The 57,008-nt window shown below is 58.8% G+C and carries 55 protein-coding genes (1 of these 55 running past the window's edge); 39 read left to right on the forward strand and 16 right to left on the reverse strand.

Features of this window, described 5'->3' with window-relative positions:
- The 3 genes from ERD80_RS00565 to ERD80_RS00575 form a co-directional block, all read right to left on the reverse strand.
- Nucleotides 1–393 (reverse strand): tripartite tricarboxylate transporter permease (locus ERD80_RS00565; RefSeq protein ID WP_211145550.1); only part of this gene is annotated, 393 nt, incomplete at its 3' end.
- Between the two features lie 12 nt (nt 394–405).
- Complete coding sequence (locus tag ERD80_RS00570) at nt 406–837, reverse strand: tripartite tricarboxylate transporter TctB family protein (RefSeq protein ID WP_058769887.1); 432 nt, start codon at nt 835–837, stop codon at nt 406–408.
- 11 nt (nt 838–848) lie between these two features.
- Entirely contained in the window at nt 849–1,814 is a 966-nt protein-coding gene (locus ERD80_RS00575; protein WP_236569509.1) for a tripartite tricarboxylate transporter substrate binding protein, read from the reverse strand.
- Between the two features lie 132 nt (nt 1,815–1,946).
- Between ERD80_RS00575 and tctD the strand changes: the two genes are divergently transcribed.
- Both tctD and ERD80_RS00585 read left to right on the forward strand, forming a co-directional pair.
- Nucleotides 1,947–2,618, forward strand: a complete 672-nt coding sequence (tctD, locus tag ERD80_RS00580; protein ID WP_058782029.1) for a transcriptional regulator TctD — start codon at nt 1,947–1,949, stop codon at nt 2,616–2,618.
- Nucleotides 2,609–3,985: a sensor histidine kinase gene (locus ERD80_RS00585; RefSeq protein ID WP_136545518.1), complete on the forward strand. Its 1,377-nt coding sequence runs from the start codon at nt 2,609–2,611 to the stop codon at nt 3,983–3,985. The genes tctD and ERD80_RS00585 overlap by 10 nt, the downstream gene beginning before the upstream one ends.
- Here ERD80_RS00585 and ERD80_RS00590 read toward each other — a convergent pair.
- On the reverse strand, nt 3,972–4,877 hold the full coding sequence (locus ERD80_RS00590; RefSeq protein WP_136545519.1) for a DMT family transporter: 906 nt from the start codon (nt 4,875–4,877) through the stop codon (nt 3,972–3,974). The two genes, ERD80_RS00585 and ERD80_RS00590, sit on opposite strands and share 14 nt — an antisense overlap.
- Before the next feature lie 95 nt (nt 4,878–4,972).
- On the opposite strand from ERD80_RS00590, the gene ERD80_RS00595 reads away from it, so the two are divergent.
- The 15 genes from ERD80_RS00595 to hisP all read left to right on the forward strand — a co-directional run bounded on the left by ERD80_RS00595 (nt 4,973) and on the right by hisP (nt 19,059).
- Nucleotides 4,973–5,752: a helix-turn-helix transcriptional regulator gene (locus ERD80_RS00595; protein ID WP_136545520.1), complete on the forward strand. Its 780-nt coding sequence runs from the start codon at nt 4,973–4,975 to the stop codon at nt 5,750–5,752.
- 57 nt (nt 5,753–5,809) lie between these two features.
- Nucleotides 5,810–6,946: a 4-phosphoerythronate dehydrogenase PdxB gene (gene pdxB / locus ERD80_RS00600; protein WP_136545521.1), complete on the forward strand. Its 1,137-nt coding sequence runs from the start codon at nt 5,810–5,812 to the stop codon at nt 6,944–6,946.
- A 77-nt stretch (nt 6,947–7,023) separates the two neighbouring features.
- Entirely contained in the window at nt 7,024–8,034 is a 1,011-nt protein-coding gene (locus ERD80_RS00605; protein ID WP_058775824.1) for an aspartate-semialdehyde dehydrogenase, read from the forward strand.
- Nucleotides 8,034–8,846: a tRNA pseudouridine(38-40) synthase TruA gene (gene truA, locus ERD80_RS00610; protein ID WP_125309518.1), complete on the forward strand. Its 813-nt coding sequence runs from the start codon at nt 8,034–8,036 to the stop codon at nt 8,844–8,846. Before ERD80_RS00605 ends, truA begins: the two co-directional genes overlap by 1 nt.
- A 27-nt stretch (nt 8,847–8,873) precedes the next feature.
- Nucleotides 8,874–9,536, forward strand: coding sequence for a DedA family protein (locus ERD80_RS00615; protein ID WP_010617492.1), 663 nt, complete (start codon nt 8,874–8,876; stop codon nt 9,534–9,536).
- 132 nt (nt 9,537–9,668) lie between these two features.
- Nucleotides 9,669–10,577, forward strand: a complete 909-nt coding sequence (gene accD / locus ERD80_RS00620; protein WP_021509178.1) for an acetyl-CoA carboxylase, carboxyltransferase subunit beta — start codon at nt 9,669–9,671, stop codon at nt 10,575–10,577.
- Between the two features lie 72 nt (nt 10,578–10,649).
- Complete coding sequence (gene folC, locus ERD80_RS00625; RefSeq protein ID WP_058758422.1) at nt 10,650–11,918, forward strand: bifunctional tetrahydrofolate synthase/dihydrofolate synthase; 1,269 nt, start codon at nt 10,650–10,652, stop codon at nt 11,916–11,918.
- Complete coding sequence (gene dedD / locus ERD80_RS00630; RefSeq protein ID WP_136545522.1) at nt 11,908–12,657, forward strand: cell division protein DedD; 750 nt, start codon at nt 11,908–11,910, stop codon at nt 12,655–12,657. The genes folC and dedD overlap by 11 nt, the downstream gene beginning before the upstream one ends.
- Before the next feature lie 250 nt (nt 12,658–12,907).
- Nucleotides 12,908–13,393, forward strand: coding sequence for a colicin V production protein (gene cvpA, locus ERD80_RS00635; protein WP_021509181.1), 486 nt, complete (start codon nt 12,908–12,910; stop codon nt 13,391–13,393).
- A 33-nt stretch (nt 13,394–13,426) separates the two neighbouring features.
- Nucleotides 13,427–14,944 (forward strand): amidophosphoribosyltransferase, encoded by a 1,518-nt coding sequence (gene purF / locus ERD80_RS00640; protein WP_021509182.1) that lies wholly within the window; start codon nt 13,427–13,429, stop codon nt 14,942–14,944.
- Between the two features lie 113 nt (nt 14,945–15,057).
- Nucleotides 15,058–15,627 carry a UbiX family flavin prenyltransferase gene (locus ERD80_RS00645; protein ID WP_058769895.1) on the forward strand — a complete coding sequence of 190 codons (570 nt, stop codon included), beginning with the start codon at nt 15,058–15,060 and terminating at the stop codon, nt 15,625–15,627.
- A 274-nt stretch (nt 15,628–15,901) separates the two neighbouring features.
- Nucleotides 15,902–16,684: a lysine/arginine/ornithine ABC transporter substrate-binding protein ArgT gene (argT, locus tag ERD80_RS00650; RefSeq protein ID WP_031280032.1), complete on the forward strand. Its 783-nt coding sequence runs from the start codon at nt 15,902–15,904 to the stop codon at nt 16,682–16,684.
- A gap of 193 nt (nt 16,685–16,877) precedes the next feature.
- Nucleotides 16,878–17,564 carry a histidine ABC transporter permease HisQ gene (locus ERD80_RS00655; RefSeq protein WP_058785603.1) on the forward strand — a complete coding sequence of 229 codons (687 nt, stop codon included), beginning with the start codon at nt 16,878–16,880 and terminating at the stop codon, nt 17,562–17,564.
- Entirely contained in the window at nt 17,561–18,277 is a 717-nt protein-coding gene (locus tag ERD80_RS00660; RefSeq protein WP_021509186.1) for an ABC transporter permease, read from the forward strand. The genes ERD80_RS00655 and ERD80_RS00660 overlap by 4 nt, the downstream gene beginning before the upstream one ends.
- An 8-nt stretch (nt 18,278–18,285) precedes the next feature.
- On the forward strand, nt 18,286–19,059 hold the full coding sequence (hisP, locus tag ERD80_RS00665; RefSeq protein ID WP_058769896.1) for a histidine ABC transporter ATP-binding protein HisP: 774 nt from the start codon (nt 18,286–18,288) through the stop codon (nt 19,057–19,059).
- 102 nt (nt 19,060–19,161) lie between these two features.
- Here the strand turns inward: hisP and ERD80_RS00670 are convergent, their stop codons facing one another.
- Entirely contained in the window at nt 19,162–20,109 is a 948-nt protein-coding gene (locus tag ERD80_RS00670) for a sugar-binding transcriptional regulator (RefSeq protein WP_031280034.1), read from the reverse strand.
- A gap of 196 nt (nt 20,110–20,305) precedes the next feature.
- On the opposite strand from ERD80_RS00670, the gene dalD reads away from it, so the two are divergent.
- Genes dalD through ERD80_RS00685 form a run of 3 tightly spaced genes read left to right on the forward strand, consistent with a single transcriptional unit; the run spans nt 20,306 to nt 24,480 of the window.
- Complete coding sequence (gene dalD / locus ERD80_RS00675) at nt 20,306–21,688, forward strand: D-arabinitol 4-dehydrogenase (RefSeq protein ID WP_136545523.1); 1,383 nt, start codon at nt 20,306–20,308, stop codon at nt 21,686–21,688.
- A gap of 12 nt (nt 21,689–21,700) precedes the next feature.
- Entirely contained in the window at nt 21,701–23,170 is a 1,470-nt protein-coding gene (gene xylB / locus ERD80_RS00680; protein WP_021509190.1) for a xylulokinase, read from the forward strand.
- Nucleotides 23,171–23,199: 29 nt separating this feature from the next.
- Complete coding sequence (locus ERD80_RS00685; RefSeq protein ID WP_021509191.1) at nt 23,200–24,480, forward strand: MFS transporter; 1,281 nt, start codon at nt 23,200–23,202, stop codon at nt 24,478–24,480.
- Nucleotides 24,481–24,529: 49 nt separating this feature from the next.
- On the opposite strand, the gene ERD80_RS00690 is transcribed toward ERD80_RS00685, so the two are convergent.
- Genes ERD80_RS00690 through ERD80_RS00700 form a run of 3 tightly spaced genes read right to left on the reverse strand, consistent with a single transcriptional unit; the run spans nt 24,530 to nt 28,254 of the window.
- Entirely contained in the window at nt 24,530–25,744 is a 1,215-nt protein-coding gene (locus ERD80_RS00690; RefSeq protein ID WP_059009119.1) for a cytochrome c, read from the reverse strand.
- Entirely contained in the window at nt 25,741–27,507 is a 1,767-nt protein-coding gene (locus ERD80_RS00695) for a GMC family oxidoreductase (protein ID WP_136545524.1), read from the reverse strand. The genes ERD80_RS00690 and ERD80_RS00695 overlap by 4 nt, the downstream gene beginning before the upstream one ends.
- Nucleotides 27,508–28,254: a gluconate 2-dehydrogenase subunit 3 family protein gene (locus ERD80_RS00700; RefSeq protein ID WP_136545525.1), complete on the reverse strand. Its 747-nt coding sequence runs from the start codon at nt 28,252–28,254 to the stop codon at nt 27,508–27,510.
- Between the two features lie 281 nt (nt 28,255–28,535).
- On the opposite strand from ERD80_RS00700, the gene ERD80_RS00705 reads away from it, so the two are divergent.
- Nucleotides 28,536–29,300: an SDR family oxidoreductase gene (locus ERD80_RS00705; RefSeq protein ID WP_136545526.1), complete on the forward strand. Its 765-nt coding sequence runs from the start codon at nt 28,536–28,538 to the stop codon at nt 29,298–29,300.
- Between the two features lie 56 nt (nt 29,301–29,356).
- Here ERD80_RS00705 and ERD80_RS00710 read toward each other — a convergent pair whose 3' ends face one another.
- On the reverse strand, nt 29,357–30,226 hold the full coding sequence (locus ERD80_RS00710; protein WP_136545527.1) for an MBL fold metallo-hydrolase: 870 nt from the start codon (nt 30,224–30,226) through the stop codon (nt 29,357–29,359).
- Between the two features lie 171 nt (nt 30,227–30,397).
- On the opposite strand from ERD80_RS00710, the gene ERD80_RS00715 reads away from it, so the two are divergent.
- The gene (locus ERD80_RS00715) at nt 30,398–31,285 is read left to right on the forward strand and encodes a LysR substrate-binding domain-containing protein (protein ID WP_136545528.1); all 888 of its coding nucleotides are present in this window, start codon (nt 30,398–30,400) and stop codon (nt 31,283–31,285) included.
- Between the two features lie 17 nt (nt 31,286–31,302).
- Here the strand turns inward: ERD80_RS00715 and ERD80_RS00720 are convergent, their stop codons facing one another.
- On the reverse strand, nt 31,303–32,199 hold the full coding sequence (locus ERD80_RS00720; protein WP_021509198.1) for a TIGR01777 family oxidoreductase: 897 nt from the start codon (nt 32,197–32,199) through the stop codon (nt 31,303–31,305).
- 204 nt (nt 32,200–32,403) lie between these two features.
- Here ERD80_RS00720 and yfcF point away from each other — a divergent pair, with 204 nt between their 5' ends.
- Both yfcF and yfcD read left to right on the forward strand, forming a co-directional pair.
- The gene (yfcF, locus tag ERD80_RS00725; protein WP_021509199.1) at nt 32,404–33,045 is read left to right on the forward strand and encodes a glutathione transferase; all 642 of its coding nucleotides are present in this window, start codon (nt 32,404–32,406) and stop codon (nt 33,043–33,045) included.
- A 105-nt stretch (nt 33,046–33,150) separates the two neighbouring features.
- Nucleotides 33,151–33,696 carry an NUDIX hydrolase YfcD gene (gene yfcD / locus ERD80_RS00730; protein ID WP_021509200.1) on the forward strand — a complete coding sequence of 182 codons (546 nt, stop codon included), beginning with the start codon at nt 33,151–33,153 and terminating at the stop codon, nt 33,694–33,696.
- A 45-nt stretch (nt 33,697–33,741) separates the two neighbouring features.
- Here yfcD and ERD80_RS00735 read toward each other — a convergent pair whose 3' ends face one another.
- The 3 genes from ERD80_RS00735 to ackA all read right to left on the reverse strand — a co-directional run bounded on the left by ERD80_RS00735 (nt 33,742) and on the right by ackA (nt 38,564).
- The gene (locus ERD80_RS00735) at nt 33,742–35,001 is read right to left on the reverse strand and encodes a 4-aminobutyrate--2-oxoglutarate transaminase (protein WP_136545529.1); all 1,260 of its coding nucleotides are present in this window, start codon (nt 34,999–35,001) and stop codon (nt 33,742–33,744) included.
- 146 nt (nt 35,002–35,147) lie between these two features.
- Nucleotides 35,148–37,292, reverse strand: coding sequence for a phosphate acetyltransferase (gene pta / locus ERD80_RS00740; RefSeq protein ID WP_176428128.1), 2,145 nt, complete (start codon nt 37,290–37,292; stop codon nt 35,148–35,150).
- A 69-nt stretch (nt 37,293–37,361) separates the two neighbouring features.
- On the reverse strand, nt 37,362–38,564 hold the full coding sequence (gene ackA, locus ERD80_RS00745) for an acetate kinase (RefSeq protein WP_021509203.1): 1,203 nt from the start codon (nt 38,562–38,564) through the stop codon (nt 37,362–37,364).
- Nucleotides 38,565–38,903: 339 nt separating this feature from the next.
- On the opposite strand from ackA, the gene yfbV reads away from it, so the two are divergent.
- From yfbV to ERD80_RS00760, 3 genes are all read left to right on the forward strand, one after another.
- Complete coding sequence (gene yfbV / locus ERD80_RS00750) at nt 38,904–39,356, forward strand: terminus macrodomain insulation protein YfbV (protein ID WP_021509204.1); 453 nt, start codon at nt 38,904–38,906, stop codon at nt 39,354–39,356.
- Between the two features lie 150 nt (nt 39,357–39,506).
- Nucleotides 39,507–40,001 carry a YfbU family protein gene (locus tag ERD80_RS00755; RefSeq protein WP_021509205.1) on the forward strand — a complete coding sequence of 165 codons (495 nt, stop codon included), beginning with the start codon at nt 39,507–39,509 and terminating at the stop codon, nt 39,999–40,001.
- 14 nt (nt 40,002–40,015) lie between these two features.
- On the forward strand, nt 40,016–40,675 hold the full coding sequence (locus ERD80_RS00760) for a sugar phosphatase (protein ID WP_136545530.1): 660 nt from the start codon (nt 40,016–40,018) through the stop codon (nt 40,673–40,675).
- Nucleotides 40,676–40,700: 25 nt separating this feature from the next.
- Here the strand turns inward: ERD80_RS00760 and yfbR are convergent, their stop codons facing one another.
- Together yfbR and ERD80_RS00770 are read right to left on the reverse strand one after the other, a co-directional pair.
- Entirely contained in the window at nt 40,701–41,300 is a 600-nt protein-coding gene (gene yfbR, locus ERD80_RS00765; RefSeq protein WP_021509207.1) for a 5'-deoxynucleotidase, read from the reverse strand.
- 70 nt (nt 41,301–41,370) lie between these two features.
- Nucleotides 41,371–42,588 (reverse strand): pyridoxal phosphate-dependent aminotransferase, encoded by a 1,218-nt coding sequence (locus ERD80_RS00770; RefSeq protein WP_136545531.1) that lies wholly within the window; start codon nt 42,586–42,588, stop codon nt 41,371–41,373.
- 965 nt (nt 42,589–43,553) lie between these two features.
- On the opposite strand from ERD80_RS00770, the gene lrhA reads away from it, so the two are divergent.
- Nucleotides 43,554–44,477, forward strand: coding sequence for a transcriptional regulator LrhA (gene lrhA, locus ERD80_RS00775; RefSeq protein ID WP_021509211.1), 924 nt, complete (start codon nt 43,554–43,556; stop codon nt 44,475–44,477).
- A 48-nt stretch (nt 44,478–44,525) separates the two neighbouring features.
- On the opposite strand, the gene ERD80_RS22945 is transcribed toward lrhA, so the two are convergent.
- Complete coding sequence (locus ERD80_RS22945; RefSeq protein ID WP_021509212.1) at nt 44,526–44,660, reverse strand: hypothetical protein; 135 nt, start codon at nt 44,658–44,660, stop codon at nt 44,526–44,528.
- A gap of 477 nt (nt 44,661–45,137) precedes the next feature.
- On the opposite strand from ERD80_RS22945, the gene ERD80_RS00780 reads away from it, so the two are divergent.
- The 11 genes from ERD80_RS00780 to nuoL form a co-directional block, all read left to right on the forward strand.
- Nucleotides 45,138–45,581 carry an NADH-quinone oxidoreductase subunit A gene (locus ERD80_RS00780; protein ID WP_136545532.1) on the forward strand — a complete coding sequence of 148 codons (444 nt, stop codon included), beginning with the start codon at nt 45,138–45,140 and terminating at the stop codon, nt 45,579–45,581.
- 15 nt (nt 45,582–45,596) lie between these two features.
- A complete protein-coding gene (locus tag ERD80_RS00785; protein ID WP_021509214.1) occupies nt 45,597–46,274 on the forward strand; it encodes an NADH-quinone oxidoreductase subunit B in 678 nt (225 codons plus the stop codon).
- A 116-nt stretch (nt 46,275–46,390) separates the two neighbouring features.
- On the forward strand, nt 46,391–48,190 hold the full coding sequence (nuoC, locus tag ERD80_RS00790) for an NADH-quinone oxidoreductase subunit C/D (RefSeq protein WP_136545533.1): 1,800 nt from the start codon (nt 46,391–46,393) through the stop codon (nt 48,188–48,190).
- Nucleotides 48,191–48,192: 2 nt separating this feature from the next.
- Nucleotides 48,193–48,708 carry an NADH-quinone oxidoreductase subunit NuoE gene (nuoE, locus tag ERD80_RS00795; protein WP_021509216.1) on the forward strand — a complete coding sequence of 172 codons (516 nt, stop codon included), beginning with the start codon at nt 48,193–48,195 and terminating at the stop codon, nt 48,706–48,708.
- A gap of 2 nt (nt 48,709–48,710) precedes the next feature.
- Nucleotides 48,711–50,051 carry an NADH-quinone oxidoreductase subunit NuoF gene (gene nuoF, locus ERD80_RS00800; protein ID WP_031280037.1) on the forward strand — a complete coding sequence of 447 codons (1,341 nt, stop codon included), beginning with the start codon at nt 48,711–48,713 and terminating at the stop codon, nt 50,049–50,051.
- Between the two features lie 100 nt (nt 50,052–50,151).
- Nucleotides 50,152–52,875 (forward strand): NADH-quinone oxidoreductase subunit NuoG, encoded by a 2,724-nt coding sequence (gene nuoG / locus ERD80_RS00805; protein WP_058769911.1) that lies wholly within the window; start codon nt 50,152–50,154, stop codon nt 52,873–52,875.
- Nucleotides 52,872–53,849, forward strand: coding sequence for an NADH-quinone oxidoreductase subunit NuoH (gene nuoH / locus ERD80_RS00810; protein WP_021509219.1), 978 nt, complete (start codon nt 52,872–52,874; stop codon nt 53,847–53,849). Before nuoG ends, nuoH begins: the two co-directional genes overlap by 4 nt.
- Before the next feature lie 11 nt (nt 53,850–53,860).
- Nucleotides 53,861–54,403 (forward strand): NADH-quinone oxidoreductase subunit NuoI, encoded by a 543-nt coding sequence (gene nuoI / locus ERD80_RS00815; protein ID WP_136545534.1) that lies wholly within the window; start codon nt 53,861–53,863, stop codon nt 54,401–54,403.
- 10 nt (nt 54,404–54,413) lie between these two features.
- Nucleotides 54,414–54,965, forward strand: a complete 552-nt coding sequence (gene nuoJ / locus ERD80_RS00820) for an NADH-quinone oxidoreductase subunit J (RefSeq protein WP_136545535.1) — start codon at nt 54,414–54,416, stop codon at nt 54,963–54,965.
- Complete coding sequence (gene nuoK / locus ERD80_RS00825) at nt 54,962–55,264, forward strand: NADH-quinone oxidoreductase subunit NuoK (RefSeq protein ID WP_013509877.1); 303 nt, start codon at nt 54,962–54,964, stop codon at nt 55,262–55,264. The genes nuoJ and nuoK overlap by 4 nt, the downstream gene beginning before the upstream one ends.
- A protein-coding gene (gene nuoL, locus ERD80_RS00830) for an NADH-quinone oxidoreductase subunit L (protein ID WP_136545536.1) crosses the window boundary here: on the forward strand, nt 55,261–57,008 show its 5' portion. Its footprint extends 88 nt past the window's final position; the window shows 1,748 of its 1,836 coding nt (coding positions 1–1,748); its start codon is at nt 55,261–55,263; its stop codon lies beyond the right edge, outside the window. The genes nuoK and nuoL overlap by 4 nt, the downstream gene beginning before the upstream one ends.

Below are 57,008 nucleotides of genomic sequence, written 5' to 3' on the forward strand. Positions count from 1 at the left end.
AATGATGCCGATGATGGCGATGGTTGAGCCGATGAATGAGCTGACCGCCGAGATCGACAGCGCCACGCCGGCTTTGCCCTGCTGCGCCATCGGATAGCCATCCAGCGCGGTCATGATCGCGCCGGCATCCCCCGGCACGTTAAGCAGAATCGACGAGATGCGCCCGCCATATTCGCAGCCGATGTACACCGTTGCCAGCAGGATCAGCGCGGATTCCGCCGGTAAGTGCAGCGCAAACGCCAGCGGCATCAGGATCGCGACGCCGTTAATCGGGCCAAGCCCCGGCAGCAGGCCGACGATGGTGCCGATAAAGCAGCCAATCAGGGCGATCATCAGGTTTTCCGGCGTCATGGCGACGGCGAAACCCTGCATCAGAAAAGACCAGGTATCCATAATTGACTCCTGTTAACTGAACCAGCTGCCGACCGGCAGCGTAACGTCCAGCAGACGATCGAAGGCGTAAAACAGCGCCACACCCATTACCACACCGGAGAGGACGGCTGCCCACCAGCGTGCGCCAAACAGCATGCCGATGCCGAAGGTCAGCAGCGTGGTACACAGGGCAAAACCCAGCTTCTCAAACAGCCAGCCGTACACCATCAGCATTACGCACAGCGCCAGCAGCTTTTTCAGCGTTGCCGCCACCGGCCACTGTACGGCGTCCGGCTTGCGCAGCAGCATCATCACCGCGCAGATCGCCATCAGACCGAGCAGCAGCAGCGGGAAAGGACGCGGGCCAACCGGCTCGTAGCTGTACTCGCTTTGAATCTGCCAGGCGATAACCATCCCGACGATGCAGAGCACCAGCCACACCGCCGCAAAGATACGATCGCTCATCTGTGCCTCCGTTATTTCGCCAGGCCGAACGATTTCGCCTGTTCACGGTAATCTGCCACCTGTTTCTTGACGTAGGCGTCCAGCTCGCTACCGAACAGGTTGAACTCAAACAGGCCGCGCAGATCGCGCTGCTGCTGAAACTCTTTGGTGGTCACCAGTTTTTTAAACGTCTGTTCCCACCACTGATAATCGGCATCGCTGACTTTGGGGCCGAGGTAATAGCCGCGAATGATCGGCCACTCGACGTTGAAGCCCTGCTCTTTGGCGGTCGGGATGTCAGCCAGTTCGCCCGGCAGACGTTTATCGCTCATTACCGCCAGCACGCGCATCTTGCCACCCTGCAGGTGCGGCACCATTTCACTCATGTCGCCTGATACCACCTGGATGTGGTTGCCGAGCAGCGCGGTAACCGGTTCGCCGCCGCCTTCAAACGCCACATAGCGCATTTTGCGCGGATCGATACCGGCTTCCCGTGCCAGCAGCGCGGTTTTCATCCAGTCCTGGCTGCCGATCGACGCGCCGGCGCCGACCACCACTTTGGTCGGATCCTGTTTCATCGCCTCCAGCAGTTCGCCCAGCGTTTTCCACGGCGCGTCAGCGCGCACGGCGACCATGCCGTAGTCCGTACCAATGGCCGCCAGCCACTTCACGTCATCCACTGAGTAACGACCAAACTTGCCCTGTGACAGGTTCAGCAGCGACCCGCCGGAGAAGGCCACCAGCGTGCCTGCTTCGGCGGGCCGCTGCGCAATGATGGCGTTATATGCCACGGCACCGACGCCGCCCGGCATGTAGGTGACGCGCATCGGCGTGGTGATCTGCCCGGTTTCCTGCAGGGAAACCTGGATCAGTTTACAGGTCAGATCAAAACCGCCGCCGGGTTTGGCCGGGGCGATACATTCGGTCCGCTCGGGTGCCGCAGCCTGTGCTGCAGAAAGAGAAAAAGCCAGCAGGGTCATGGCGAAGGCGGTGCGCATTGTTTTTTTCATCTGTCGCTCCATTGTTTCTTCCAGAGTGTGATTGCCACCGAACATTCGGGGTTGCTGAATTGTTAAAACAGCAACCTTTCATTTACCTTTCAGCCATCGGCAAAACTAACAGGATGTGATATGCGTCTCTTACTGGTGGAAGATACCGTCGAGCTGGCCAACTGGCTGCAGAAAGCGCTGACGCAAAAAGGTTTCGCCGTGGACTGGGTGGCCGACGGCGTGGCGGCGGATCATGTGCTGCAAAGCGAAGACTATGCGCTGGTGGTGCTGGATGTGTCGCTGCCGCGGCTCGATGGCCTTGCGGTGCTGGCGCGCCTGCGCAAGCGCGGGCAACGCGTGCCGGTGCTGCTGCTCACCGCACAGAGCGCGCTGCAACAGCGCGTACAAGGGCTGAATGCGGGCGCCGATGATTACCTCACCAAGCCGTTTGAGCTGGACGAGCTGGACGCGCGGCTGCGCGCGCTGCTGCGCCGCAGTCATGGGCAGGCCACGCAGACGCAAAGCCTCGGCCAGCTGGAGCGCGATGCGGAAGGCTATTTCCTGCTGAATCACAAGCCGCTGCCGCTGACGCCGCGCGAGGCCAGCGTGCTGTCGACGCTGATGCAGCGTCCGGGTCGGCCGGTGTCGCGCCAGCATCTGTACGAGCAGACGTTCACGCTGGCGGATGAGGCCAGCCCGGAGAGCATTGAGCTGTATGTGCATCGGGTGCGTAAAAAGCTGGCGGGCAGCGACGTGGCGATCGTCACACTGCGCGGCCTCGGCTACAGCCTGGAGTGCCAGCCGTGCGACTGATCCACTCGCTGCGCGGTGAACTGCTGGCGTGGCTGGGCGCGCCGCTGCTGCTGCTGTGGGGATTGTCGGTCTACACCCACTATCAGAGCGCGCTGCAGGCGGCGAATCAGGCTTACGATCGCTCGCTGCTGGCCTCGGCGCGCACCGTGGCCGAGCGGCTGGTGGTGCGTCATCAACGCCTGGAGGTGGATGTGCCGTGGGTGGTGCTGGACAGCTTTGAGCGCAACATGAACGACCAGCTGTTCTACCAGGTGATTTCGCCTGAAGGGCACACGCTGTCCGGCTATCCCGATTTACCGCTGGTGCCGGGTAATGCGCCGCTGTCCGATGTCTATCCGGCGCTGGTGCATTTCTACGATGCGCACTACCGCAAGCAGCCGATTCGCGTGGCCGCGCTGTGGCAGCCGGTGAACGAGGAAGGCGTGCAGGGCATGGCGCTGGTGCTGGTGGCGGAAACGCTTAACTCACGCCACGCCTTTGCCGACAGTCTGCTGCGCACCGCGCTGATCAGCCAGAGTTTTCTGGTGCTGATCACGTTGCTGCTGGCCGGGCTGCTGCTGCGGAAAGTGCTGCGCCCGCTGCGCCGGCTATCGCACATGATGCTGCGCCGCGCGCCGGGCGAACTGACGCCGCTGCCGTCGCTGCTGCCGTGGTCCGAACTGCAGCCGCTGATCGTCGCCTTCAACCGCCATCTGGAGCGGCTGCGTGGGCTTCTGGCGCGGCAGGAACGCTTTAGCGCCGATGTGTCGCACCAGCTGCGCACGCCGCTCACCATCCTGAAAACCCAGGTTGGCGTCGCGCTCAGCAGCGACGACCCGCAGCAGTGGCGCGAAAGCCTGCAGGGCATGCGCCACACGCTGGACGACACCGTTCAGCTCACCGATCGCCTGCTACAGCTGGCGCAAATCAAGGCGCGTCACGGCGAAGACAAGCCTTTCAGTGAGGTCAATCTCAGCGACATCGTGCAGCAGGCCTGTTTTAGCGGTTATGCGGCGGCGCGGCGTAAACAGATCGATCTGGGCTTTGAAGAGCAGGCGGCGAGCCAGGTGCAGGGCGATGCGCTGCTGCTGGCCGAGCTGTGCGCCAACCTGCTGGATAACGCCATCAAATACACGCCGCACGGCGGCACGGTGACCGCGCGGCTGCGGCAAAAGGTGCTGGAAATTGAAGACAGCGGGCCGGGCATCGCGGCGGATCAGCAGCGGCAGGCGCTGCAGCCGTTTGGCCGGCTCGATCACGCCAGCCAGCCCGGCGCGGGCATTGGACTGGCGCTGGTGCAGGATATCTGCGCCTGGCACGGCGCGCAGCTGCAGCTGGACCGCAGCCCGCTGCTGGGCGGACTGCGGGTGACGGTTAGCTTTCGCTGATCGGCGGAGCCATCACGCGCGCTTTACGCAGCGGAGTTTTCAGCCGCTGCGCCAGAATCACCCCGACCAGCGTCAGACCGCCGCCAATCCAGTGGTAAGCATGCAACTGTTCGTGCAGGAACAGCACGGCAATGAGGGCGGTAAACACCGGCACCACGTTCATGAAAATACTGGTGGTGCTGGCGCCGAGGCGCTGCACGCCAAGGATCCACAGGAACGGCGCCACAATCGAGGCAAACAGCCCGGCGAACAGCACCAGCGGAATATTGTCGGCGTTCAGCGCTACCTCCGGCGCGTGCCAGAAGCCGGGCAGCAGCAACAGCACGCCGAAGAAGATTTGCACGTACAGGCTTTGCCACGTCGGCAGCGGGATTGCCCTGCGCTTCGTCAGTACGCCGTACAGCGCGTAGGAGGTTGAGGCCGCCAGCATCATCAGCTCGCCGTTGCCGAGGCGCTGGCTGAGCAGCTGCGCCGGGTTGCCGGCGCTCACCAGCCACACCAGCCCGGCAAACGACAGCAGGCCGCCAATCAGAATGCCGCGCGTCGGCGCAAGGCGCAGTACCACCAGGCTGAGCAGGATGGTCAGCAGCGGAATGGTGGCGCCAAGAATCCCCATCATCACCGCCGAAACGCTGTGTGCCGCATAATAGGCGAGGCTCTGGTACAGCACCATGCCGAGCAGGCCCAGCACCAGTAAGCGCCACAGCTGGGTTTTGATGGTGTGACGATGGCGCCATACGCCCGGCAGGCAGAACGGCGTAAGCACCAGCAGCGCCAGCAGCCAGCGGTAAAAAGAGATGGCAGCAGGATCGATGCTGCCGGCAGACAGCTTGCTGACGATGGTGTTGATCGACCAGATCAGCACCGCCACCAGCGGTAACAATAAGTTCATAGTACGGCTCCAAATGTAAATCGCGACTAGCTTACGTTTGACCGGTTTAAAGCAGATAGTTAAAATCGGACAAAATTCGTTAGTGACCGGACAGAATGAATCTTCAGGTTGAGTATCAGCCACCGCGCGACGCGCCGCTGCTGCGTTTTTTCATGCGCTATGAGCAAACCAACGCCAAAACCGAATACCTGCCGCACCAGCACGACTGGGGCCAGGCGATATTTGTCACCAGCCACGTGCTGGAGATGGAAGTGGAGGGCGAGCGGCTGCTGACGCCGGCCGAAATGCCGATCTGGATCCCGCCGGGCCAGCGCCACAGCAGCTACAACCACTGTCAGGCGCAGTTTCGCACCTTCAACCTTGCCGCGGATTTATGCGCCGGCATGCCGGAGAAAGCCTGCCTGCTGAGCGTGGACGCCATCGTGCACGCCATCATGAATGATTTTGCCCGCCGCGCGCTGGAGCAGCCGCAGAGCGACGCCGACTGGCGGCTGTGCGAAGTGCTGATTGATCGGCTGCGTCTCGCGCCGGTGAACACCAGCTATCTGCCGATGTCCGACGATAAATTCCTCGCGCCGATTCTGCGCGCGCTGGAAGAGAACCCGGGTGATAACACCACGCTGGCACAATGGGCGAAGCGCGTGTTTACCACTGAGCGTACGCTGGCGCGGCGCTGTCAGCAGCAACTGCAGATGTCATTCAGCGAGTGGCGCCAGCGTTTACGTTTTCTGCGCGCAATCGCGCTGCTGGAGCAGGGCTGCAACGTGCAGGGCATCGCCCACGAGCTGGGCTACAGCTCCGCCTCCGCGCTGATCGTGATGTTTCAGCAGCAGGCCGGCACCACGCCGGATCGCTATCGCAGTCGGTTAGGTTAATCCCCGGCTTTGTGCCATGATATGCCCCGTTTATTTCAAGCAGACAGGACCGCCGCCGTGAAAATTCTCGTCGATGAAAATATGCCCTACGCCCGTGAACTGTTCAGCCGCACCGGAGAGGTGGTGGCAGTGCCGGGCCGCCCGCTGCCGGCAGCCGAACTGCAGGATGCCAGCGCGCTGATGGTGCGCTCCGTCACCAAAGTGGATGCCGCGCTGCTGGCCGGCACGCCGGTGAAGTTTGTCGGCACCGCCACTGCCGGCACCGATCATGTCGATGATGCCTCGCTGGCGGCGGCCGGTATCGGCTTCTCGGCCGCGCCGGGCTGTAACGCGATTGCGGTGGTGGAATATGTGTTCTCCGCGCTGCTGCTGCTGGCCGAACGCGACGGCTTTGATCTGCGCGATCGCACCGTGGGTATCGTCGGCGTCGGTAACGTGGGCGGACGGCTGGCTAAACGCCTCGCCGCGTGGGGAGTAAAAACCCTGCTGTGCGATCCGCCGCGCGCCGATCGCGGCGATGACGAAGATTTCCACTCGCTCGACGCGCTGGTGGCACAGGCCGATATCCTGACCTTTCACACGCCGCTGTTTAAAGACGGCCGCTACAAAAGCTGGCATCTGGCGGATGCCGCGCTGCTGATGGCGCTGCGCCCCAACACCATTCTGATCAATGCCTGTCGTGGCCCGGTGGTGGATAACGCCGCGCTGCTGGAGGTGCTGAAACTGCGTAACGATCTCAGCGTGGTGCTGGACGTGTGGGAACCGGAGCCGGATCTCAACCTCGATCTGCTGGACAAGGTCGATATCGCCACCGCGCATATCGCCGGTTATACCCTTGAAGGGAAAGCGCGCGGCACCACTCAGGTGTTTGAGGCCTGGAGCGAATTTATTGGTCAGCCGCAGCAGGTGGCGCTGGACACGCTGCTGCCGCGCCCCGAGTTTGGCACCCTTACGCTGCACGGCAAGCTCGATCAGCCGACGCTGAAACGCCTGGTGCATCTGGTGTATGATGTGCGCCGCGACGATGCGCCGCTGCGCAAAGTGGCCGCGCAGCCGGGCGAATTTGATCGCCTGCGCAAGCAGTATGTCGAGCGCCGCGAGTGGTCTTCGCTGCAGGTGATCTGTGATGAGGCGGAGAGCGCGGCGCTGCTCAATCAGCTTGGCTTCAGCGCCACGCTGCAGGCGAATCACTAATCTCTGATTTTTCTGAATTAATGGGCGATGCATGTCATCGCCTCTCTTTTTTATGTCATTGTCTGGAGTAAACCAACATGTCTGACGGCTGGAATATTGCGCTACTGGGCGCGACAGGCGCAGTAGGGAACGCTGTACTGGAACTGCTGGCGGAACGCCAGTTCCCGGTTGGTGAGTTGTATCTGCTGGCGAGTGAAAACAGCGCCGGCGAAAGCGTGCGCTTTGACGGTCGCTCGCTGCGCGTGCAGGACGCGGCGGAATTTGACTGGTCGCAGGCGCAGCTGGCGTTCTTTACCGCCGGTCGCGAGGCGTCGGCGCGTTATGCCGAAGAAGCCGCCAGCCAGGGTTGCCTGGTGATTGACAGCAGCGACCTGTTCGCGCTGGAGCCGGACGTGCCGCTGGTGGTGCCGGATGTCAATCCGCAGGTGCTGGCGGATTACCGCAATCGCAACATCATTACCGTGGCCGATGCGCTGGTGAGCCAGCTGTTAAGCGCCATCAAACCGCTGGTGGATACCGCCGGTTTAGGCCGTCTGCAGGTGACCAACCTGGTGTCGGTCTCCAGCCACGGCAAAGCGGCGGTAGACGGCCTGGCCGGTGAGAGCGCGCGGCTGCTGAACGGCGTACCGGCCGATGAGCACTACTTTGGCCGCCAGCTGGCGTTCAACCTGCTGCCGCAGCAGGCGGACAGTGCCGGCAGCGTGGCGAGCGAGCGCCGGCTGGTCGATCAGGTGCGTAAAGTGCTGCAGGACGAAGGATTACCGATTGCGGTAAGCAGCGTGCAGGCGCCGGTGTTCTACGGCAACGCGCAGATCGTCTATATCGAAAACCTGCGGCCGCTGTCGGCGGAGGAAGCGCGTGACGAACTGGCGCGCGCCGACGATATCAGCCTGAGCGACGACGGTGATTACCCGACGCCGGTCAGCGACGCCTCCGGCAGTGAAGCACTGAGCATTGGCAGCGTGCGCAACGACTACGGTATCCCGGAGCTGCTGCAGTTCTGGTCGGTGGCCGACAACATCCGCTTCGGCGGCGCGCTGATGGCGGTGAAAACCGCAGAGAAGCTGGTGCAGGAGTATCTGTATTAATGCTGGAAGACGCGACCCCGTTTAAGCTGGCGCTCGGCATTGAGTATGACGGCAGCCGTTACTACGGCTGGCAGCGCCAGAATGAAGTACGCAGCGTGCAGGAAAAGCTGGAAAAAGCGCTGGCGAAAGTGGCCAATCACCCGGTGAGCGTGTTCTGCGCCGGACGCACCGACGCGGGCGTGCACGGCACCGGCCAGGTGGTGCATTTTGAGACCACCTCCTCGCGTGCCGACAGCGCCTGGACGCTGGGCGTGAACGCCAACCTGCCGGACGATATTGCGGTGCGCTGGGTGAAAGCGGTGCCGGAAAGCTTTCATGCGCGCTTCAGCGCCACCGCGCGCCGTTATCGCTACGTGATCTACAACCAGCGGTTGCGCCCGGCGATTCTCGGCAACGGCATTACCCATTTTTACCATCCGCTGGATGCGGAAAAAATGCACCGCGCCGCTCAGGCTTTACTGGGTGAGAACGATTTTACCTCGTTCCGTGCGGTGCAGTGCCAGTCGCGCACGCCGTGGCGCAACGTGATGCATCTCAACGTCACGCGCCTGGGGCCGTACGTGATTGTCGATATCAAAGCCAACGCCTTTGTGCATCACATGGTGCGCAATATCGTCGGCAGTCTGCTGGAGATTGGCTGCGGCAATCAGCCGGAAACGTGGATGGCCACGCTGCTGGCGGCGAAAGATCGCACGCTGGCGGCGGCAACGGCGAAAGCCGAAGGGCTGTATCTGGTGGCGGTGGATTATCCTGCTCAGTTTGCGTTACCTCAGCCTGCGCTGGGACCGTTGTTCCTCGCGGATTCATTTTAATCGGAAAGTGTCAGGGAGTTAGCTGTTATGGAGTTTATCCACTTTATCGTCGATTTCATTCTGCACATTGACGTGCATCTGGCCGAGCTGGTGGCGCAGTACGGCATCTGGATTTACGCCATTTTGTTCCTGATTCTGTTCTGTGAAACCGGGCTGGTGGTTACGCCGTTCCTGCCGGGTGATTCGCTGCTGTTCGTCGCCGGTGCGCTGGCGGCGCTGCCGGGCAACGACCTCAACGTGCACCTGATGGTGACGCTGCTGGTGATTGCCGCGATCCTCGGCGACGCGGTTAACTACACCATTGGCCGGCTGTTTGGCGAGAAGCTGTTCAGTAACCCGAACTCGAAAATTTTCCGCCGCAGCTACCTCGATAAAACCCACGCTTTTTACGATCGCCACGGCGGCAAAACCATTATACTTGCGCGCTTTGTGCCAATCGTGCGAACCTTTGCCCCCTTTGTGGCGGGAATGGGACACATGTCTTATCGCCACTTCGCGCTCTTTAACGTGACAGGCGCGCTGCTGTGGGTCCTGCTATTCTCCTATGCCGGTTACCTGTTTGGTGACCTGCCGGTGGTGCAGGAAAACCTTAAGTTGCTGATTGTCGGCATCATCATTGTCTCGGTACTGCCAGGCGTGATTGAAGTGTGGCGTCACCGCCGCCAGGCGCGTCAGCACAAGTCGCAGTAAGCCTGTTACCAGATTTTTATCCACAGCGTGAACGGGTTGTGGTTTAATGAGCGACATTTACGGCCTGCTGAAGGTGATTTCAGCAGTAACGACAAGACTGGACCAGGTCAGCATTAAACAGAAAGGTCATCAATGAGCTGGATTGAACGCATACTGAATAAAAGCACTACCACGCCTTCGCGCAAAGCCAGCATCCCGGAAGGGGTGTGGACCAAATGCGATAGCTGTGGTCAGGTGCTGTACCGCGCCGAGCTGGAGCGCAACCTTGAAGTCTGCCCGAAGTGCGACCACCACATGCGTATGCACGCGCGCGAGCGTCTGCATAGCCTGATGGATGAAGGTTCGATGACAGAGCTGGGTAGTGAGCTGGAACCGAAAGACCTGCTCAAGTTCCGCGACTCGAAGAAGTACAAAGATCGTCTGGTTGCGGCACAGAAAGAGACCGGCGAGAAAGATGCGCTGGTGGTAATGAAAGGCCAGCTGCACGGTATGCCGGTGGTGGCCGCCGCGTTTGAGTTCTCCTTTATGGGCGGCTCAATGGGCTCGGTGGTCGGCGCCCGTTTCGTGCGTGCGGTTGAGCAGGCGCTGGAAGACAACTGCCCGCTGATCTGCTTCTCCGCCTCTGGTGGTGCGCGTATGCAGGAAGCGCTGCAGTCGCTGATGCAGATGGCGAAAACCAGTGCGGCGCTGGCAAAAATGCAGGAGCGCGGTCTGCCGTATATTTCGGTACTGACCGACCCGACCATGGGTGGCGTCTCCGCCAGCTTCGCGATGCTGGGCGATTTGAACGTCGCAGAGCCAAAAGCGCTGATCGGCTTTGCCGGCCCACGCGTAATTGAACAGACGGTACGTGAAAAGCTGCCGCCGGGCTTCCAACGCAGTGAGTTCCTGATCGAAAAAGGCGCGATCGACATGATCATCCGTCGTCCGGAAATGCGCTTTAAGCTGGCCAGCCTGCTGGCGAAAATGATGAACCTGCCGGCACCGCTGCAGGATGGTGATCGCCCGACTGCGGCTGAGCCGGAGAGCAACGAAGCCTGACAGGCAACCGAAAGGCGCAGAGTGATGCGCCTTTTTATTCATGCACCACATCGTAAAGAGCTAACAGGGCACATGGACACTCTTCACCTCCCGCAAGCCACGTCGCCTCTGGCCACGTGGCTTCATTATCTTGAGCATCTGCATTCTCAGGCTATCGATCTGGGCCTGGACCGTATTCAGCGCGTCGCCGCACGCCTCGACCTGCTAAAACCCGCTCCGTTTGTCTTCACCGTCGCCGGCACCAACGGCAAAGGCACCACCTGCCGTACGCTGGAAACCCTGCTGATGGCCGCAGGTTATCGCGTTGGCGTCTACAGCTCGCCGCATCTGGTGCGTTACACCGAACGCGTGCGCGTGCAGGGTGCTGAGCTGGATGAAGCCCGGCACAGCGCCAGCTTTGCCGCCATCGAGGCCGGACGCGGCGATATTTCGCTCACCTACTTTGAGTTTGGCACGCTATCCGCGCTCAATCTGTTCCGTGAAGCGCAGCTGGATGTCGTGATTCTGGAAGTGGGGCTGGGCGGCCGGCTGGATGCGACGAACATTGTCGACGCCGACGTGGCGGTGATCACCAGCATTGCGCTGGACCACACCGACTGGCTGGGGCCGGATCGCGCCAGCATCGGCCGCGAGAAGGCCGGCGTATTCCGCGGCGGTAAACCGGCGGTGGTCGGCGAGGCCGATATGCCCGACACCATTGCCCAGGTGGCCGCGGAGAAGGGTGCGCAGCTGTTACAAATTAACCGCGACTGGCAGTGGCAGCGCGAGGGCGACAGCTGGACGCTGCAGGATGCCCAGGGTGAACTGCGCGATCTGCCGCTGCCCCAGGTGCCGCTCCCTAACGCGGCCACCGCCATTGCGGCGCTGCGCGCTTCCGGCCTGACGGTGAGCGAGGCGCTGATTCGTCAGCACCTGCCGCTGGCGATTCTGCCGGGACGTTTCCAGACGGTCAGCACCGCGCCGCGCGTGATCCTTGATGTGGCACACAATCCGCATGCGGCTTATTATCTGGCTTCACGTCTCGCTGAGCTGCCGGCACACGGCACGGTGCATGCGGTGGTTGGCATGCTGCACGACAAGGATATCGCCGGGACGCTGGCTGCGCTGGCACCGCAGGTCAACCGCTGGTACTGCGCGCCGCTCGACGGCCCGCGCGGGGCGTCCGCTGATGAGCTGATGGCGCATCTGCAGGGCGGCAGCGCCTGGCAGAGCGTTGAAGCCGCGTGGCAGGCGGCGCGGCAGCAGGCTCAGCCCGACGATGTGATTCTGGTGTGCGGCTCGTTCCACACCGTAGCGCAGGTGATGCAATCGATGGCAGCGGAGAACGGCAGTGGCAAGTAAGTTTCAGAATCGTTTAGTGGGCACGGTGATTCTGGTGGCGATTGGCGTCATCGTGTTACCGGGTCTGCTGGACGGTAAGAAAAAGCATTATAAAGAGGAGTTCGCGGCGATTCCGCTGGTGCCAAAGCCTGACGATCAGCAGGACAGCGAAATGGTGCCGCCGGTGACGCAGCCGCTGCCGTCGCAGCCGCCGGAAGGTGCGAGCGCGGCGCAGCAGGCGCCCGCCAGCAGCGCAACGCAGAGCAGTGCCGCCAGCGGCAGCACGCAGCCAGCGCAAAACAGCCAGCCCAGCGTCGTGACGCCGCCGCCGGTGCACCAGCAGCAGAAGCCGGCAGAGCAGGTGAAGCCGAAGCCGGTCGAGCAGCCGAAGCCTAAACCGGTGGAGCAGCCGAAACTGAAGCCGGCAGAACAACCGAAAGCGACAGAACAGCCAAAAACTACAGAGCAGCCTAAAGCGGCGGAAACGCCGAAGCAGAGCGAGCCGGCCGCGCCAGCAGGACAGGCGTATGTGGTGCAGCTCGGTGCCCTGAAGAACGCCGCCAAAGTGAATGAGATCGTGGCGCAGCTGCGGCTCTCCGGCTATCGCGCCTTTACCGTGCCGTCGACGCCGGTGCAGGGGCAGATCACCCGCATTTACGTGGGGCCGGATGCGTCCAAAGCGAAACTGCAGGGCGCACTCGGTGAGCTGAAAGGCATCTCCGGCCTCGGCGGTGTTGTGAAGCCGTACAGCACACGCTGATCAACTGATAAGCCGCGCCGATAGCAGAAACAGGCGCGGCTTTTGGCGTGTTTTTTAGCGAAGCGTTACTGAAAATTTATGGAATATCAGCAGGTTAAATGGCTGGCATCAACAAGGGCGAGGAAAGTTTTTTTCATCGCCCTTTTTCTCGGGACAGAACCGGAAAACCCTACGCAAACGTTTTCTTTTTCTGTTAGAATGCGCCCCGAACTGGATGCAGGGGTGCAAATGCACTGTACTGGAAGCGTTCATGATCTGGATTGATTACGTCATTATTGCGGTAGTTGGTTTTTCGGCTCTGGTCAGCCTGATTCGCGGGTTTGTCCGGGAAGCCTTATCTCTTGTTACCTGGGGATGCGCGTTTTTTGTCGCCAGTCATTACTACGCCTACCTTGCAGTCTGGTTTACAGGTTTTGACGACGAACTGGTTCGCAACGGCATCGCCATCGCGGTGTTATTCGTTGCCACCCTGATTGTGGGTGCCATCGTGAACTATGTGATCGGCTCGCTGGTTGAGAAAACCGGCTTGTCGGGAACCGACAGGGTGTTGGGGGTCTGTTTCGGGGCGTTGCGTGGCGTGCTGATTGTATCCGCCATTCTCTTCTTCCTTGATACATTCACCGGCTTTTCAAAAAGTCCGGACTGGCAACAGTCTCAACTCATTCCCCAGTTCAGTTACATCATCAGGTGGTTTTTCGATTACCTGAAAAGCACGTCGAGTTTTTTACCCCGGTAACACCGGGAGTGCGGCTAATGAGGAAATGACAACATGTGCGGTATTGTTGGTATCACCGGTTTTATGCCAGTAAACCAGTCGATCTATGACGCGTTAACGGTGCTGCAGCACCGCGGGCAGGATGCCGCCGGCATTTGTACCATCGATGCGCTGAACTGCTTCCGTCTGCGTAAGGCCAATGGCCTGGTCAGCGACGTATTTGAAGCGCGCCACATGCAGCGTTTGCAGGGAAATATGGGTATCGGCCACGTGCGTTATCCGACTGCCGGCAGCTCCAGCGCCTCTGAAGCGCAGCCCTTCTACGTGAACTCGCCGTACGGCATCACGCTGGCTCACAACGGTAACCTGACCAACGCCCATGAACTGCGCAAGCAGCTGTTCGAAGTCGGTCGCCGTCATGTGAATACCACCTCAGATTCCGAAATCCTGCTCAACATCTTTGCTCAGGAGCTGGATCGTTTTCAGCACTATCCGCTGGAAGCTGACAACATTTTTGCTGCCGTGGCGGCAGTGCATCAGCAGGTGCGCGGCGCTTACGCCGTGGTGGCGATGATTATCGGTCACGGCATGGTTGCGTTCCGCGATCCTAACGGTATCCGTCCGCTGGTACTGGGCAAGCGTGAGCTGGCCGATGGCCGCACCGAATACATGGTGGCTTCAGAGAGCGTGGCGCTGGATACGCTCGGCTTCGAATTTATTCGTGACGTTGCGCCAGGCGAAGCGGTGTACATCACCGAGCAGGGTCAGCTCTCGACGCGCCAGTGCGCAGAGAACCCGAAAAGCAATCCGTGCCTGTTCGAGTACGTTTATTTTGCGCGTCCGGACTCGTTCCTCGACAAGATCTCCGTCTACAGCGCACGCGTGCGCATGGGCACCAAGCTGGGCGAGAAAATTGCCCGCGAGTGGGAAGATCTCGATATTGACGTGGTGATCCCGATTCCGGAAACCTCGACCGATACCGCGCTGGAGATCGCCCGTATTCTTGATAAGCCGTACCGCCAGGGTTTTGTGAAAAACCGCTACGTGGGCCGTACCTTTATCATGCCGGGCCAGCAGCTGCGCCGCAGTGCGGTACGCCGTAAGCTCAACGCCAACCGTGCTGAGTTCCGCGATAAAAACGTGCTGCTGGTGGATGACTCGATTGTGCGCGGCACCACCTCTGAGCAGATTATCGAGATGGCGCGTGAAGCGGGCGCGAAGCGCGTCTATCTGGCGTCGGCGGCACCGGAAATTCGCTTCCCTAACGTCTACGGCATCGATATGCCGAGTGCTACCGAGCTGATTGCGCACGGCCGTGAAGTGGAAGAGATTCGTCAGCTGATTAAAGCCGATGCGCTGATTTTCCAGGATCTGCAGGATCTGATCGACGCGGTGCGTGAAGAGAACCCGGATATTGCCCAGTTCGAATGCTCGGTGTTCAACGGCATCTACGTCACCAAAGATGTTGACCTGCAGTATCTGGAATATCTGCAGTCGCTGCGTAACGACGATGCCAAAGCGATTGCGCGTCAGAACGAAGTGGAAAACCTGGAACTGCATAACGAAGGTTAAGGTCAGTCTCAGGCAGACGAAACAGGGCGGGCGCAATCCCGCCCTGTTTGTTTTTGTATTTATGGCGGCGGAGCGGCTATTATTGGCGCACTCTTTTGCAGCAAGGCTGAATTATGAAACGACTCATCATTGGTATTTCCGGCGCCAGCGGCGCGATCTACGGCGTGCGTATGCTGCAGGTGCTGCAACCGTTAGCCGAAGTGGAAACCCATCTGGTGATGAGCCCGGCGGCGCGGCAGACGCTGGCGCTGGAGACCGATTACAGCCTGCGTGACGTGCAGGCGCTGGCCGATGTGGTGCACGATGTGCGCGATATCGCCGCCAGCATCTCGTCCGGCTCGTTCAAAACGCTGGGTATGGCAATTCTGCCGTGTTCCATGAAAACCCTGTCCGGCATTGTGCACAGCTACAGCGACAGTCTGCTGACGCGCGCCGCCGACGTGGTGCTGAAAGAGCAGCGCCGGCTGGTGCTGTGCGTGCGGGAAACCCCGCTGCATCTCGGTCATCTGCGCATGATGACCACCGCTGCCGAACTCGGGGCGCTGATTATGCCGCCGGTGCCGGCGTTTTATCACCGCCCGCAGCGCATCGACGATTTGATTGATCAGACGGTCAACCGCGTGCTGGATCAGTTTGATATCGAGCTGCCGGAAGATCTGTTTACCCGCTGGCAGGGTGCATGATGGTGCAATAATGCACTGAATGCGTGCAAAAGCGCGGGGCCGATCACTGTTCGTGCATCTTGTGCACCAAAAGTTAACAATCTCACTTTTTCTTCCTCACACCGCTGTTATATTTCCCTCACAAACTAAGTGCTTGCGTCCCAGATGGACGCGGTATTTAGTGCGCCTGCGCACAGTTTCGCCGATTTGCACAACTGGCATGAAACCTGCAAAACATTCAGCGCAAACACATCACGCACCACATAACAATAAGCACTTCACTTGAGGGTTACCTATGAAAAAGCGAGTTCTGGCTCTTTCTCTGATGCTGGCTATGTCCGGCGCTGCGAGCGTGTTCGCGGCGGTACCGCAGTCGCTGCGCATCGGGACCGATCCAACTTACCCGCCGTTTGAGTCCAAGAACGCGCAGGGCCAGCTGGTTGGCTTTGATATCGACCTGGCCAACGAGATCTGTAAGCGTATCAAGACCAAATGTACTTATGTGGAAAGTGATTTCGATGCGCTGATCCCGTCGCTGAAAGCGAAGAAGATTGACGCCATCATCTCTTCACTCTCGATCACCGAGAAACGTCAGGAAGAGATCGCCTTCTCGGAAAAACTGTATGCAGCGAACGCGCGTTTAGTGGCGCCAAAGGGGTCTAAACTGCAGCCGACCATTGAGTCGCTGAAGGGCAAAAACATCGGCCTGCTGCAGGGCACCACGCAGGAAACCTACGCCAATGAATACTGGCGTCCAAAAGGGGTGACCGTCACGCCGTATGCCAACCAGGATCTGGTGTATCAGGACCTGAATGCTGGTCGTATTGATGCGGCGTTCCAGGATGAAGTGCAGGCGAGCGAAGGCTTCCTCAAGCAGCCGGTCGGGAAAAACTACGCGTTCGCCGGTCCGGCGGTGAAAGATGACAAAATCTTTGGCGTCGGCACCGGTATGGGCCTGCGTAAAGATGACGCTGATTTGAAAGCTGCCATCGACAAAGCCTTTAACGACATGCGCAAAGACGGTACCTACGACAAGATTGCGAAGAAGTACTTTGATTTCAACGTTTACGGCGATTAAGACTCCTGTTCCTGAACGGATGTATTGAGTCACGCTAACGTGGGTCATAACTATTCACTCCGGGCGCTTACTTATGTAAACTCCCGGAGTTCATACGCTTGCCACCATCCTTCCGTGATTCACATCCTGGTCAGGACTGTCCGTGTGTTGTTGGACAGCGTTTGTTTATTTCCCTCACGACAGGATCGAACCCATGTTGTATGGCTATTCTGAAGTAATTCTCAAAGGCACGCTGGTGACCCTTGAGCTGGCGCTCAGCTCGGTGGTACTGGCCGTGGTGCTGGGCCTGATAGGGGCCGGCGCCAAACTCTCCCGCAATCGCCCGCTGGCGATGATTTTTGAAGGCTACACCACGCTAATCCGTGGCGTGCCCGACCTGGTGCTGATGCTGCTGATCTTTTACGGTCTGCAGATTGCCCTCAACGCCGTAACCGATGCGCTCGGCATGGCACAGTTTGATATCGACCCGATGGTGGCCGGTATTATTACGCTCGGCTTCATCTACGGTGCTTACTTCACTGAAACCTTCCGTGGCGCGTTTCTCGCGGTGCCGAAAGGGCAGATTGAAGCCGCCACCGCCTTCGGCTTTACCGGCGCGCAAACTTTCCGTCGCATTCTGTTCCCGGCGATGATGCGCTTTGCGCTGCCCGGCATCGGCAACAACTGGCAGGTGATCCTCAAAGCCACCGCGCTGGTGTCGCTGCTCGGCCTTGAAGATGTGGTAAAAGCCACGCAGCTGGCCGGCAAAAGTACCTGGCAACCGTTCTACTTCGCGATTGTTGCCGGGGTGATTTATCTGGTGTTTACCACGCTGTCCAACGGCGTGCTGTGGTGGCTTGAACGTCGCTACTCGGTAGGGGTGAAAAGGGCAGAGTTATGATCGAGATTATTCAGGAGTACTGGAAACAACTGCTCTGGACCGACGGTTACCGTTTTACCGGCGTGGCCATCACGCTGTGGCTGCTGATTCTGTCCGTAGTGATTGGCGGCAGCCTTGCGGTGCTGCTGGCCATCGCGCGCGTGTCGCCCAATCGCTATATCTCCACGCCGGTGTGGCTGTTTACCTATGTGTTTCGCGGCACGCCGCTGTATGTGCAGCTGCTGGTGTTCTATTCCGGCATGTATACGCTGGAGGTGGTGAAAGGCTCCGAGCTGCTGAACGCCTTCTTCCGCAGTGGCCTGAACTGTACGCTGCTGGCATTTACCCTGAACACCTGTGCTTATACCACCGAGATTTTTGCCGGTGCCATTCGCGCCGTACCGCACGGTGAAATCGAAGCCGCGCGCGCCTATGGTTTCTCGCCGTTTAAACTTTACCGCTGCATCATTCTGCCGTCGGCGCTGCGCACCGCGCTGCCCGCTTACAGCAATGAAGTGATTCTGATGCTGCACTCCACCGCGCTGGCGTTCACCGCCACCGTGCCGGATTTGCTAAAAATCGCGCGCGATATCAACTCGGCGACCTATCAGCCGTTCACCGCGTTCGGCATCGCTGCGGTGCTGTACCTGATTATCTCTTACGTGCTGATTAGCCTGTTCCGCCTTGCGGAGCGCCGCTTCCTCGCGCATGTGAAACCCTCTTCGTCGCACTGAGTATGACTATGGCTGAAAATAAATTAAGCGTTACCGAACTGCATAAGCGTTACGGTGAACATGAAGTTCTGAAGGGCGTGTCGCTGCAGGCCAACGCCGGCGATGTGATCAGCATTATTGGCTCGTCCGGTTCCGGGAAAAGTACCTTTTTACGCTGCATCAACTTCCTCGAAAAGCCGAGTGAAGGCACCATCGCGGTTAACAACGAGGCGATAAACCTGGTGCGCGACACCGATGGCCAGCTGAAAGTGGCCAACAAGGAGCAGCTGCGTTCGCTGCGTACCCGGCTGACCATGGTGTTCCAGCACTTTAACCTGTGGAGCCACATGACGGTGCTGGATAACGTCACTGAAGCACCGATTCAGGTGCTGGGGCTGAGCAAAGCCGAAGCGCGCGAGCGGGCAATTAAATATCTCGATAAAGTCGGTATTGATGCGCGCGCGCGTGCCAAATACCCGGTGCATCTGTCAGGCGGCCAGCAGCAGCGTGTCTCGATTGCCCGCGCGCTGGCGATGGAGCCGGAAGTGTTGCTGTTTGACGAACCGACCTCAGCGCTCGATCCGGAGCTGGTAGGCGAAGTGCTGCGCATCATGCAGAAGCTGGCCGAAGAGGGCAAAACCATGGTGGTAGTGACGCACGAGATGGAGTTCGCCCGTCACGTATCCAACCACGTGATTTTCCTGCATCAGGGCAAAATCGAAGAGCAGGGCGCGCCAGACGAACTGTTCGGCAACCCGAAAAGCCCGCGCCTGCAGCAGTTTTTAAAGGGATCGTTGAAATAGGTTTCTGAACCGTTGCGGCGCAATGTATTGCGCGTTTCCCGGCGATGCGGCGGACCAATCCGCGCGATACATCGCGCCGTGACGAATCACAGAAATTTTTAATTAATCATGCAGCAGTTTCAGCGCGGTGTCTTCATCCGTCACCAGCCCGGAGATCCAGCCGCCGTGCAGCGCGGCGTGAATCGCTGCGTATTTGCGCGCGCTGCCGGCAAAGCCGATGATATTGCGCTGCGTCTGGCTCTCCAGCAGCACGCTGGTCAGCAGCTCATCGGTTTCGCCGTACACCCGCTCTCCCTGCTGATTGAAAAAATGCCCCAGCATCTCACCCACCACGCCGCGCGCGTTGAGCGCTTCTACCTGCGCATCGGTGATAAAGCCTTCGGCATTGAGCGGGCAGCCCGGCATCACTTCGCCAATGCCGACAAACGCCACGTTCGCCTGCAGCGCACGCTGGGTGACGCGCTGATAGACCTGATGCTGCACCCACATCGTCTTATCCTGCGGCGTGTCAGCATACAGCGGCGCCGGAATGAAGAAATATTTGCCCTGCATCTTCTCCGCCATTTTCAGCGGTACGTCGTAGCGGGTACCGGAATCGTCACGCGCAATCGCGCCGATCATCGACACACACTGATGCTGTGGCCGTTCAACCCACGGCAGCGCATCAATCATTGAGCGCAGCGTTTTGCCGGAACCGATGCCAAACACCTGCGGCGTCTCTTCGTTGATAAACTGCGCCATCACCGCCGCGCCTTCCACCGCCAGCATTTGCTGAATCGCCTCATCATCCAGCCCGGCTGACGGCACCACGCGGCACAGCGTCAAACCAAACTTTTGTTCGATCTCGCGCGCCAGATGCAGGCAGTGCGTAACCGGATGGTCGATCTTCACGCTGACCATGCCCATTTCACGCGCGCTGGAGACCAGCCGCTGCGCCACCTGCCGCGATAAGCCCAGCGCGCGCGCAATCTCCTGCTGCGTGACGCCCGCCACGTAATACATCCACGCTGCCCGCGCTGCCAGCTCCTGCTTCTTCTCTTCTCTGCTCATCGCCTTGTTCCGTCAAACTCCGATGCGCCAGTTTATCGCGTCTTGCCCCTGAAGCGTTAACTGAGCAAAAGCCCTAAAAAAGAGCAAAAGTATTAAATGTGATGGATCTCGCAGAACGATCGCCCCGGCGGCGACTATGCTACGCCTCATCGGGCAAATGCCCTCCATTGTGGCAAATGTTTATTTCGAGGCAACTATGACGACGAAATCAGTGTGGATGCATATCGGCGCAGGCTCTTTTCACCGCGCGCATCAGGCGTGGTATCTGCACCAGCTGCGCCAGCAGGGCGATGACAGCTGGAGCATCGCGCTCGGCAACATCCGCGGCGATGCGGTAGCGCTGCTCAACCAGCTGCAGACGCAAAACGGCGAGTACGTACTGGAAACTGTAACGCCGGAGGGCGAGCGCGCGTATGAAACCATTACTTCGCTGCGCACCATTCTGCCGTGGGACGCAGAGATCAGCGCGCTGGTGGCGCAGGGCGCCAGCGCTGAGACAAAAGTGATCGGTTTTACCGTGACCGAAGCGGGTTATTACCTGACGCCGGCGCATGAACTCGATCTCAGCCAGGCGGATATTCAGGCCGATCTCCATGGTGAGGCGCGCACTATTTACGGCGCGCTGACCCGCATTCTGCGCCAGCGCGTGGCCAGCGGCGGTGCGCCGGTCACGCTGCTCAACTGCGACAACCTGCGTCACAACGGCGAACGTTTCCGTCACGGCATGCTGGCGTTTCTCGCCGCGCAGGGCGACAGTGCGCTGGCCAGCTGGGTGCGCGATAACACCACTTCGCCAAACACCATGGTGGATCGCATCACGCCGCGCCCCACGCCGGATGTCGCCGAACGCGTCAAAGCGGCCACCGGCAAAGACGATGGCGCGGCGGTGATGGCGGAATCGTTTATCCAGTGGGTGATTGAGGATGATTTTATCGCCGGACGCCCGGCGCTGGAAAAGGTGGGCGTGGAGCTGGTGGCGTCGGTGCTACCGTGGGAAGAGGCGAAAATCCGCATTCTCAATGCCACGCACGCAGCGATTGCCTGGGCCGGCACGCTCACCGGCCATGACTACATTGATGACAGCACGCGTCAGCCCGCGATCTATCAGCTGGCGTACGACTACATCACGCAGGACGTGATCCCGTCACTGTCGCCCAGCCCGCTCGATCTGGCGGATTACCGCGATGTGGTGCTGGCGCGCTTTAGCAATCCCTACATCAAAGACACCAACCAGCGCGTTGGTGCCGATGGACTGTCGAAGATTCCCGGCATGGTGACGCCGACGCTGCGCGAATGCTATCAGCGCGGCGCAGAACCGACCGCTACCGCCGTGCTGCCTGCGCTGTTCTACCTGTTCCTGCAACGCTGGGCCAGTAACCAGCTGCCGTATGCCTATCAGGATGGCGTGCTCAATGCTGATGCGCTGCGTCAGCAGCTGGCCGGTGAGGATGCACTGCAGCGGTTCCTCAGCGACCGCGCGCTGTTTGCCGAACTGGCCGATGACCGCGCTTTTCATGCGCTGGTGACGCGCAGCGTAGACGCCATAGAGCAGCAACTGCTGCAGCCGGCGACGGTGTAAGGAGCGCACAGCATGTATCTCGGCATTGATATTGGCACCTCTGAACTCAAAGCGCTGATCGTTAACCCGCAGGGCGAGATTGTGGCGTCGAATCACGCCACGCTCAGCGTGCAGCGCCCGCATCCGCACTGGGCGGAGCAGGATCCCGAGCGCTGGTGGCAGGCGTGTGGTCAGGCGATCGCCGGGCTGCGCCAGCAGGCACCGGACGCGTGGGCCGCGATTCGCGCCATCGGCCTCTCCGGTCAGATGCATGGCGCCGTGCTGCTGGATGCCGCCGGTGAGGTGCTGCGGCCGTGCATATTGTGGAACGACACACGCAGCGCGGCGCAGTGTGATGCGCTGCGCCAGCACCATCCGCAAATGATGGAAATCGCCGCCAACCTGATTATGCCTGGCTTCACCGCGCCGAAACTGCACTGGGTGGCGGAACATGAGCCCGAAATCTTCCGCCGCATCGACAAGGTGCTGCTGCCGAAGGACTACCTGCGCTGGCGTCTGACCGGGCGCTTTGTCAGCGAGCCGTCGGACGCCGCCGGTACGCTGTGGCTCGACGTGGCGCAGCGCGACTGGTCTGACGCACTGCTGGCGATTAGCGGGTTGACGCGCGCACAGATGCCCGAACTGGTTGAGGGCAGCGCGGTCAGCGCCACGCTGCGCGCCGATCTGGCCAGCGAATGGGGCTTAGCCGCCACGGTGAGCGTGGCCGGCGGCGGCGGTGATAATGCCGCGTCGGCGGTGGGCGTCGGTGCGGTTAATGCGGGCGATGCCTTTATCTCGCTCGGCACGTCGGGCGTGATTTTTGTGGTTAACGATCGGCTGCGCGCCGATCCGCAATCCGGCGTGCACGCTTTCTGCCATGCGCTGCCGGGACGCTGGCACCAGATGAGCGTGATGCTCAGCGCCGCCAGCTGTCTGCGCTGGTTGTGCAATCTGCTGTCGGTCACCGAAAGCCAGCTGATGGACGAGATGGCACAGCTCAGCGCGGAACAGCTGCGTCAGGCGCCGCTGTTTCTGCCGTATCTCTCCGGTGAACGCACACCGCATAACGATCCGCAGGCGACCGGGGCATTTTTCCATCTGCGCCACGAAACGCCGCGCGCGCTGCTCGGCTATGCGGTAATTGAGGGCGTGGCGTTTGGCCTGGCGGATGGTCTGGCGGTGCTGGGCGATACGCAGCAGCAGATTCAGCAGTGCAGCCTGACCGGCGGCGGCGCGCGCAGCACGCTGTGGGCGCAGCTGATTGCCGACGTGTTGCAGCTGCCGATAGTGACCCATCCGGCCAGCGCCTCCGGCGCGCTGGGTGCGGCGCGACTGGCGTGGCTGGCCGACGGCGGCAGCGAAGCCGACGTGTGCCTGAAGCCGCCGGTGCAGGCGCGCTATCAGCCCGATGCGGCGCGCGGGGCCGTGCTGCAGCAGCGGCTGCGCCTGTTCCGTGAACTCTATGTACAACAACAGCAGGCACGCGCGTTGCTGCCTGCCTGATCGGATTAGCGAACGGAAGGAAGATTGTCATGCAATCGAACGCATACTGGTTTGGCTTACCGAAAAAGATGTTCTGGGGCTTTCTGGCGATCGCCATTTTCATGGCCGGCGACGGCTTCGAAATGGCGTTTCTCTCGCGCCACATCACTGACATGGGCTTTTCGCCGGCCCAGTCGGCGGTGGTGTTTACGTTTTATGGTCTGGCCGCCGCGCTGGCGGCGTGGGCCTCAGGCGTGGTGGCGGAGCTGATTACGCCGCAGCGCGCCATGATGATTGGCTTTGTGCTGTGGATCGTCATGCATGCGCTGTTTATGTCGCTGGGGCTTGGGCTGCGTAACTATCCGCTGATGGTGCTGTTTTACGGCATTCGCGGCCTGGCCTATCCGCTGTTTATCTACTCGTTCATGATGATGCTGGTGCAGGTGCTGCCGCGTGACAAGCTGGCCGCCGCCACCGGCTGGTTCTGGGCGATGTACTCCGTGGGGATTGGCGTGGTGGGTAGCTACCTGCCGAGCCTGACCATCCCGATGCTGGGCGAAACCGGCACCTTATGGCTGGCGATTGTCTGGGTGGCGTGCGGCGGCGTGCTGGCCTACTTCAGCCTGCGCAACGTGCCGGTGGACCGTTCACGCGTTAATCTGCCGCTGCGCGATAAGATGACGGAGATGTCGCGTGCCGTAACCATTCTGTTCACCAACCAGCATGTGTTTTATGCCTGCCTGATCCGCATCATCAATACGCTGTCGCTGTTCGGTTTTGCCATCATCATGCCGCTGCTGTTTGTCGATCGGCTCGGCTTTACCATCTCCGAATGGCTGCAGATTTGGGCGGTGTTCTTCTTCGTCACCATTTTTACCAATATTTTCTGGGGCATTACCGGTGAGAAGCTGGGCTGGATCCGTCAGGTGCGCTGGTTCGGCTGTCTCGGTATGGCGATCTCCAGCCTGGCGTTTTACTACCTGCCGCTGTATGCCGGGCATAACTTCTGGGTGGCGCTGATTCCGGCGATCATGCTGGGGATCTTTGTCGCTGCCTTTGTGCCGATGACCGCGGTGTTCCCGACGCTGGAACCGCATCATAAGGGCGCAGCGGTATCGATTTACAATCTGTCGGCCGGGCTGAGTAACTTTGTTGCCCCGGCAATTGCTTCACTGCTGCTGCCGTTCTTCGATATCGTCGGGGTGGTGTGGGCCTATACCGCGCTCTACCTGTTCGCCGGCGTGCTGACCTTTATTATCCGTGTGCCGCAGCCGGGACACACGCGGGAAGCGTCAGCAGTGAAGTCGTCGGTGGTGCAGCAACGTAGCTAAAGCTGAGCCTGTCGCACCGGCAGCCGCCGCTGCCGGTGCTGACACGGCGCTATTCCAGCTTCTGTTTCACTTTCTTCACGTCGTCAGCGCTGACCGGTGCGGCGGCATTTCCCCAGCTGTTGCGGATGTAGCTCACCACCGCCGCGATCTCCTCATCACCCAGCGTGCCGGCAAAGGCCGGCATTGCCGGTGCTGTGGGGCGGGCATCGGTATCGACACCGCGACTGCCGGCGGCGACCACCCGAATCAGCGAGGTGGCATCCTCCTGATTGAGCAACGGATTGTCCGCCAGCTGCGGGAAGATATTCTTCTCACCGCGGCCGCCCGGGCTGTGGCAGGCTGAACACTTCGCCGCATAGATTTGCGCGCCCAGCTTCATGCGCTCGTCCGTCGCGGCAAGCGCGGCGGGCGCTTGCTCATCACGCGATTCCCCGCTTTTCAGGTACACCGCCACCGCCTGCAGATCTTCATCGCGCCAGTGCTGCGTGGAGTGACGCACCGCGTCGGCCATTGGACCGGAAGCGATATCGAAACGGTTAACGCCGGTACGCAGGTAGCTGACGATATCCTGCTGGCTCCATTTGCCCAGCCCGCTGTGCGGGTTCGCGGTGATGTCCGGCGCCATCCAGCCTTCAACCACTTCGCCACGCAGGAACGCGCCGTTTTTATCGCCGCCGAGCAGATTTTTCGGCGTGTGGCAGGTGCCGCAGTGGCCCGCGCCCTGCACCAGATACGCACCGCGATTCCACTGGGCGGATTGACGGGCGTCCGGCTGGAACGCGCCCTGGTCAAAGTTGATCCAGTTCCACACCATCAGGCTGGTGCGGATGTTGAAAGGGAAGGGCAGCTGATTGGTCTCGACCGGGTTGTGTATCGGCTGCAGCGTCTGCATCCATGCCCACAAATCCTGCAGATCCTTATCCGACATTTTGGTGTACGCGGTGAACGGCATCGCGCCGTACAGCCGCTTGCCGCCGTGGCCGATACCCTCGGTCATGGCGCGGCGGAAATCTTCATAGCGCCAGTTGCCGATGCCGGTTTCGCGGTCCGGCGTGATGTTAGCGCCGACCAGTGTACCAAACGGCGTCTGCAACCTGACGCCCCCGGCAAACGGCTGCTGCGGATCGGCGGTGTGGCAGGCGGTGCAGTCCGCCAGCGTGGCGATATAGCTGCCGCGCGCGTACTGATCGTATTCCGGCTGGGCGTGAGACACAAAGCTGGTGAGCAGCAGCGCGGCAGCGCACAGAGAGAGGCGTGTTTTCATGCGGTAATCATCTCCCCGGGACGTTGCAGATAGTAGTGACGAATCGCATGCGCCGCTTTGAATGCCAGCGCGCCGACGGTGCCGGTCGGGTTATAGCCCGGGTTTTGCGGAAAGGCTGACGCGCCCACCACGAACAAGTTCGGTACATCCCACACCTGCAGATGTTTATTGACCGAGCTGGTTGAGGGATCGCTGCCCATGATAAAGCCGCCAACCACGTGCGACGACTGATACGGCACGCTGCTCCAGTGGCCGGTCATCGGTTTGACAATCATCTCGCGCGGGTTCATCGATTTAGCGATTTCCGCCACTTTACCCGTGCAGTACTGCGCCATTTTCAGATCGTTCGCCGCAAAGTCGAAGGTGATGCGCAGTAATGGTCGGCCGTGCGGATCTTTGTAGTTGGGATCGAGCGACAGATAGTTAGTGCGCGTGGTATAGCTGCTGGCCTCGCAGCCAATCGACATGGTGCTGAGATAGTTGTCTTTCAGTGCGCGCTTCCACTTTGAGCCCCATTTGGGCGTGTTGGGCGGCAGCGGCCGGTAGCCAATCGGCGCCGAGCCAATGGGCGTCACGCGGATGCTGCCACCGCCGAAGAAGCCCAGACCGCTGTGGTCGAAATTATCGTTATTGAATTCATCAATGCCCATGCCCACCGCGCCGGCACCGATAAACGGGTTAAAGTTTTTGTTGTCAAAAAACAGCGTGACGCCGTTGGCGGTCTGATAGGCGTAATTGCGGCCGGTGGTGCCTTTGTTGGTGACCGGATCATACGCCTGGCCAATGCCGGAGAGCAGCATCAGGCGCACGTTTTCAAAGGTAAAGGCGGCGACGATTACCAGATCGGCCGGCTGTTCCCACTTATCGCCGGAGGAGTCGATGTAGGTGACGCCGGTGGCCTGTTTGCCGCTGGCATCGGTCAGCACTTCCAGCACTTCGCAGTTGGTGTACGCGGTAAAGTTCTCTTTGCGCATCAGCGCCGGCAGCACGGTGGTGATGGCGCTGGCTTTCGAGTAGTTGGCACAGCCGTAGTTGGTGCAGAAGCCGCAGAAGGTGCAGGGACCCATGGTGACGCCATAGGGATTGGTGTACGCCTCGGAGACCAGCGAGGAGGGCACCGGAAACGGCTGGTAGCCGAGATTTTTTGCTGCTTCGGCAAACAGCGTCGGACCATAGGGCTGGCGCAGCGGCGGCGTCGGATAGTCGGCCGAACGGGCACCTTCGAACGGATTGCCGCCCGTGCGTTTCTGTCCCTGAATATTGCCGGCGTAACCGGAGGTGCCGGCCACGCGCTCAAATTGCATGTAGTGCGGCTCCATCTCTTCCCAGCTGGTGCCCCAGTCCTGCAGCACCAGCTCATCCGGAATGGCGCTGGCGCCGTAGCGTTCGGTCAGATGACTTTTCAGGCGAAACTCTTCCGGCTGAAAGCGAAAGGTAATGCCAGCCCAGTGGTTGCCCGCGCCGCCGGTGCCGTTGCCCGGATGGAACGAGCCCCAGGTGCGCATCGGCAGGGCGGTTTGCGACGGATTGTTGCGCATGGTGCAGGTGTTCTGCCGCGTACGCAGCATCAGCTCTTCGCGCATCACGTAGCGCAGCTCGTCGGTGACGGTGCCAATATTGAAGTCGCGCGCGGTGTCGCGCCATGGGCCGCGCTCAATGCCGATCACTTCCAGGCCTTCGTCGGCCAGTTCATTGGCGATAATCGATCCGGCCCAGCCGAGACCAATCACCACCACATCGGTTTTCGGTAATTTCTTCATCATCTATCTCCGTGCTTTCCATTGCGCAATGCTGATCGGCTCTAAGCCCAGATTTTCGTTGTGGCGCTCAACGTATTCGCGATAGTCATAGCGCGCGCCGGGAAAGCCCAGCATCTTCCACGACACCATGTCTTTGTTGCCGCCGTAGATCGGATCGGCAAAGAAACCTTCCATGGTGTTGTTCAGCACCTCAAGAAACAGCGACTGCGCATCAAAGCCGCTGAAATGCACCTTTCCGGCTTCCATGTCTGCCAGCAGCGCGTCCTGCTGCGCTGGCGTCAGATCGACAAAGTTCTTTTGCGAGGTTTGCTGCACGTAGCGGTTTAGCGCCGCCAGCCCCTGGCGATAGCGCTGTTGCGGCACCAGCGGCGACTGGTCGCCCTGCTCGGTGGTGCCCTGCTGAAACGGGCCCTGCATGTAGAGGCGTTCGAAGGTGCCATAAAAGCCGTGCAGCTGGCGGTCGATAAAGACAGCGCAGCCGGCTTCTTTGCCGCCCACGCTCAGCTCATCCGCCGGGATAATGCGGTCAACCATGGCTTCGACGGTGCGCGCTTCTTCATCGGTGAAGAACAGCCAGCCCTGAGCCTGGAACTGTTCCGGTGGGTTATCGGCGAAGGGTGTCCAGCCGGGAGCGCCCTTGAGGGAGACGGCATCGGCGGCGCGGGTGACGCCAGCGGCAACGCCCAGCGTCGACCAGGTCAGGACCTGGCGTCGTGTGACACCGGGCAGGGTTTTGGCTCGTTTTTTCATTATCGCTTCCAGACAGAGTAACAAGATAAGGCGTAACCGGCCGGCGTGCGCGGCGGCACAGCGGTCCGGAATCTTCAGTTTTTGTAAATTTTTATGGCGAATGTTAACTGTAGACGGGCTGGGGGGTGGCGACCAATAACCGCACAAAAAAGTGCACTATTTGATAATCCGCCGGTTATTTCCTGAACTAAGCGCCACGTTAAATCTGCAGGCTTCGCTTGAACTCAGCGCGATGGCTGCCAGGCTTAACCGTTTCAACTACGAAATAACCAGGAGGAAATATGTCGCGCTTTGCAGATAAAGTGGTGGTGATTACCGGAGCCGGATCCGGCATTGGTGCCGCAGCGGCGCAGCGTTTCGCCAGTGAAGGCGCACAGGTGGTGCTGGTGGGCAGAACCCGCGACAAGCTGGAACAGGTGCTGAGCACGCTGAGCGGCGAAAATCATCTGGTGGCACCCTGCGACGTCGGCGATGCGGATCAGGTTAAACAACTGGCAGAGCAGGTGCAGCAGCAGTATGGGCGCGTGGATGTGCTGGTGAATAACGCCGGCAGCATCGTGCAGGGCAAAATTCATGAAGTGTCGATAGCGGACTGGAAGTCGCTGATGAGTACTGACCTCGACGGTGTATTTTACTGCACCCACTTCTTTATGCCCTCGCTGCTCAACAGTAAAGGCAACGTGGTGAATACCTCGTCGGTATCCGGACTGGGCGGCGACTGGGGCATGAGTGTCTACAACGCCGCCAAGGGCGCGGTGACCAATTTTACCCGCGCGCTGGCGATGGATTATGGCACCGACGGCGTGCGCGTTAACGCCGTTTGCCCGGGTTTTACCTTCACCGATCTCACCGAAGAGATGAAAAACGATGAGGCGCTGCTTGCACGCTTCTATGACCGTATTCCGCTGGGCCGCGCCGGTGAGCCGGAAGATATCGCCAGCGCGATTGCTTTCATCGCCAGCGACGACGCGCGTTATATCACAGGCGTTAACCTGCCGGTCGATGGCGGTCTGACGGCGTCGAACGGCCAGCCGAAACAGGCGTAAGAGATAACAGGCGGAGCATCAGGTGTAATGTCACCGTCAATCCGCCTGTTAGTCGGTCATGGCTCACCCGCTTCGCCATCGTGACACGCTGACACATAGCTGGCCGTATAACCGCCGTTCTCTAACGCCACGATTCTGGCAAAGCCAGACGCGCCAAAATGCATACCGGCAATCACCGTATTTTCCGCTGCCACCTGCTGCAAAATACGCCGGCGCGTCTCTCTGGCCATGACGGGATCGATATCGAAGGCAATGGAAACCTGCGGGCAGGCCAGCTGAACAGGCGGGTAATGCACAATATCACCCCAAATCAATAAACGCTCGCCGTCTGAATCAATGCGAAACCCGCAATGCCCCGGGGTATGACCGGGCAACGCCAGCGCACGGATTCCCGGGCTGATCTCCTCATCCGCCATCAGCTGCAGCCGCGGGCTATAAGCCTGCAGCGTGCGCCGCACCAGCGCCGCGTTTAACTGCGCGCGTTCACTCAGCTGGCTGATCGCCGCATCATCCTGCCAAAAGGCGGCTTCGCTGTGGCTGAGGCAGAGCCGGGCATGGCGAAAGACCGGCTGACCCGCGCTGTCCAGCAAGCCGCCAATATGATCGGGGTGCGCATGGGTTAATAACAGGGTATCGATGTCGTCCGGCGTCACCCCGGCCAGCTGCAGATGAGGCAGTAATTTGCCGCTCTGCGCATCGCGTTTTCCCATCCCGGTATCCACCAGAATCACGCGTCCCTGACCGCGAATCAGATAACAAAACACATGGATGTCGCCCGGCTGTGTTATGCCTGCCTGACGTTGCAGTTCGACCGCATCGTCGTGGTGAATATCCGTTAATAAACTCAGACTGGCTTGCATGGTGCCATCGCTGATGGCGCTGACCTGATATTTCCCTGTGGTGTATGAAAATATTGCCTGGCTCATAATGATCTCAGTGCGCTAATTTACTCGTTCACGTTAAACAAATAACGCGGCAATTTTCGCGGCGGATTAGCGCGATGATAATGCTGCGTCAGTGGCTGTTAGCGCGATAATGACGCTAACACCGTTAAGGTGACCAGTGTTATTTTTGACAGAGTTGAGACCCGGATTGTCATGGACATAAAAATTTTGCGCGCCTTTGCCACTGTCGCGGCGCTGGAGCATATTGGTCAGGCTGCGGAACGGTTACATATTTCGCCGTCACCGCTTAGCCGGCAAATTCAGCAGCTGGAAAGCGAACTGGGCATGGTGCTGTTTCACCGTGAAAAGAAACGTCTGCGCCTGACGGATGAGGGTAAGCGCTTTCTCACCGAGGTGACGCCCTTTTTGCAGCATCACGAACGGCTAAAAGAGTATGCGCAGCATCTGCAGCAGGGTGACGTCGGGCGGCTGGATATTGGATATGTGGAGGCGGCTATTCACTCGCGCCTGCTGCCCGCGGCGCTGGCGCGGCTGGCTCCGGGGGCGGGCATGGATGTCCGGCTGCATGCGTTACGTTCCGCACAGCAAATTGCCCGGTTAGAGGCGGGGGCGATCGATATTGCCATTGTGCATACGCTGCCGCACGACGACGCGGATTTTCTGCATAAGAAGATCGCGACCGAACCGGTGCTGCTGGCGATGCCGGCGTCCAGTGCGCTGACCGCACCCGTGGCGGCTGATTTGCACGGCCGGGCGTGGATTGCCGACCAGGAAAATCTCAACCCTGCCGCGCGGGCGCGATTGCTGGCAGCCTGCCAGCGCGCCGGCTTCCAGCCGGATATTCGTTTTGAAGTGAATGGTCCGCTGGCGGCGCTTGCCTGCGTTGAAGCCGGGCTGGGTTTCACCCTGATCCAGCACAGCCTGGCGAGCATCGTACCGGATAACGTTGTGCTGATGCCGCTACCCGATCTGGCGCTGGAGATTGTGCTGTATGCCGTCTGGCGCAGGCAGGATACCCGGCCGTTAACGGCGCGTTTCCTGCAGCAGCTTTGCCACACGCCCGCCGTGGCGCCGCGGTAAGCCTGAGCAGAGATGCGTCAGCCGGCGACATCCTGCAGCGCTTCCTGCAAATCGTACCAGCGGAAACCAAAGCCGGACTCCTCCAGCCGCTTCGGCAGCACGTGCTGCCCGCCCAGCACCAGCACGGCGGATTCTCCCATCATCAGTTTGATGGCGCTGGCCGGGGTGCGCATAAAGGCCGGACGATGCATCACCTGGCCCAGCGTGGCGGCGAACTGCTCGTTGCGCACCGCGTAAGGCGCCACCATGTTGAACGGGCCCTGCAACTGATCGTTATCGATCAACCACAGGATGGCGTTGACCAGGTCGTCCACGTGGATCCACGGCAGGTACTGTTTGCCGCTGCCAATCGGTCCGCCGACGCCAAGTTTGAACGGCAGCTTCATTTTGCTCAGCGCGCCACCTTCGCGCGCCAGCACCACGCCGGTGCGCAGCAGGCACACGCGGGTGCGCTCGCTTTGCGCCTTCAGCGCCAGCTGCTCCCAGCGGGCGCACAGGGTGTGAGTAAACTCCTCGTGGCCCGGATCGTCCTCGGTCACCACCACATCGCCGGTATCACCATAAAAGCCGGTGGCCGAGCCGGAAATCAACAGGCGCGGCGGATTGCTGCTGGCGTGGATCAGCGAGACGATCTGTTCAGTGATTTGCCAGCGGCTTTCGCACAGGCGCTGCTTCTGCTGCTCGGTCCAGCGCTTGTCGGCAATCGGTTCTCCCGCCAGATTGATGACGCCGTCAATAGCATTGAGATCGGACTGCTGGTTAATGCCCGACCACAGCATCACGCGCGCATCGAGTTTTTCCCGCGCGGCCGCCACGTCACGCGTTACCACATTCACCTGATGGCCGAGCTGCAGCAGGCGCGGAATTAAATGGCGACCTATCAAGCCGGTACCACCGGTAATAAGCAGGTGCATGTTTAGTCTCCCTGTCATTAATTATCTGCTCTGAATTGAGCATAGAAGAGAAGTGCCGCTGCGGCGTGACAGCGCTTACGCTTATGATGAAAAACCGCCAGTTTGCCGTGGTCCTGCGGCAAAACATCGGACCAGCGCGCCATTGCCTTAGCCGGCAAAAATCGGTAAACATGATGCACACCTGACGCTTAGCCGAGGCAGCTGATGAACTATCCCGCCATTACCTTGTGGTCCGATTCCTGTTTTTTTAGCCCGTATGCCATGTCAGTTTATGTTGCGCTTACCGAGAAGGGCATTCCCTTTACTGTCAGGCGCGTTGACCTGTCGCGCAATGCACAGCTTGACGACGAATACCGCGGCCTGTCGCTGACCTGCCGTGTGCCCACGCTGCAAATAGATGATGTCAGCCTGAATGAATCCTCGGCCATCGCCGAATACCTCGAAGAGCGTTTTCCGGCGCCGGAGTTTGAGCGCCTCTATCCGCGCGATCGCGAAAAACGTGCCCACGCGCGCGAAGTGCAGGCATGGCTGCGCAGCGATTTACTGGCGCTGCGCACGGAGCGACCTACCGAAGTGCTGTTTGCTGCTGAACGCTTTGCTCCGCTCACGCCCGCTGGCGAACAGGCCGCCAGTAAATTGATTGCCGCGGTGCAGCGCCTGCTGCCGGACGGCCAACAGAACCTGTTTGGCGAGTGGTCGATTGCCGACACCGACCTGGCGGTGATGATTAACCGGCTGGCGCTGCACGGCGATCCGCTGCCGGTGAAGCTGCAGCACTATGCAGAATTCCAGTGGCAGCGCGCCTCAGTGCAGCTGTGGCTGGCCGAGTCGGGTAAAGCACGCTAAAACCTTGCGGCGGCGAAAAGAACGCTTTACCTTAGCGCTCATTCTAATAAAGCATCGCAAACAGGCGCGTGCTGGGCACGCCGAAAACAGAGAAAGGGTTACCGGATGGTGGATCAAACGGCAGGTGACGGTATCGAGTGGGTGGATATCGTTAGCGAAGAAAACGAAGTGATTGCGCAGGCCAGCCGTGCGCAGATGCGTGCGCAATGTCTGCGCCATCGCGCTACCTATATTGTGGTGCACGACGGCATGGGCAAGATTCTGGTGCAACGCCGTACCGAGAGCAAAGATTTCATGCCGGGTATGCTGGATGCCACTGCGGGCGGCGTAGTGCAAAGCGGTGAAGACCTGCTGGAATCCGCCCGTCGTGAAGCGGAAGAGGAGCTCGGCATCGCCGATGTCCCGTTCGCCGAGCACGGCAAATTCTACTTCGAAGATCAGCACTGCCGCGTATGGGGTGGACTGTTCAGCTGCGTGTCGCACGGTCCGTTTGCCATGCAGGAAGAGGAAGTGGATGAAGTGTTCTGGATGACGCCGGAAGAGATCACCGCCCGCTGTGATGAATTCACCGATGATTCACTCAAAGCCCTGTCGTTGTGGCTGAGCCGCAACAGTGACGCGGTGCGCAGTAAGCAAAGCAGCGAAGCCTGATTCCTGCGCTTCCGCATTAAGGCACCCTAAGGGTGCCTTTTGTGTTTAATGCTGGCTGAGAATACGGGTGAGAATGTTCAGCGCCGTACTGAACTGGGCGTCCGGAATGGTTAGCGGATAAAGAAAGCGGATCACGTTGCTGTGCACGCCGCAGGTCAGCAGGATCAATCCTTCGGCCAGCGCCTGCTGCTGAATCGCTTTGGCGATCTCCGCCGAGGGCCGGCCGCTGGCGTCATGGAATTCCGCCGCCATCATCGAGCCATAACCGCGTACCTCGGCCAGCGCACGGCATCCGGCGCCGTTCAACGCTTCCGCCAGCTGCGTACCGAGCCATTGCGCACGCTCGCACAAGTTTTCCTCACTGATAATATCCAGCACCGCATGCGCGGCGGCAATTGCCGGCGGATGGCCAGCATAAGTGCCGCCCAGGCCGCCCGGCTCCGGTGCATCCATCACCGCGGCCCGGCCGCTTACCGCCGACAGCGGAAACCCGCCTGCCAGACTTTTCGCCAGCGTGATCAGATCCGGCTGCACCTCATAATATTCGCTGGCAAACAGCCTGCCGGTGCGCGCAAAACCGCTCTGTACTTCATCGGCGATCAGCAGGATGCCGTGGCGATCGCACAGCTGACGCAGCGCCGTCACAAACTCTGGCGGCGCGACATAGAATCCGCCTTCGCCCTGAACCGGTTCAAAGATGATGGCCGCCACCTGCTGTGGCGCGATATCGCTGCGGAAAATCGTCTCCAGACTGTCGAGCGCATCGTGCACGCTGACGTTATGCAGCGCATTGGGGTAGCGGGCGTGAAACACCGGGCTGGCAAACGGGCCGAAGCCGGTTTTGTAAGGCAGCACTTTGCCGGTCAGCGCCATGGTCATATTGGTGCGACCGTGGAACGCGCCGCTGAAGGCGATTATCGCCGGACGACCGGTGGCTGCGCGCGCGATTTTCACCGCGTTCTCGACCGCCTCGGCGCCGGTAGAGAAGAAGGTGGTTTTCACGGCGCCTTCAATCGGCACCAGCGCATTCAGACGCTCCGCAAGGTGAATGTAGTTCTCATACGGCACGATTTGAAACGCGGTATGAGTGAAGCACGTCAGCTGCTGCTGTACCGCCGCCAGCACTTTGGGATGCCGGTGGCCGGTATTGAGCACCGCAATGCCGGCGGCGAAATCAATATATTCGCGCCCCTGTTGGTCCCACAGCGTGGCGTTTTCGGCTTTCGCCGCAAAGAAATCACACATCACGCCCACGCCTCGCGGCGTGGCCTGTAACCGACGGCTGTGCACATCACTGTTGCTCATTGCTGACCTCGTAAGTCGCGGGAGAGTGTAATCAGTGTTAGCGCGCAGGCGGGATTTTGCCAGTGCGTTTATACGGGCAGGGTTGTGGCGCAGGATAAAAAAAAGCACGCCCGGGCGGGCGTGCTGATGCGGAGCGGGGAAGGGGATTAGCCTTCAGCCTGCTGCGACTGAATCGCCGTCAGCGCAATGGTGTAGACAATATCATCGACCAGCGCACCGCGTGACAGGTCGTTAACCGGTTTGCGCATGCCCTGCAGCATCGGCCCGATGGAGATCAGGTCGGCAGAACGCTGCACCGCTTTGTAAGTGGTGTTACCGGTGTTGAGATCCGGGAAGATAAATACCGTCGCACGTCCGGCCACCGCTGAGTTCGGTGCTTTAGACTTGGCGACGTCTTCCATGATCGCGGCGTCGTACTGCAGCGGGCCGTCGATCACCAGATCCGGGCGTTTTTCCTGCGCAATGCGCGTCGCTTCACGCACTTTCTCGACGTCGCTACCGGCACCGGAGTTACCGGTAGAGTAGGAGATCATCGCCACGCGTGGATCGATACCAAACGCTTTGGCGGAGTCAGCGGACTGAATCGCGATCTCGGCCAGCTGCTCCGGATTCGGATCCGGGTTGATGGCGCAGTCGCCGTATACCAGCACCTGCTCTGGCAGCAGCATGAAGAACACCGAGGAGACCAGCGAGCTGTTCGGCGCGGTTTTGATCAGCTGCAACGGCGGACGAATGGTGTTGGCGGTGGTGTGAACCGCGCCCGAGACCAGCCCGTCAACTTCGCCGCTTTCCAGCATCATGGTGCCCAGCACCACGTTATCTTCCAGCTGCTCCTGCGCCACCACTTCGGTCATGCCTTTGCTCTTACGCAGCTCAACCAGTCGCGGCACGTAGTTATCACGCACTACCTGCGGATCGACAATTTCAATGCCTTTGCCGAGCTCAACGCCCTGCGCTGCGGCTACGCGCTGAATCTCATCCGGATTGCCCAGCAGCACACAGGTGGCGATGCCGCGCTCGGCACAAATCGCCGCCGCTTTAACGGTACGCGGTTCGTCACCTTCCGGCAGGACGATGCGCTTGCCAGCTTTACGCGCCAGTTCGGTGAGCTGATAGCGGAATGCCGGCGGTGACAGACGACGGCTGCGTTCGGATGTGGCGGTCAGTGATTCAACCCAGTCAGCATTGATAAAGCCGGCCACATACTCCTGCACTTTTTCAATGCGCTGCGTGTCGTCAGCCGGCACTTCCAGGTTAAAGCTCTGCAGGCTGAGCGAGGTTTGCCAGGTGTTGGTTTTTACCATGAACACCGGCAGGCCGGTCTGGAAGGCGCGTTCGCACAGACGGGCAATCGGCGCTTCAATCTGATAGCCGCCGGTCAGCAGCACCGCACCAATTTCGATGCCGTTCATCGCCGCCAGACAGGCCGCCACCAGCACGTCAGGACGGTCGGCTGAGGTCACCAGTAGCGAGCCCGGACGGAAGTGCTCCAGCATATGCGGGATGCTGCGCGCGCAGAAGGTGACGGATTTGACGCGACGCGTGTGGATTTCACCTTCGTTGATGATCTCCGCGTTGAGATGGCGGCACATATCAATGGCGCGCGTCGCGATCAGATCAAAGCTCCACGGCACGCAGCCCAGCACCGGCAGCGGGCTGTTAGCGAACAGCTGCTTAGGATCGATGTTGGCGATGCTGGCTTTCGAGGAGTCGTCGAAAATTTCTGACAGATCCGGACGGGTGCGGCCCTGCTCATCCACCGGCGCGTTGAGTTTGTTGATGATGACGCCGGTGATGTTTTTGTTTTTGCTGCCGCCGAAGCTGCTCTGCGTCAGTTCGATGCGCTCTTTCAGCTGTGCCGGTGAGTCGTTACCCAGCGACATGACGAAGACGATCTCCGCGTTCAGCGTTTTGGCAATTTCATAGTTCAGCGCCGAGGCAAACTGATGTTTGCGCGTCGGAACCAGGCCTTCCACCAGCACCACTTCCGCATCTTTGGCGTTGGCGTGGTAGTTGGCGATGATCTCTTCCATCAGCACATCCTGCTGGTTAGAACCCAGCAGCGACTCAACGCGGGACATCGGCAGCGGAACCGCGGCCGGAATAGCGGAGTTTTTGCGAATGATGGTGGTGGTCTGGTCTGGCGCATCGCCGCCAGCGCGCGGCTGGGCGATCGGTTTGAACACGCTCAGGCGCACGCCTTTGCGCTCCATGGCACGAATCACGCCAAGGCTGACGCTGGTCAGGCCGACGCTGGTGCCGGTAGGAATAAGCATAATTGTACGTGACACTATAGAAACCTCGCGGTGTTACAGGGTGTCAAAAACAACACCGTCAGCCGAAGCTGACGGAGAGAAACATTACGCGGTGAGGCGCGCGGCGTCCTGGGCGATGACCCACTCTTCATTGGTTGGAATCACCACCGCCGGGCGGGTACCCTCTTTATTGATGAAGCCGGACTTGCCGAAGCGTGCAGCCAGGTTGCGCTCGTGGTCAACCTCGAAGCCAAGCAGACCCAGTTTGTCCAGCGCCAGCTCACGCACCATCGCCGCGTTTTCACCGATACCGCCGGTAAACACTACCGCATCCAGACGGCCTTCCATCAGCGCGGTGTAGCTGCCGATGTACTTCGCCAGGCGGTGACAGAACACATCCATCGCGCGTTTGGCATCGTCTTTGGTGGCGTAGTTATCTTCCACGTAACGGCAGTCGCTGGTGACTTCGGTCAGGCCCAGCAGGCCGGACTCTTTGGTCAGCAGTTTGTTGATCGCATCCACGCTCATGCCCAGCGTATCGTGCAGGAAGAAGACGATAGCCGGATCGATGTCACCGCTGCGGGTGCCCATCACCAGACCTTCCAGCGGCGTCAGACCCATTGAGGTATCCACGCACTGGCCGTTACGGATGGCCGCCACAGAACCGCCGTTGCCGAGATGGCAGGTGATGATGTTCAGCTCGCTGACCGGCTTGTTCAGCATTTTGGCGGCTTCCTGCGTCACATAGTAGTGACTGGTGCCGTGCGCGCCGTAGCGGCGCACGCCGTGCTCTTTATACAGGTTGTACGGCAGGGCATAGAGATAGGACTCTTCCGGCATAGTCTGATGGAAGGCGGTGTCGAAAACGGCGACATTTTTATCCGACAGGTGCGGGAAGTTTTTCATGGCTTCGTCGATACCGATCAGGTGCGCCGGATTGTGCAGTGGCGCGAAGGACGACGCGTCTTTGATGCCCTGAATGACGGACTCGTCAATCACCACCGATTGCGTCAGCTGCTCGCCGCCGTGAACGATACGATGGCCGATTGCAGCGATTTGTGCCGAAAGCTCTGGTTTTTGTGCCAGAATAGTTTTAACGATGAAGTTCAGCGCTTCGCTGTGCGCTGCGCCCGCGCCGAGCGGGGCTTCCTGTTTGCTGCCGTCCAGTTTCCACTTGATGCGCGCTTCCGGCAGGTGGAAACACTCCGCCAGACCGGAAAGGTATTCGTCACCGCTGGCTGGATTGAGAATGGCAAACTTAAGAGAGGAGCTGCCGCAGTTGAGGACCAGTACTAACTTCGTCGACATGGAAGTACCTATTTTGTTAAATAGTGGCTAAAAATAACGCAATCAGACTAACAGCGTAGCCTATGAAAGCTGGTAGATTAATGATTAACATCATGCGCTAGTCAAAAAAGAAACGACACGCAAAAAATTTCGGTAATTTTACGCAGATTTTTGAAATCCACGAAGCGAAACATGGTTCCAGCGCGCTCTTTTATTGAGCTGCGGCTTCCGGTAATGTTGCAAAAACGGCGTCAGAATACCCACTGTGACCCGCAAAGACAAAATCTTTTGAAGGATGTCACGTAAAGTTGTGTAGTTATAAAATTTTTTTAAATGTTGCAGTAATAGTTGAGGTCTACCATGGCGAATGACGCAGGCAATCCAGGCTGGTTCGGCTTATTTCAGCGCGGCCAGCACTACATGAAAACCTGGCCCGCCGACAAACGTCTGGCGCCGGTGTTTCCTGAGAACCGTGTGGTGACGGCAACCCGCTTTGCGATTCGCTTTATGCCACCGCTGGCCATTTTTACGCTGACGTGGCAAATCGCGCTCGGCGGGCAGCTCGGTCCGGCGATTGCCACCGCGCTGTTTGCCTGTAGCCTGCCGATGCAGGGATTATGGTGGCTGGGTAAACGTTCCGTCACGCCGCTGCCGCCAACGCTGCTGCACTGGTTCCACGAAGTGCGCGCCAAACTGGAAGAGGCCGGACAGGCCATTGCCCCCGTCGACGGCAAGCCGACTTACCAGGCGCTGGCGGATGTGCTCAAGCGTGCTTTTAAGCAGCTCGACCGTACTTTCCTCGACGATCTTTGATCAAATGGCGCTTTTCTCTGCCAGAGAATTTGCGCCCAATCCCGGTTCAAATCAAAGAATAGTGATGCGGACATACACGCATCGCTTTCGTTGTGTAATCATTTCTGCATTGTTTAAAACTTAAGCGGCCCTGCGGCCCGGGAGTAAACCATGGAAATGACCCATGCACAGCGACTGATTCTTTCTAATCAATACCAGATGATGGCGATGCTTGAGCCGGATAACGCCGAGCGCTATCGCCGCTATCAGACCATTATTGAACGCGGCTATGGACTGCAATTGCGCGAGCTGGACAAAGAGTTCGGCGAGCTGAGCGAGGCGACCTGCCGTACGCTGATCGACATTATGGAAATGCATCATGCGCTGCATGTTTCCTGGTCCAATCACAAGGCGCCGTGCAACATTGAAGAGCGTCGCCTGGCGTTTCTCGGCTTCGACGCGGCCACCGAAGCGCGTTACCTCGGCTATGTGCGCTTTATGGTTAATGTGGAAGGGCGCTATACCCATTTCGATTCCGGCACCCACGGCTTCAATGCGCAAACCCCGATGTGGGAAAAATACCAACGCATGCTGGCGGTGTGGCACACTTGTCCGCGTCAGTATCACCTCAGCGAGAATGAGATCGCGCAAATCCTCAATGCCTGAATAAGGAGCAACGTGTGAAGTACAGGGGTTTTCTGTTTGATTTAGACGGGACGCTGGTGGATTCACTGCCTGCCGTGAATCGCGCCTGGTCACGCTGGGGCGCGCGCCACGGCCTGGCCGCGCAGCAGGTGCTGGACTACATTCACGGCAAACCGGCGATCAACTCGCTGCGCCACTTTATGGCGGGCCAGTCTGAAGCAGCGATCCAGGCTGAATTTCGCTGGCTGGAGCAGCTGGAAGCAGAAGACACGGCAGGCGTGCAGGCGATTGCCGGTGCACACGCGTTGCTGGCCACCCTGAACGCACTCGACATTCCCTGGGCGATTGTGACCTCGGGATCGATCCCGGTGGCGCATGCCCGTCACAAAGCGGCCGGTTTACCGCTGCCGGAGGTGTTTATTACCGCCGAGGACATCAAATTCGGTAAGCCCAATCCTGAACCTTATTTGCTGGGTGCTGAGCGGCTCGGGCTTTCTGCGCCAGAATGCGTAGTGGTGGAAGATGCCCCGGCGGGCATTATCGCCGGGCTGGAAGCGGGCAGCGCCGTGGTGGCGGTCAATCCGCCGGCCGATGCGCCGCGCCTGAGCGAAGTGGCGCTGCAGGTGGAAAATCTGCAGCCGCTGCACATCAGTAAACAGCCGGACGGTTATTTCAGCGTGACGCTCCGCGCCTGAAACAGCCCACGCTGAGTGGCGCAGGTTACAGCGGCGTATCCTGGGAAATTTCATCCAGCGACAGGCTGAAGCTGGGGATGAAGACTTCAACGAAGTAATCCATCTCCGGCGATCGCCGCTGCGCCAGCGTCTTCTCCAGACGGGCTTTGGCCAGCAGAAACTCGTTGTTGCCGGCCGACAGTTCTTCAAGGCACTTGAGGTAGGCGCACAGCGCATCGGCCTGTTTCACCACCGCCTGCTCGCTCTCGCTATGCAGGTGCTCATCCAGCAGCGGACGATACGCGTCCTGCAACTCAGGCGGCAGCATCTCAATCAGCTTGTGCTGCGCAATCTTTTCGATCTTCTTGTATTCATGGGCAATCTGCGCGTTGTAGTACTTCACCGGCGTGGGCAGGTCGCCGGTCAGCACTTCGCTGGCATCGTGATATAACGCCAGCATGGCGATGCGATCGGCATTCAGATTGCCGTTAAATTTTTTGTTTTTGATGATGGCCAGCGCATGCGCCACCATGGCGACCTGCAGACTGTGCTCGGAGACATTTTCCGTGCGCACATTGCGCATCAGCGGCCAGCGGTTGATGAGTTTCAGGCGGGAGAGGTGGGCGAAAAAGTGGCTACGGGTCATGGACGGTTCCTGTTGCACGGCGGGGAGCTTGTGCGGCTCCCCGAAAGTCGAACAGTATACGCGTCACAGATTACTGGCGATAGCCTTGCAGGAAGCGACCAAATTTGTTGATCGCCATCTCGAGGTCGTCCACGCGCGGCAGGGTAACGATGCGCACGTGATCCGGCCACGGCCAGTTAAAGGCGGTGCCCTGCACCAGCAGCACTTTTTCCTGCAGCAGGAAATCCAGCACCATTTTCTGGTCGTCCAGGATGTTGAATTTCTTCGCATCGATGCGCGGGAACATATACAGCGCGCCCTGCGGCTTCACGCAGCTGACGCCGGGAATATCGTTGATCAGTTCCCAGGCGCGCTGGCGCTGCTCAAACAGCCGCCCACCCGGCGCGATAAACTCGCTGATGCTCTGATAGCCGCCCAGCGCAGTCTGAATGGCATGCTGCGCCGGCACGTTAGCGCACAGACGCATTGAAGCCAGCATCTCAAGACCTTCGATATAGCCTTTGGCGTGCTTCTTCGGTCCGTTCAGTACCATCCAGCCCTGGCGGAAACCGGCCACGCGGTAGGTTTTGGACAGCCCGTTGAAGGTCACGGTCAGCAGATCCGGTGCCAGCGCGGCAATCGAATGATGCTGGGCTTCGTCATACAGAATCTTGTCGTAGATCTCGTCGGCGAAGATGATCAGGTTATGCTGGCGGGCGATCTCCACGATCTCCAGCAGCAGCTCTTTGCTGTACACCGCACCGGTCGGGTTGTTGGGGTTGATGATCACGATCCCGCGGGTACGCGGTGTGATTTTGCTGCGGATATCATCCAGATCCGGGAACCAGCCCGCGGATTCGTCGCACAGATAGTGCACCGCTTTGCCGCTCGACAGCGAAACCGCCGCCGTCCACAGCGGATAATCTGGCGCGGGCACCAGCATCTCATCGCCGCTGTTCAGCAGCGCCTGCATCGCCTGTACGATCAGTTCAGACACGCCGTTGCCAATATAGATATCTTCTACCGTAACGTCGCGCATGTCGCGCGCCTGGTAGTGCTGCATGATGGCTTTACGTGCTGAATACAGGCCTTTCGAGTCGCAATAGCCTTGCGCGCTCGGCAGGTTACGAATCACGTCTACCAGGATTTCATCTGGGGCTTCAAAACCAAACGGGGCAGGGTTGCCGATGTTGAGTTTGAGAACTTTGTTGCCTTCTTCTTCGAGACGTTTAGCTTCTTTCAGTACCGGGCCACGAATGTCGTAACAGACATTTTCCAGCTTGCCGGATTTATCAATTTGAAAATTCATCGTTACCGCCTTAATGGGCAGAGTCCTTTTAACCTGCCACTAAAATCAAACCTGCTCAATTTACTCCTCTCACCGTAACAAAAGAAGGGCAGCGCTGGGTTTTGGCGCGATAGCCAGGCTTTGCCGGATTCAGTGGCGCGAAACGCATTTTTAACTATTAAAACTGGTTTAATTATCTATTAAAATGGCAGGAGTCAACATTAAATGCTTGCGCTGATCGGGTCGCCTGTAAACCGGGATATCCAGCCGCGCGCCGCGCCATTCAGCAATTTTTCATTTAACTGCGGTCTGAGGAATGGTTAGCGACTTGATGAAATAGTTAAAGGAATCTTGTTGGATGCCGAAAAAATGTGCAGCAATGATTAAGCACTATCTGGCATGAGGCGATGACGACGGTTATTTGCTTTGCCAGGCGGTTGAAACCAGGCCCCGTCAGCCGGGGATAAAACCGCGTGGCAGCGGCTTAAATAGCATTTACGCTGTCACTTTAACGCTTATCATTCAGTTTAAGAACCAGGCGGGTTAAAAAATCAGCAGCGTTGTGGCAGGATGTGCCGGAAATGGCTTTTGGTCAAAAATTACGATGTTTTGAACAAAAACATTTCCATTTATAGCGTAAAAATGATTAAGTATAATTTATTATTTGATGCACTTTATCGCTTCGCATCAGCATAACAAGATGTTATTCCTTTTTGCCCCGCAGGACAGTTTGGCGGGAAACCAGGCAACTACACAGCTTCCAGCAACGTTCTACTGACGTCCCTGGCCCAGGAAGTTGTTCTGACTTTTACGACGCCATTGCCCGTTTTGCGGTGATGTGTTCGTCGGCATCCGCCTGACTCGATTTTTTCATGAGCGCCTTCACACAGGGCGATCATTAAGCACCATTACCACTTATCTCTTTGTTAAGTATGGTAATACACCAGGGTAGTAGTTTCAAAAAATCTTATAAGTGAAGAAATAACATGACTAATGCAAATCGTCCGATACTGAATCTCGACCTCGATCTGCTGCGTACTTTTGTCGCCGTTGCTGACCTGAATACCTTTGCAGCCGCCGCTGCAGCAGTATGCAGAACGCAATCAGCCGTAAGCCAGCAGATGCAACGTCTGGAACAATTGGTAGGTAAAGAGCTGTTTGCCAGACATGGACGTAACAAATTGCTGACTGAGCATGGTATTCAGCTGCTTGGCTACGCCAGGAAGATCCTGCGTTTCAACGATGAAGCCTGCACTTCTTTAATGTACAGCAATATCCAGGGCGTGCTGACGATTGGCGCGTCTGACGATACCTCTGATACCATTCTGCCGTTTCTGCTTAACCGCGTAACGTCAGTGTATCCGAAACTGGCAATCGACGTCCGCGTGAAGCGTAATCCGTTTATGATGGAGATGCTGAACCAGGGCGAAGTGGATCTGGTGGTGACCACCTCCAGTCCGGGTAACTTCACCTACCAGGTGCTGCGCACCTCGCCAACGCTGTGGTACTGCGCGGCAGATTACATTTTCCAGCGCGGTGAAGCCATTCCGCTGGTGCTGCTGGATGAGCCAAGCCCGTACCGTGACATGGCGATCGATCATCTCAACGAAGCGGGTATCCCGTGGCGTATCTCCTACGTGGCTTCCACGCTGGCGGCGGTACGTGCGGCGGTAAAAGCGGGGCTGGGTGTCACCGCGCGTCCGGTTGAAATGATGAGCCCGGAGCTGCGCGTGATGGGGGCGGCAGAAGGCCTGCCGGTGCTGCCGGATACGCAATATTTGCTGTGCCGTAATCCGGACAGCGATAATGAGCTGGCACTGGCCATCTTCAACGCGATGCAGTCCACTAACGATCCTTACAATCTGAGCGCGAATCCGGACGGTACGCTGCTGCTGGATGATGAAGAGTAAGGTTGACCGTTACTGGTAATCCGTCACAACCGGCATGCCAGATAATTGTTAAAAGTTAGAGAAAAGAGCCTTAGCCTGATGAAAATCAGCTAAGGCTTTTTTTATGGCGGTTATTTCCGCTTTTTTAGCACGATTTGCACCTGATAATTTCACTAACTTCCTGAAAAGTGAAATGTGTTTCATTTTCATCCTGCGCGGAATTTATTTATCATTTCGTGCCAACTTTATCTCCGTCTTTCGTCGGACCGCCTGCCGGTTTTTCCAGCAAAAAACGTCAATATGTGTTCTGGATCAAAAAAATACCCCCGATAAGGGGGGGGAAATCCGCGCAAGACCTGTCAAACTATGATTGTTAAATGCACGATCCATGCATGTGAATACCCGCTACACTGAAATTAACCGTACAAACTGAAGCGATTTAGCTGGCGCTCAGGGGTGCATATGTTAATAATATGATGCGGGTGTAAATTAATGTTTGGATACTTTTGTCAAAGTTGACAAAAGGTTATAGAAAGGAGTAAAAAACCCCATAAAATTGCTGCTTAATTGATAAAGACAGCAAAGTTTATAAGGTTTTTTATCCTTCCCTTGAATCGATGTGGTGTGTTTGCTGCGACAGTGCAGGATGCCATCGCCACTTTTGATGAGTAAGCAAAGAGTATGTCAACAACCACAGAAGTCATCGCTCATCACTGGGCGTTTATTATTTTCATTGTTATCGCGTTTGGCCTGTGTGCCTTTATGTTAACCGGTGGCTGGTTGTTAGGTGGACGTGCACGCGCGCGCCACAAAGACACGCCGTTTGAATCCGGTATCGAATCCGTCGGTGATACCCATATCCGCCTCTCGGCAAAATTCTATCTGGTTGCGATGTTTTTCGTCATTTTCGACGTCGAAGCCCTCTATCTATACGCATGGTCGACCTCCATTCGCGAAAGCGGCTGGGTCGGCTTTGTCGAAGCCGCAATTTTCATTTTGGTGCTCCTGGCAGGCCTGGTTTATCTGGTGCGCATCGGTGCGCTGGATTGGGCGCCTGCGCGTCGTCGCGTAGTCGTTAAATCGAGCCCGGTCAGCCACAGTCACACCAACCCTCATAAGCAGTAAAAGCGAGGCAATAAGATGGACTACACGCTGACACGCGTAGACCCGAACGGGGGCGATAACGACCGTTATCCCCTGCAGAAACAGGAGATTGTTACCGATCCTCTGGAGCAGCACGTTCATCGCAGCGTCTATATGGGCAAGCTCGAGCACGCCCTGCATGACATGGTGAACTGGGGTCGTAAAAACTCTCTCTGGCCGTATAACTTCGGCCTTTCCTGTTGCTACGTGGAAATGACCACGTCATTCACCGCAGTACATGATGTGGCGCGTTTCGGTGCAGAAGTAATGCGCGCCTCGCCACGTCAGGCTGACTTTATGGTGATCGCCGGTACGCCGTTTACCAAAATGGCGCCGGTGATTCAGCGTTTGTATGACCAGATGCTGGAACCAAAATGGGTGATTTCGATGGGGGCCTGCGCCAATTCCGGCGGCATGTATGACATCTATTCGGTGGTGCAGGGTGTGGATAAATTCCTGCCGGTTGATGTGTATATCCCGGGTTGTCCGCCACGTCCGGAAGCTTACATGCAGGCGCTGCTGCTGCTGCGTGAGTCCATCGGCAAAGAACGTCGTCCACTCTCGTGGGTGGTTGGCGATCAGGGCGTGTATCGCGCCAATATGCAGTCTGAGCGTGAAAGAAAGCGCGGTGAGCGTATTGCCGTCACCAACCTGAGAACCCCAGACGAAGTTTAAGCACCCCGTACACGGATGGAGCCACGGCCGCAGCAGATAATGACAACGTAGTGTGTGCCGCCATCCTGACGCCTTCTTTTGAGTGCCTGATTACAGGCCGGAATGGTGAGTAACGTATGACAAATTTAACCACGCAAGATCTCGCTCAGCCTGCATGGCAAACCCGGGATCACCTGGATGATCCGGTGATCGGCGAGCTGCGTAACCGTTTTGGGCCGGATGCCTTTACCGTTCAGGCCACCCGCACCGGCATTCCGGTCGTTTGGGTGAAGCGTGAACAGCTACTGGAAATCATTGAATTCCTGCGTAACCTGCCGAAGCCGTACGTCATGCTCTATGACCTGCACGGTTTCGATGAGCGTTTACGTACCCACCGCGCCGGTCTGCCCGCCGCGGATTTTTCCGTTTTCTATCACCTGCTGTCGATTGAACGCAACCGCGACATCATGCTCAAGGTGGCGCTGTCTGAAAACGATCTGAATGTGCCCACCATCACCAAAATTTTCGCTAACGCCAACTGGTATGAGCGCGAAACCTGGGAGATGTTTGGTATCACCTTCAACGGCCACCCGCACCTGACGCGCATCATGATGCCGCAGACCTGGGAAGGGCACCCGCTGCGTAAAGACTACCCGGCGCGCGCCACCGAGTTCGATCCTTTCACGCTGACTAAGCAGAAAGAAGATCTGGAGATGGAGTCACTGACCTTCAAGCCGGAAGACTGGGGCATGAAGCGTGGCACCACCAATGAGGACTTCATGTTCCTCAACCTCGGTCCGAACCACCCTTCAGCGCACGGTGCGTTCCGCATCATTCTGCAGCTGGATGGCGAAGAGATCGTCGACTGCGTGCCGGATGTGGGTTACCACCACCGCGGCGCGGAGAAGATGGGCGAGCGTCAGTCGTGGCACAGCTATATTCCGTATACCGACCGTATCGAGTACCTCGGCGGTTGCGTAAACGAAATGCCTTACGTACTGGCGGTGGAAAAGCTGGCGGGCATCACCGTACCGGATCGCGTGAATGTGATTCGCGTGATGCTGTCAGAGCTGTTCCGCATCAACAGCCACCTGCTGTACATCTCCACCTTTATTCAGGACGTCGGTGCCATGACGCCGGTGTTCTTTGCCTTTACCGACCGTCAGAAAATCTATGACGTGGTGGAAGCGATCACCGGTTTCCGTATGCACCCGGCGTGGTTCCGCATCGGCGGTGTGGCGCACGATCTGCCGAAAGGCTGGGAACGTCTGCTGCGCGAGTTCCTCGACTGGATGCCGAAGCGTCTGAAAGAGTACGACAAAGCTGCGCTGCGCAACACCGTACTGATGGGCCGTTCGCAGGGCGTGGCCGCTTATAACATGGACGAAGCGCTGGCGTGGGGCACCACCGGTGCCGGTCTGCGCGCCACCGGTCTGGATTTCGACGTGCGTAAATGGCGTCCCTATTCCGGCTATGAAAACTTCGACTTCGAGGTGCCGGTCGGCGCCGGCATCAGCGACGCTTACACCCGCGTGCAGCTGAAGATGGAAGAGATGTGGCAGTCGCTGCGTATCCTTGAGCAGTGTCTGAAAAACATGCCGGAAGGGCCGTTTAAGGCCGATCATCCGCTGACCACGCCGCCACCGAAAGAGCGCACGTTGCAGCACATTGAAACCCTGATTACGCACTTCCTGCAGGTTTCGTGGGGCCCGGTAATGCCGGCCAACGAATCGTTCCAGATGATTGAAGCGACGAAAGGGATCAACAGCTACTACCTGACCAGCGATGGCAGCACCATGAGCTACCGCACCCGCGTGCGTACGCCAAGCTTCCCGCATCTGCAGCAGATCCCTTCGGTGATCCGCGGCAGCCTGGTATCCGACCTGATCGTGTACCTCGGTAGTATCGATTTTGTTATGTCAGACGTGGACCGCTAATTATGCACGATCAAAAAATTGCCATTCAAACCATCGACCCGACTGAGGTCTTTGTGCTGAGCGAGGCCGAGCACCACGCTATTGAGCATGAAAAACATCACTATGAAGATGCGCGCGCGGCGTCGATTGAAGCGCTTAAGATCGTGCAGAAGCAGCGCGGCTGGGTGCCGGACGGTGCCATCAACGCGATTGCTGAGGTACTGGGCATTCCGGCCAGCGACGTAGAAGGTGTGGCGACGTTTTACAGCCAGATCTACCGTACGCCGGTTGGCCGCCACGTGATTCGCTACTGCGACAGCGTGGTGTGCCACATCACCGGTTACCAGGGCATTCAGGCGGCGCTGGAGCAGAACCTGAACATTAAGCCAGGACAAACCACGCCGGATGGCCGCTTTACGCTGCTGCCAACCTGCTGCCTCGGCAACTGTGACAAAGGCCCGACCATGATGGTGGATGAAGATACCCACGTTCACCTGACGCCGGAAGGCATCGCCAACCTGCTGGAGCAGTATCAATGACCATTAAACAGATCATTCGTACTGCGGAAACCCATCCGCTGACCTGGCGTCTGCGTGACGACAAACAGCCGGTATGGTTCGATGAATACCGCAGTAAAAACGGCTACGTTGGTGCCGATAAAGCGCTGAAGGGCATGAGCCAGGACGAGATCGTCGCTGCAGTGAAGGATTCCGGCCTGAAAGGGCGCGGCGGTGCCGGCTTCAGCACCGGCCTGAAATGGAGCCTGATGCCCAAAGATGAATCCATGAACATCCGTTACCTGCTGTGTAACGCCGATGAGATGGAACCTGGCACTTATAAAGACCGCCTGCTGATGGAGCAGTTGCCGCACCAGCTGGTGGAAGGCATGCTGATCAGTGCGTTTGCGCTGAAAGCCTACCGTGGCTACATCTTCCTGCGCGGTGAATACATCGAAGCCGCGGAAAATCTGCGTCGTGCCATCGCCGAAGCCACTGCCGCGGGCTATCTCGGTAAAAACATTCTTGGTACCGGCTTCGATTTCGAGCTGTTTGTTCACACCGGTGCGGGCCGCTATATCTGCGGCGAAGAGACCGCGCTGATCAACTCGCTGGAAGGGCGCCGCGCTAACCCGCGTTCCAAGCCGCCGTTCCCGGCCAGTGCCGGCGTCTGGGGCAAACCGACCTGCGTTAACAACGTTGAGACGCTGTCCAACGTCCCGGCGATCTTCCTGAATGGCGTGGAGTGGTACAAAAACATCTCCAGCAGCGAAGACACCGGTACCAAGATGATGGGCTTCTCCGGTCGGGTGAAAAATCCGGGCGTGTGGGAGCTGCCGTTTGGCACCACCGCACGCGAAATCCTTGAGGATTATGCCGGCGGTATGCGCGATGGCCTCAAGTTCAAAGCCTGGCAGCCGGGCGGAGCCGGTACCGACTTCCTGACCGAGCAGCACCTCGACCTGCCGATGGAATTTGCCAGCATCGGCAAAGCCGGCAGCCGTCTGGGTACCGCGCTGGCGATGGCGGTCGACCACGAAATCAATATGGTGTCGCTGGTACGCAACCTCGAAGAGTTCTTTGCGCGCGAGTCCTGCGGCTGGTGTACGCCGTGCCGTGATGGTCTGCCGTGGAGCGTGAAGATCCTGCGTGCGCTGGAGCAGAAAAAAGGCCAGCCGGGGGATATCGAAACCCTGCTGCAGCTGTGCCGCCAGCTCGGTCCGGGCAAGACGTTCTGCGCCCACGCACCGGGTGCCGTTGAGCCACTGCAGAGCGCGATTAAATATTTCCGTGACGAGTTTGAAGCTGGCATTGCGCCGCAGGTGTTTGGCAATACCCGCGCCATCGGCGGGATTCAGCCTAACCTGCTGAAAGCGCGCTGGTAAGCCGCCGTCGTACACGGAATCGCCCGGGCCTGAGGCTGCGGGGCAGGAATTAGATGTTTAACGCTCGTCTGCGGACGAGCCTTACGGAAGCATGTTCACTATGGCTACAATCCATGTAGACGGTAAAGAATATGATGTGAACGGAGCGGACAACCTGCTGCAGGCGTGTCTGTCTCTGGGCCTTGATATTCCTTATTTTTGCTGGCATCCGGCGCTGGGAAGCGTGGGAGCCTGCCGCCAGTGCGCGGTGAAGCAATTCCAGAATGCCGAAGATACCCGTGGTCGCCTCGTCATGTCCTGCATGACGCCTGCGTCTGACGGCACCTTTATCTCCATCGACGATGGCGAAGCGAAAGAGTTTCGTGAAAGCGTGGTGGAGTGGCTGATGACCAACCACCCGCACGACTGTCCGGTGTGCGAAGAGGGCGGTAACTGTCACCTGCAGGATATGACGGTAATGACGGGACACAGCTTCCGTCGCTACCGTTTTACCAAGCGTACCCATCAGAATCAGGATCTCGGGCCGTTTATCTCGCATGAGATGAACCGCTGTATCGCCTGTTACCGCTGCGTGCGCTACTACAAAGATTACGCCGATGGCAAAGATCTTGGCGTGTACGGCGCGCATGACAACGTCTACTTTGGCCGTCCGGAAGATGGCACGCTGGAGAGCGAATTCTCCGGTAACCTGGTAGAAATCTGCCCGACCGGCGTGTTCACCGATAAAACCCACTCTGAACGCTATAACCGTAAGTGGGATATGCAGTTTGCGCCCAGCATCTGCCAGCAGTGCAGCGTGGGTTGTAACACCAGCCCGGGCGAGCGCTATGGCGAGCTGCGTCGTATCGAAAACCGCTACAACGGATCGGTGAACCACTACTTCCTGTGCGACCGTGGCCGTTTCGGCTATGGCTACGTGAACCGTAAAGATCGTCCGCGTCATCCGGAACAGCTGCGCGGCAGCGACCGTATCACGCTGAACGCAGAACAGGCGGTTAATGCCGCCGCGGATATCCTGCGTCAGGCGAAGAAGGTGATCGGTATCGGTTCACCTCGCGCCAGTATTGAAAGCAACTTCGCGCTGCGTGAACTGGTGGGCGCGGAAAACTTCTCAACCGGTATGCCGGCAGCTGAGCAGGCGCGAGTTGAGTTGATGCTGAAAGTGCTGCAGCAGGGCGGCATTTACACGCCATCGCTGCGTGAAATTGAAAGCTATGACGCCGTGCTGGTGCTGGGTGAAGATTTGACTCAGGTCGGTGCCCGCGTGGCGCTGTCGGTGCGTCAGGCCGTTAAAGGCAAAGCACGCGAAATGGCCGCCGCTCAGAAAGTCGCGGACTGGCAGATCGCCGCCATCCTCAACATTGGTCAGCACGCCAAACATCCGCTGTTTGTCACTAACGTTGATGAAACCCGTCTCGATGATATCGCCGCGTGGAGCTATCGCGCACCGGTGGAAGATCAGGCCCGCCTGGGCTTCGCCATCGCGCACGCGCTGGATGACAGCGCACCGGCGGTTAGCGATTTTGACAGCAGCCTGAACGGCAAGCTGGACGTGGTGGTACAGGCGCTGGCCGGCGCGAAAAAACCGCTGATCATTTCCGGCACCCACTCGGGCAGCACGGCAATGATTGAAGCGGCAGCCAACGTGGCTAAAGCGCTGAAAGCGCGCGGTGCTGACGTCGGTATTACCTTCCTCGCCGGTGCCGCCAACAGCTTCGGTCTCGGCCTGATGGGCGGCCAGTCGCTGGACAGCGCGCTGGAGCAGCTGGACAAAGGCGAAGCGGAAGCGCTGGTGGTGCTGGAGAACGATCTCTACCGTCACGCACCGAAAGCCACCGTCGATGCAGCACTGCATAACACCGCGCACGTGATCGTGGTTGATCATCAACGCACCGCCACGCTGGAGAAAGCCGGTCTGGTGCTATCCACCGCCAGCTTTGCCGAGAGCGACGGCACCTCCATCAACCATGAAGGTCGCGCCCAGCGCTTCTTCCAGGTTTACGATCCGGCCTACTACGACGATAGCGTGGTGATGCTGGAGAGCTGGCGCTGGCTGCATTCGCTGCACAGTGCCGTCGAGAGCCGCCAGATTGACTGGACGCAGCTCGATCACGTGATTGATGCCGCGATTGTGGCGCTGCCACAGCTGAAAGGGATTAAGGATGCGGCGCCGGACGCCAGCTTCCGTATTCGTGGCCAGAAACTGGCGCGTTCACCGCATCGTGCCAGTGGCCGTACCGCCGCGCGCGCCAACATCAGCGTGCACGAACCGCGTCAGCCGCAGGATAAAGACACTATGTTTGCCTTCTCCATGGAAGGTAACAACCAGCCGTCGGCACCGCGTTCGCAGATTCCTTTTGCCTGGGCACCAGGCTGGAACTCACCGCAGGCGTGGAACAAGTTCCAGGCGGAAGTGGGCGGTAAACTGCGTCATGGCGATCCGGGCGTGCGGCTGTTCGAAGCCAGCGAAAGTGCACTGGACTGGTTCAGCCAGGTTCCGGCACGCTTCGTGGGCGGCAGTCAGTATCGCGTGGCACCTTACTATCAGCTGTTTGGTAGTGAAGAGATGACTCAGCGTTCGCCAACCTTCCAGAAACGCATGGCAGCGGCCACGCTGGTGATCAACCCGGCAGATGCTGAGAAGCTGGGCGTTAATAACGGTGCGTCCGTGGAGCTGGTTTGCGCCGGTGAAACGCTGCGTCTGCCGGTGCGCTTCTCTGCGGCACTGCAGGCGGGGCAGGTGGGTCTGCCGCTCGGCATGCCGGGTGTACCGCCGTTCCTCGCGGGTGCGCAAATTGACAAACTGCAGGAGGCAGCGCAATGAGCTGGCTGACACCGGACGTTATTGACATCATCCTGCAGGTGGTGAAAGCCATTGTGATCCTGTTGGTGGTGGTGGCCTGTGGTGCCTTCATGAGCTTTGCCGAGCGTCGTCTGCTCGGCCTGTGGCAGAACCGTTATGGACCGAACCGCGTAGGCTGGGGCGGCTCGCTGCAGCTGGCGGCGGACATGATCAAAATGTTCTTTAAAGAGGACTGGGTTCCGCCGTTTACCGATCGCTTCATCTTTACCCTGGCACCGGTCATCGCCTTCGTTTCGCTGCTGCTGGCGTTTGCGATTGTGCCGGTTTCGCCGAGCTGGATGGTCACCGACCTGAACATCGGTCTGCTGTTCTTCCTGATGATGGCGGGTTTGGCGGTATACGCCGTACTGTTCGCAGGCTGGTCGAGTAACAACAAATACTCGCTGCTCGGTGCAATGCGTGCCTCCGCGCAGACCCTGAGCTACGAAGTGTTCCTTGGCCTGTCGCTGATGGGCGTGGTGGCGCAGGCGGGTTCCTTTAACCTGAACGCCATCGTTGAGAGCCAGACCCATCTGTGGAACATCATCCCGCAGTTCTTTGGCTTCGTGACCTTCTGTATTGCCGGCGTCGCGGTGTGCCACCGTCATCCGTTTGACCAGCCGGAAGCGGAACAGGAGCTGGCCGACGGTTACCACATCGAATATGCCGGGATGAAGTTCGGCCTGTTCTTTGTCGGTGAGTACGTGGCCATTACTACCGTATCGGCGCTGATCGTCACCCTGTTCTTTGGTGGCTGGCACGGTCCGTTCCTGCCGCCGTTCATCTGGTTCGCCCTGAAAACGGCGTTCTTTATGGTGATGTTTATCCTGATTCGTGCTGCGCTGCCGCGTCCACGCTATGACCAGGTGCTGTCGTTCGGCTGGAAAGTATGTCTGCCGTTGACGTTATTGAACCTGCTGGCCACTGCCGCAGTGATTCTGTACAACGCGCAGTAAGGGGTTTTGAGATGACTTTAAAAGATATTGTCGTTGGCTTCGGCACGACAGTGCGCAGTATCTGGATGATTGGCATGCATGCCTTCGCCAAGCGCGAAACCCAGATGTATCCGGAAGAGCCGGTTTATCTGCCGCCGCGCTACCGTGGCCGTATCGTGCTGACGCGCGATCCGGACGGCGAAGAGCGCTGCGTGGCCTGTAACCTGTGCGCCGTTGCCTGCCCGGTCGGCTGTATTTCGCTGCAGAAAGCGGAGATGCAGGATGGCCGCTGGTATCCGGAATTTTTCCGCATCAACTTCTCGCGCTGCATCTTCTGTGGTTTATGTGAAGAAGCGTGCCCGACCACCGCGATTCAGCTGACGCCGGACTTCGAACTCGGTGAGTTCATGCGTCAGGATCTGGTGTATGAGAAGGAAGACCTGCTGATTTCCGGCCCGGGTAAATATCCGGAGTACAACTTCTACCGCATGGCAGGTATGGCGATCGACGGTAAAGACAAAGGCGACGCGGAAAACGAAGCCAAACCGATCGACGTTAAAGGCTTATTACCTTAAGGAGCCAGGTATGGAATTTGCGTTTTATCTTTGCGGACTGGTGGCGGTGCTGACGACATTGCGCGTCATCACCCACACCAATCCGGTACATGCGCTGCTGTACCTGATTGTTTCGCTGCTGTCGATTGCCGGCGTGTTCTTCTCAATGGGCGCCTATTTTGCCGGTGCGCTGGAGATCATCGTCTATGCCGGTGCCATCATGGTGCTGTTTGTGTTCGTAGTGATGATGCTCAACCTGGGTAAAACCCAGCAGGAGCAGGAGCGCGAATGGCTGAAGCCGTCGCTGTGGATCGGTCCGGGCATTGTCTCGCTGCTGCTGCTGGTGGTGATGATCTACGCCATCCTGACCGCGACCGACCAGGGTATTGATGGCACCGTCATCGATGCCAAAGCGGTGGGCATCAGTCTGTTTGGCCCGTATGTTCTGGCGGTTGAGCTGGCGTCAATGCTGCTGCTGGCCGGTCTGGTAGTGGCGTTCCATATCGGACGTGAAGATCGTCAGGGCGAAGTGCTGAGCAACCGCGTGTCAGACGCGGCGGCCAATAAGGAGGAGCACGCATGATCCCGTTACAACACGGCCTGATTCTGGCTGCTGTGCTGTTTGTTCTCGGCCTGACCTCGCTGGTACTGCGCCGCAACCTGCTGTTTATGCTGATCGGTCTGGAGATCATGATCAACGCCGCGGCGCTGGCGCTGGTGGTGGCAGGCAGCTACTGGGGACAAGCCGACGGCCAGGTGATGTACATCCTGGCAATCAGCCTCGCGGCGGCGGAAGCCAGTATTGGTCTGGCGCTGCTGCTCCAGCTCTATCGTCGTCGTCAGACGCTGAACATTGACACAGTGAGCGAGATGCGCGGATGAATCTTCTCTATTTAACCGTATTATTTCCGCTGATTGGCTTCCTGCTATTGGCGTTTTCCCGTGGTCGCTGGTCGGAGAACCTGTCGGCTGCGGTGGGGATGGGGTCAGTGGGCCTTGCGGCGCTGACCACCGTATTTGTGGGTGTGGACTTCTTCAGTCAAGGCCAGCAGCCATTTACCCAGGCGCTGTGGACCTGGATGCACGTGGGTAACTTTGACATCAAAGTGAACCTGGTGCTGGATGGTCTGTCGCTGACCATGCTGTCGGTGGTTACCGGCGTCGGCTTCTTCATCCACATGTTCGCTTCGTGGTACATGCGCGGTGAAGAGGGTTATTCACGCTTCTTCGCTTACACTAACCTGTTCATCGCGAGCATGGTGGTGCTGGTGCTGGCCGATAACCTGATGCTGATGTACCTGGGCTGGGAAGGGGTAGGGCTGTGTTCCTACCTGCTGATTGGCTTCTACTACAGCAATCCGGAAAACGGCAAAGCGGCGATGAAAGCCTTCATCATCACCCGTGTCGGTGACGTGTTCCTCGCCTTTGCGTTGTTCATTCTCTACAACGAACTGGGTACGCTGAACTTCCGTGAGCTGATGGAGCTGGCCCCGGCGCACTTCGCGGCGGACAACCACATGCTGCAGTGGGCGACGCTGATGCTGCTGGGCGGTGCCGTGGGTAAATCGGCACAGCTGCCGTTGCAGACGTGGCTGGCCGATGCGATGGCCGGTCCGACGCCGGTCTCCGCGCTGATCCACGCTGCCACCATGGTAACCGCAGGCGTCTATCTGATTGCCCGCACCCACGGTCTGTTCCTGCTGACGCCGGAAGTGCTGCATCTGGTGGGTATCGTTGGTGCGATTACGCTGGTGCTGGCGGGCTTCGCCGCGCTGGTGCAGACCGACATCAAACGCGTGCTGGCTTACTCCACCATGAGTCAGATCGGCTACATGTTCCTGGCGCTGGGCGTACAGGCGTGGGACGCTGCGATTTTCCACCTGATGACCCATGCGTTCTTCAAGGCGCTGCTGTTCCTCTCCTCCGGTTCCGTGATTCTGGCCTGTCATCACGAGCAGAACATTTTCAAAATGGGCGGTCTGCGTAAGAGCATCCCGCTGGTGTATGTCTGCTTCCTGGTGGGCGGTGCTGCGCTGGCCGCGCTGCCGCTGATTACCGCCGGCTTCTATAGTAAGGACGAGATTCTGTTCGGTGCGCTGGCTAACGGTCACATCAATCTGATGGTCGCCGGTCTGGTGGGTGCATTCCTTACCTCAATCTACACCTTCCGCATGATCTTCATCGTGTTCCACGGCGAAGAGAAAATTCATGCGCATGCCGGTAAAGGCATTACGCATCATCTGCCGCTGATTGTGCTGCTGGTACTCTCGACCTTCGTTGGCGCGCTGATTACGCCTCCGCTGGCGGGCGTGCTGCCACAGAACGAGTTTGGTGAAACCGGCAAAGTGGCGCTGGAAATCACCTCGGGTGCCGTGGCGATTATCGGAATCCTGATTGCCGCCGCGCTGTGGCTGGGCAAACGTCAGCTGGTCACCCGCATCGCCAACAGCGCGCCGGGCCGTTTCTTCGGCACCTCGTGGTTTGCGGCCTGGGGCTTCGACTGGCTGTACGACAAGGTATTTGTTAAACCGTACCTTGGCATTGCCTGGCTGCTGCAGCGCGATCCGCTCAATTCACTGATGAACCTGCCGGCGCTGCTGTCGCGCATCGGTAATAAAGGTCTGGT

Origin of the sequence: Pantoea sp. R102 (genome assembly GCF_004916815.1) — a bacterium.
Lineage (GTDB): Bacteria > Pseudomonadota > Gammaproteobacteria > Enterobacterales > Enterobacteriaceae > Pantoea > Pantoea dispersa.

Coding starts and splice junctions, on each gene's coding strand:
- ERD80_RS00570 (WP_058769887.1), bottom strand. CDS start 837: ATGAGCGATCGTATCTTTGCGGCGGTGTGGCTGGTGCTCTGCATCGTC.
- ERD80_RS00575 (WP_236569509.1), bottom strand. CDS start 1,814: ATGCGCACCGCCTTCGCCATGACCCTGCTGGCTTTTTCTCTTTCTGCA.
- tctD (WP_058782029.1), top strand. CDS start 1,947: ATGCGTCTCTTACTGGTGGAAGATACCGTCGAGCTGGCCAACTGGCTG.
- ERD80_RS00590 (WP_136545519.1), bottom strand. CDS start 4,877: ATGAACTTATTGTTACCGCTGGTGGCGGTGCTGATCTGGTCGATCAAC.
- ERD80_RS00595 (WP_136545520.1), top strand. CDS start 4,973: ATGAATCTTCAGGTTGAGTATCAGCCACCGCGCGACGCGCCGCTGCTG.
- ERD80_RS00605 (WP_058775824.1), top strand. CDS start 7,024: ATGTCTGACGGCTGGAATATTGCGCTACTGGGCGCGACAGGCGCAGTA.
- truA (WP_125309518.1), top strand. CDS start 8,034: ATGCTGGAAGACGCGACCCCGTTTAAGCTGGCGCTCGGCATTGAGTAT.
- ERD80_RS00615 (WP_010617492.1), top strand. CDS start 8,874: ATGGAGTTTATCCACTTTATCGTCGATTTCATTCTGCACATTGACGTG.
- accD (WP_021509178.1), top strand. CDS start 9,669: ATGAGCTGGATTGAACGCATACTGAATAAAAGCACTACCACGCCTTCG.
- folC (WP_058758422.1), top strand. CDS start 10,650: ATGGACACTCTTCACCTCCCGCAAGCCACGTCGCCTCTGGCCACGTGG.
- cvpA (WP_021509181.1), top strand. CDS start 12,908: ATGATCTGGATTGATTACGTCATTATTGCGGTAGTTGGTTTTTCGGCT.
- purF (WP_021509182.1), top strand. CDS start 13,427: ATGTGCGGTATTGTTGGTATCACCGGTTTTATGCCAGTAAACCAGTCG.
- ERD80_RS00645 (WP_058769895.1), top strand. CDS start 15,058: ATGAAACGACTCATCATTGGTATTTCCGGCGCCAGCGGCGCGATCTAC.
- argT (WP_031280032.1), top strand. CDS start 15,902: ATGAAAAAGCGAGTTCTGGCTCTTTCTCTGATGCTGGCTATGTCCGGC.
- ERD80_RS00655 (WP_058785603.1), top strand. CDS start 16,878: ATGTTGTATGGCTATTCTGAAGTAATTCTCAAAGGCACGCTGGTGACC.
- ERD80_RS00660 (WP_021509186.1), top strand. CDS start 17,561: ATGATCGAGATTATTCAGGAGTACTGGAAACAACTGCTCTGGACCGAC.
- hisP (WP_058769896.1), top strand. CDS start 18,286: ATGGCTGAAAATAAATTAAGCGTTACCGAACTGCATAAGCGTTACGGT.
- ERD80_RS00670 (WP_031280034.1), bottom strand. CDS start 20,109: ATGAGCAGAGAAGAGAAGAAGCAGGAGCTGGCAGCGCGGGCAGCGTGG.
- dalD (WP_136545523.1), top strand. CDS start 20,306: ATGACGACGAAATCAGTGTGGATGCATATCGGCGCAGGCTCTTTTCAC.
- xylB (WP_021509190.1), top strand. CDS start 21,701: ATGTATCTCGGCATTGATATTGGCACCTCTGAACTCAAAGCGCTGATC.
- ERD80_RS00685 (WP_021509191.1), top strand. CDS start 23,200: ATGCAATCGAACGCATACTGGTTTGGCTTACCGAAAAAGATGTTCTGG.
- ERD80_RS00690 (WP_059009119.1), bottom strand. CDS start 25,744: ATGAAAACACGCCTCTCTCTGTGCGCTGCCGCGCTGCTGCTCACCAGC.
- ERD80_RS00695 (WP_136545524.1), bottom strand. CDS start 27,507: ATGATGAAGAAATTACCGAAAACCGATGTGGTGGTGATTGGTCTCGGC.
- ERD80_RS00700 (WP_136545525.1), bottom strand. CDS start 28,254: ATGAAAAAACGAGCCAAAACCCTGCCCGGTGTCACACGACGCCAGGTC.
- ERD80_RS00705 (WP_136545526.1), top strand. CDS start 28,536: ATGTCGCGCTTTGCAGATAAAGTGGTGGTGATTACCGGAGCCGGATCC.
- ERD80_RS00710 (WP_136545527.1), bottom strand. CDS start 30,226: ATGAGCCAGGCAATATTTTCATACACCACAGGGAAATATCAGGTCAGC.
- ERD80_RS00715 (WP_136545528.1), top strand. CDS start 30,398: ATGGACATAAAAATTTTGCGCGCCTTTGCCACTGTCGCGGCGCTGGAG.
- ERD80_RS00720 (WP_021509198.1), bottom strand. CDS start 32,199: ATGCACCTGCTTATTACCGGTGGTACCGGCTTGATAGGTCGCCATTTA.
- yfcF (WP_021509199.1), top strand. CDS start 32,404: ATGAACTATCCCGCCATTACCTTGTGGTCCGATTCCTGTTTTTTTAGC.
- yfcD (WP_021509200.1), top strand. CDS start 33,151: ATGGTGGATCAAACGGCAGGTGACGGTATCGAGTGGGTGGATATCGTT.
- ERD80_RS00735 (WP_136545529.1), bottom strand. CDS start 35,001: ATGAGCAACAGTGATGTGCACAGCCGTCGGTTACAGGCCACGCCGCGA.
- ackA (WP_021509203.1), bottom strand. CDS start 38,564: ATGTCGACGAAGTTAGTACTGGTCCTCAACTGCGGCAGCTCCTCTCTT.
- yfbV (WP_021509204.1), top strand. CDS start 38,904: ATGGCGAATGACGCAGGCAATCCAGGCTGGTTCGGCTTATTTCAGCGC.
- ERD80_RS00755 (WP_021509205.1), top strand. CDS start 39,507: ATGGAAATGACCCATGCACAGCGACTGATTCTTTCTAATCAATACCAG.
- yfbR (WP_021509207.1), bottom strand. CDS start 41,300: ATGACCCGTAGCCACTTTTTCGCCCACCTCTCCCGCCTGAAACTCATC.
- ERD80_RS00770 (WP_136545531.1), bottom strand. CDS start 42,588: ATGAATTTTCAAATTGATAAATCCGGCAAGCTGGAAAATGTCTGTTAC.
- lrhA (WP_021509211.1), top strand. CDS start 43,554: ATGACTAATGCAAATCGTCCGATACTGAATCTCGACCTCGATCTGCTG.
- ERD80_RS22945 (WP_021509212.1), bottom strand. CDS start 44,660: ATGAAACACATTTCACTTTTCAGGAAGTTAGTGAAATTATCAGGTGCA.
- ERD80_RS00780 (WP_136545532.1), top strand. CDS start 45,138: ATGTCAACAACCACAGAAGTCATCGCTCATCACTGGGCGTTTATTATT.
- ERD80_RS00785 (WP_021509214.1), top strand. CDS start 45,597: ATGGACTACACGCTGACACGCGTAGACCCGAACGGGGGCGATAACGAC.
- nuoC (WP_136545533.1), top strand. CDS start 46,391: ATGACAAATTTAACCACGCAAGATCTCGCTCAGCCTGCATGGCAAACC.
- nuoE (WP_021509216.1), top strand. CDS start 48,193: ATGCACGATCAAAAAATTGCCATTCAAACCATCGACCCGACTGAGGTC.
- nuoG (WP_058769911.1), top strand. CDS start 50,152: ATGGCTACAATCCATGTAGACGGTAAAGAATATGATGTGAACGGAGCG.
- nuoH (WP_021509219.1), top strand. CDS start 52,872: ATGAGCTGGCTGACACCGGACGTTATTGACATCATCCTGCAGGTGGTG.
- nuoI (WP_136545534.1), top strand. CDS start 53,861: ATGACTTTAAAAGATATTGTCGTTGGCTTCGGCACGACAGTGCGCAGT.
- nuoJ (WP_136545535.1), top strand. CDS start 54,414: ATGGAATTTGCGTTTTATCTTTGCGGACTGGTGGCGGTGCTGACGACA.
- nuoK (WP_013509877.1), top strand. CDS start 54,962: ATGATCCCGTTACAACACGGCCTGATTCTGGCTGCTGTGCTGTTTGTT.